The 57,671-nt window shown below is 67.4% G+C and carries 47 protein-coding genes, 5 tRNA genes and 1 pseudogene (2 of these 53 cut by a window edge); 24 read left to right on the top strand and 29 right to left on the bottom strand.

All coding sequences use genetic code 11. The features are described 5' to 3' along the window. The 5 genes from lon to EGK76_RS04280 all read right to left on the bottom strand — a co-directional run. On the bottom strand, window positions 1-322 hold the 5' portion of the coding sequence (gene lon, locus EGK76_RS04300) for an endopeptidase La (protein WP_096300595.1). It extends 2,126 nt beyond the left edge of the window; only the first 322 of its 2,448 coding nucleotides appear in the window; the start codon lies at window positions 320-322; the stop codon falls past the left edge of the window. Between the two features lie 220 nt (window positions 323-542). Next, the gene (gene clpX / locus EGK76_RS04295) at window positions 543-1,829 is read right to left on the bottom strand and encodes an ATP-dependent Clp protease ATP-binding subunit ClpX (protein ID WP_096298862.1); all 1,287 of its coding nucleotides are present in this window, start codon (window positions 1,827-1,829) and stop codon (window positions 543-545) included. Between the two features lie 112 nt (window positions 1,830-1,941). After that, window positions 1,942-2,568, bottom strand: a complete 627-nt coding sequence (gene clpP, locus EGK76_RS04290) for an ATP-dependent Clp endopeptidase proteolytic subunit ClpP (RefSeq protein ID WP_096298864.1) — start codon at window positions 2,566-2,568, stop codon at window positions 1,942-1,944. A 59-nt stretch (window positions 2,569-2,627) separates the two neighbouring features. Beyond that, on the bottom strand, window positions 2,628-3,935 hold the full coding sequence (gene tig, locus EGK76_RS04285) for a trigger factor (protein WP_123831753.1): 1,308 nt from the start codon (window positions 3,933-3,935) through the stop codon (window positions 2,628-2,630). A gap of 451 nt (window positions 3,936-4,386) precedes the next feature. Then, entirely contained in the window at window positions 4,387-5,148 is a 762-nt protein-coding gene (locus EGK76_RS04280; RefSeq protein ID WP_096298868.1) for a Bax inhibitor-1/YccA family protein, read from the bottom strand. A gap of 156 nt (window positions 5,149-5,304) precedes the next feature. Here EGK76_RS04280 and EGK76_RS04275 point away from each other — a divergent pair. The 6 genes and pseudogenes from EGK76_RS04275 to fabG form a co-directional block, all read left to right on the top strand. Continuing rightward, a tRNA-Pro gene (locus EGK76_RS04275) sits at window positions 5,305-5,381 on the top strand. 35 nt (window positions 5,382-5,416) lie between these two features. Beyond that, a tRNA-Arg gene (locus EGK76_RS04270) sits at window positions 5,417-5,493 on the top strand. 31 nt (window positions 5,494-5,524) lie between these two features. Beyond that, window positions 5,525-5,601, top strand: a tRNA-His gene (locus EGK76_RS04265). Window positions 5,602-5,678: 77 nt separating this feature from the next. After that, window positions 5,679-5,754: transfer RNA gene (locus EGK76_RS04260), tRNA-Lys, on the top strand. A 229-nt stretch (window positions 5,755-5,983) separates the two neighbouring features. After that, window positions 5,984-6,068 (top strand) — tRNA-Leu (locus EGK76_RS04255). Between the two features lie 90 nt (window positions 6,069-6,158). Next, window positions 6,159-6,327, top strand: a pseudogene (fabG, locus tag EGK76_RS15610) (3-oxoacyl-ACP reductase); the annotation flags it as partial. 135 nt (window positions 6,328-6,462) lie between these two features. Here fabG and EGK76_RS04250 read toward each other — a convergent pair. The 4 genes from EGK76_RS04250 to grxC form a co-directional block, all read right to left on the bottom strand. Then, window positions 6,463-7,776 carry a Na+/H+ antiporter NhaC family protein gene (locus EGK76_RS04250; protein ID WP_123831752.1) on the bottom strand — a complete coding sequence of 438 codons (1,314 nt, stop codon included), beginning with the start codon at window positions 7,774-7,776 and terminating at the stop codon, window positions 6,463-6,465. 149 nt (window positions 7,777-7,925) lie between these two features. Next, window positions 7,926-8,933: an isocitrate dehydrogenase gene (locus tag EGK76_RS04245; RefSeq protein ID WP_123831751.1), complete on the bottom strand. Its 1,008-nt coding sequence runs from the start codon at window positions 8,931-8,933 to the stop codon at window positions 7,926-7,928. A gap of 139 nt (window positions 8,934-9,072) precedes the next feature. Further along, window positions 9,073-9,408 (bottom strand): carboxymuconolactone decarboxylase family protein, encoded by a 336-nt coding sequence (locus EGK76_RS04240; protein WP_096300597.1) that lies wholly within the window; start codon window positions 9,406-9,408, stop codon window positions 9,073-9,075. 56 nt (window positions 9,409-9,464) lie between these two features. After that, window positions 9,465-9,764 (bottom strand): glutaredoxin 3, encoded by a 300-nt coding sequence (grxC, locus tag EGK76_RS04235; protein WP_179948171.1) that lies wholly within the window; start codon window positions 9,762-9,764, stop codon window positions 9,465-9,467. 156 nt (window positions 9,765-9,920) lie between these two features. Here grxC and EGK76_RS04230 point away from each other — a divergent pair, with 156 nt between their 5' ends. The 5 genes from EGK76_RS04230 (at window position 9,921) to ppx (ending at window position 18,033) form a co-directional block, all read left to right on the top strand. Then, the gene (locus tag EGK76_RS04230) at window positions 9,921-11,594 is read left to right on the top strand and encodes a M48 family metalloprotease (RefSeq protein WP_096298874.1); all 1,674 of its coding nucleotides are present in this window, start codon (window positions 9,921-9,923) and stop codon (window positions 11,592-11,594) included. Window positions 11,595-11,731: 137 nt separating this feature from the next. Beyond that, window positions 11,732-12,421: a phosphate regulon transcriptional regulator PhoB gene (phoB, locus tag EGK76_RS04225; RefSeq protein WP_123831749.1), complete on the top strand. Its 690-nt coding sequence runs from the start codon at window positions 11,732-11,734 to the stop codon at window positions 12,419-12,421. Between the two features lie 530 nt (window positions 12,422-12,951). Continuing rightward, complete coding sequence (gene phoR, locus EGK76_RS04220; RefSeq protein WP_123831748.1) at window positions 12,952-14,280, top strand: phosphate regulon sensor histidine kinase PhoR; 1,329 nt, start codon at window positions 12,952-12,954, stop codon at window positions 14,278-14,280. Then, complete coding sequence (gene ppk1 / locus EGK76_RS04215; RefSeq protein WP_096298880.1) at window positions 14,277-16,412, top strand: polyphosphate kinase 1; 2,136 nt, start codon at window positions 14,277-14,279, stop codon at window positions 16,410-16,412. The genes phoR and ppk1 overlap by 4 nt, the downstream gene beginning before the upstream one ends. A gap of 76 nt (window positions 16,413-16,488) precedes the next feature. Further along, the gene (ppx, locus tag EGK76_RS04210; RefSeq protein WP_096298881.1) at window positions 16,489-18,033 is read left to right on the top strand and encodes an exopolyphosphatase; all 1,545 of its coding nucleotides are present in this window, start codon (window positions 16,489-16,491) and stop codon (window positions 18,031-18,033) included. A gap of 130 nt (window positions 18,034-18,163) precedes the next feature. Here the strand turns inward: ppx and EGK76_RS04205 are convergent, their stop codons facing one another. Beyond that, on the bottom strand, window positions 18,164-19,048 hold the full coding sequence (locus EGK76_RS04205) for a carbon-nitrogen hydrolase family protein (RefSeq protein WP_123831747.1): 885 nt from the start codon (window positions 19,046-19,048) through the stop codon (window positions 18,164-18,166). Continuing rightward, complete coding sequence (locus tag EGK76_RS04200) at window positions 19,045-19,653, bottom strand: GNAT family N-acetyltransferase (protein ID WP_123831746.1); 609 nt, start codon at window positions 19,651-19,653, stop codon at window positions 19,045-19,047. The genes EGK76_RS04205 and EGK76_RS04200 overlap by 4 nt, the downstream gene beginning before the upstream one ends. A gap of 234 nt (window positions 19,654-19,887) precedes the next feature. On the opposite strand from EGK76_RS04200, the gene rlmJ reads away from it, so the two are divergent. From rlmJ to mfd, 3 genes are all read left to right on the top strand, one after another. Beyond that, window positions 19,888-20,745: a 23S rRNA (adenine(2030)-N(6))-methyltransferase RlmJ gene (rlmJ, locus tag EGK76_RS04195; RefSeq protein ID WP_123831745.1), complete on the top strand. Its 858-nt coding sequence runs from the start codon at window positions 19,888-19,890 to the stop codon at window positions 20,743-20,745. Window positions 20,746-20,859: 114 nt separating this feature from the next. After that, on the top strand, window positions 20,860-21,435 hold the full coding sequence (locus EGK76_RS04190) for a GNAT family N-acetyltransferase (RefSeq protein WP_123831744.1): 576 nt from the start codon (window positions 20,860-20,862) through the stop codon (window positions 21,433-21,435). 134 nt (window positions 21,436-21,569) lie between these two features. Beyond that, window positions 21,570-25,082, top strand: coding sequence for a transcription-repair coupling factor (mfd, locus tag EGK76_RS04185; RefSeq protein ID WP_123831743.1), 3,513 nt, complete (start codon window positions 21,570-21,572; stop codon window positions 25,080-25,082). 119 nt (window positions 25,083-25,201) lie between these two features. On the opposite strand, the gene EGK76_RS04180 is transcribed toward mfd, so the two are convergent. From EGK76_RS04180 to map, 7 genes are all read right to left on the bottom strand, one after another. After that, window positions 25,202-25,690: an 8-oxo-dGTP diphosphatase gene (locus EGK76_RS04180; RefSeq protein WP_123831742.1), complete on the bottom strand. Its 489-nt coding sequence runs from the start codon at window positions 25,688-25,690 to the stop codon at window positions 25,202-25,204. 214 nt (window positions 25,691-25,904) lie between these two features. Further along, complete coding sequence (locus EGK76_RS04175) at window positions 25,905-26,339, bottom strand: thioredoxin domain-containing protein (protein ID WP_123831741.1); 435 nt, start codon at window positions 26,337-26,339, stop codon at window positions 25,905-25,907. Between the two features lie 71 nt (window positions 26,340-26,410). Then, window positions 26,411-27,547, bottom strand: a complete 1,137-nt coding sequence (dapE, locus tag EGK76_RS04170; RefSeq protein ID WP_123831740.1) for a succinyl-diaminopimelate desuccinylase — start codon at window positions 27,545-27,547, stop codon at window positions 26,411-26,413. A 127-nt stretch (window positions 27,548-27,674) separates the two neighbouring features. Continuing rightward, a complete protein-coding gene (locus EGK76_RS04165; RefSeq protein WP_123831739.1) occupies window positions 27,675-28,034 on the bottom strand; it encodes an arsenate reductase in 360 nt (119 codons plus the stop codon). Between the two features lie 87 nt (window positions 28,035-28,121). Further along, entirely contained in the window at window positions 28,122-29,075 is a 954-nt protein-coding gene (gene dapD, locus EGK76_RS04160; RefSeq protein ID WP_233580195.1) for a 2,3,4,5-tetrahydropyridine-2,6-dicarboxylate N-succinyltransferase, read from the bottom strand. Further along, entirely contained in the window at window positions 28,985-31,567 is a 2,583-nt protein-coding gene (gene glnD / locus EGK76_RS04155; RefSeq protein WP_123831737.1) for a [protein-PII] uridylyltransferase, read from the bottom strand. Before glnD ends, dapD begins: the two co-directional genes overlap by 91 nt. 49 nt (window positions 31,568-31,616) lie before the next feature. Then, the gene (map, locus tag EGK76_RS04150; protein WP_096298902.1) at window positions 31,617-32,399 is read right to left on the bottom strand and encodes a type I methionyl aminopeptidase; all 783 of its coding nucleotides are present in this window, start codon (window positions 32,397-32,399) and stop codon (window positions 31,617-31,619) included. 611 nt (window positions 32,400-33,010) lie between these two features. Between map and rpsB the strand changes: the two genes are divergently transcribed. Next, a complete protein-coding gene (gene rpsB, locus EGK76_RS04145; protein WP_123831736.1) occupies window positions 33,011-33,808 on the top strand; it encodes a 30S ribosomal protein S2 in 798 nt (265 codons plus the stop codon). Between the two features lie 126 nt (window positions 33,809-33,934). After that, window positions 33,935-34,813 carry a translation elongation factor Ts gene (gene tsf, locus EGK76_RS04140; RefSeq protein WP_123831735.1) on the top strand — a complete coding sequence of 293 codons (879 nt, stop codon included), beginning with the start codon at window positions 33,935-33,937 and terminating at the stop codon, window positions 34,811-34,813. Window positions 34,814-35,008: 195 nt separating this feature from the next. On the opposite strand, the gene galU is transcribed toward tsf, so the two are convergent. The 7 genes from galU to cmk form a co-directional block, all read right to left on the bottom strand. Further along, window positions 35,009-35,911 carry a UTP--glucose-1-phosphate uridylyltransferase GalU gene (gene galU, locus EGK76_RS04135; protein WP_123831734.1) on the bottom strand — a complete coding sequence of 301 codons (903 nt, stop codon included), beginning with the start codon at window positions 35,909-35,911 and terminating at the stop codon, window positions 35,009-35,011. Beyond that, a complete protein-coding gene (locus EGK76_RS04130; protein ID WP_123831733.1) occupies window positions 35,908-37,818 on the bottom strand; it encodes a nucleoside-diphosphate sugar epimerase/dehydratase in 1,911 nt (636 codons plus the stop codon). The genes galU and EGK76_RS04130 overlap by 4 nt, the downstream gene beginning before the upstream one ends. Further along, a complete protein-coding gene (locus EGK76_RS04125; RefSeq protein ID WP_158613445.1) occupies window positions 37,811-38,809 on the bottom strand; it encodes a lipopolysaccharide biosynthesis protein in 999 nt (332 codons plus the stop codon). The genes EGK76_RS04130 and EGK76_RS04125 overlap by 8 nt, the downstream gene beginning before the upstream one ends. Before the next feature lie 11 nt (window positions 38,810-38,820). Next, window positions 38,821-39,999 carry a lipopolysaccharide assembly protein LapB gene (gene lapB, locus EGK76_RS04120; protein WP_096298913.1) on the bottom strand — a complete coding sequence of 393 codons (1,179 nt, stop codon included), beginning with the start codon at window positions 39,997-39,999 and terminating at the stop codon, window positions 38,821-38,823. A 180-nt stretch (window positions 40,000-40,179) separates the two neighbouring features. Further along, window positions 40,180-40,482, bottom strand: a complete 303-nt coding sequence (locus tag EGK76_RS04115) for an integration host factor subunit beta (protein ID WP_096298915.1) — start codon at window positions 40,480-40,482, stop codon at window positions 40,180-40,182. A gap of 62 nt (window positions 40,483-40,544) precedes the next feature. Beyond that, the gene (gene rpsA, locus EGK76_RS04110) at window positions 40,545-42,233 is read right to left on the bottom strand and encodes a 30S ribosomal protein S1 (RefSeq protein WP_096298917.1); all 1,689 of its coding nucleotides are present in this window, start codon (window positions 42,231-42,233) and stop codon (window positions 40,545-40,547) included. A gap of 241 nt (window positions 42,234-42,474) precedes the next feature. Next, window positions 42,475-43,152, bottom strand: coding sequence for a (d)CMP kinase (gene cmk, locus EGK76_RS04105; RefSeq protein ID WP_096298919.1), 678 nt, complete (start codon window positions 43,150-43,152; stop codon window positions 42,475-42,477). Between the two features lie 113 nt (window positions 43,153-43,265). Here cmk and ykgO point away from each other — a divergent pair, with 113 nt between their 5' ends. The 6 genes from ykgO (at window position 43,266) to EGK76_RS04075 (ending at window position 47,706) form a co-directional block, all read left to right on the top strand. Next, a complete protein-coding gene (ykgO, locus tag EGK76_RS04100; protein WP_005913193.1) occupies window positions 43,266-43,391 on the top strand; it encodes a type B 50S ribosomal protein L36 in 126 nt (41 codons plus the stop codon). 171 nt (window positions 43,392-43,562) lie between these two features. Continuing rightward, window positions 43,563-43,889, top strand: coding sequence for a hypothetical protein (locus EGK76_RS04095; RefSeq protein ID WP_096298921.1), 327 nt, complete (start codon window positions 43,563-43,565; stop codon window positions 43,887-43,889). A 4-nt stretch (window positions 43,890-43,893) separates the two neighbouring features. After that, window positions 43,894-44,934, top strand: a complete 1,041-nt coding sequence (locus EGK76_RS04090) for an agmatine deiminase family protein (protein WP_096298923.1) — start codon at window positions 43,894-43,896, stop codon at window positions 44,932-44,934. Window positions 44,935-45,040: 106 nt separating this feature from the next. After that, on the top strand, window positions 45,041-45,943 hold the full coding sequence (locus EGK76_RS04085; protein WP_096298924.1) for a carbon-nitrogen hydrolase: 903 nt from the start codon (window positions 45,041-45,043) through the stop codon (window positions 45,941-45,943). A gap of 4 nt (window positions 45,944-45,947) precedes the next feature. After that, the gene (locus tag EGK76_RS04080; RefSeq protein WP_096298926.1) at window positions 45,948-46,478 is read left to right on the top strand and encodes a GNAT family N-acetyltransferase; all 531 of its coding nucleotides are present in this window, start codon (window positions 45,948-45,950) and stop codon (window positions 46,476-46,478) included. A gap of 16 nt (window positions 46,479-46,494) precedes the next feature. Then, the gene (locus EGK76_RS04075) at window positions 46,495-47,706 is read left to right on the top strand and encodes a TraB/GumN family protein (protein ID WP_179948246.1); all 1,212 of its coding nucleotides are present in this window, start codon (window positions 46,495-46,497) and stop codon (window positions 47,704-47,706) included. Window positions 47,707-48,134: 428 nt separating this feature from the next. On the opposite strand, the gene EGK76_RS04070 is transcribed toward EGK76_RS04075, so the two are convergent. Genes EGK76_RS04070 through EGK76_RS04060 form a run of 3 tightly spaced genes read right to left on the bottom strand, consistent with a single transcriptional unit; the run spans window position 48,135 to window position 55,836 of the window. Then, window positions 48,135-51,209, bottom strand: a complete 3,075-nt coding sequence (locus tag EGK76_RS04070) for an efflux RND transporter permease subunit (RefSeq protein WP_123831731.1) — start codon at window positions 51,207-51,209, stop codon at window positions 48,135-48,137. Continuing rightward, window positions 51,206-54,712 (bottom strand): efflux RND transporter permease subunit, encoded by a 3,507-nt coding sequence (locus EGK76_RS04065; protein ID WP_123831730.1) that lies wholly within the window; start codon window positions 54,710-54,712, stop codon window positions 51,206-51,208. Before EGK76_RS04065 ends, EGK76_RS04070 begins: the two co-directional genes overlap by 4 nt. Continuing rightward, complete coding sequence (locus tag EGK76_RS04060; RefSeq protein WP_123831729.1) at window positions 54,712-55,836, bottom strand: efflux RND transporter periplasmic adaptor subunit; 1,125 nt, start codon at window positions 55,834-55,836, stop codon at window positions 54,712-54,714. The genes EGK76_RS04065 and EGK76_RS04060 overlap by 1 nt, the downstream gene beginning before the upstream one ends. Before the next feature lie 242 nt (window positions 55,837-56,078). Between EGK76_RS04060 and EGK76_RS04055 the strand changes: the two genes are divergently transcribed. Next, complete coding sequence (locus EGK76_RS04055; protein WP_123831728.1) at window positions 56,079-56,498, top strand: cytochrome c; 420 nt, start codon at window positions 56,079-56,081, stop codon at window positions 56,496-56,498. An 11-nt stretch (window positions 56,499-56,509) separates the two neighbouring features. Beyond that, on the top strand, window positions 56,510-56,938 hold the full coding sequence (locus EGK76_RS04050; protein WP_123831727.1) for a cytochrome c: 429 nt from the start codon (window positions 56,510-56,512) through the stop codon (window positions 56,936-56,938). A gap of 146 nt (window positions 56,939-57,084) precedes the next feature. On the opposite strand, the gene EGK76_RS04045 is transcribed toward EGK76_RS04050, so the two are convergent. Further along, window positions 57,085-57,671: the final stretch of a hypothetical protein gene (locus EGK76_RS04045; RefSeq protein WP_123831726.1), read on the bottom strand. Its footprint extends 1,024 nt past the window's final position; only the last 587 of its 1,611 coding nucleotides appear in the window; its start codon lies off the right edge, out of view — the gene reads right to left on this strand; its stop codon occupies window positions 57,085-57,087.

Raw genomic sequence — 57,671 nt, 5'->3', positions numbered from 1 at the left:
CGTGCTCGCGGATGTCGCGGAGCCTGACGCGCTCAGTACCTTCGACCAGCACCTTGATCGTGCCGTCGGGAAGCTTGAGCAACTGCAGTACGGTCGCCAGCGTGCCGATCTGGTGGAGATCCTCCTCGTTGGGATCGTCGATCTCGGCCGACTTCTGCGCGACCAGCAGGATGCGCTTGTCGGCCTCCATCGCCATGTCGAGCGCGCGGATGGACTTGTCGCGGCCGACGAACAACGGGATGACCATATGCGGAAACACGACGACATCGCGCAGCGGCAGGACCGGCAGTTCGTGGGTTTCGGGAGTGCTGCGGGGGCTCATCATCCTTCCTCATCTGTCGCCGCCCCGACGGGGCGGCCTTGGTGGCTTGCAGCCACCCTGGCATCGTTTATGGGGCGCCGCTGGACAGGATGCAAGCGCCTCCCGCGTGACGCGGATACGAAAAACGCCGCGTGCCTGGGGCACGCGGCGCTTCGTGGCGCGGCTGGTGTCTTCCCAGCCTGAATGACGCGACATCGGAACGTATCGTTCCGACCCCGTATCAGTCGCCGGAGGCGATCTTCTGCTCGGGAGCCGGTGTTTCGTAGATCAGGTACGGTTCCGACTTGTGCTCGATGACAGATTCGTCGACGACCACCTTGCTGACATTCTCCAGCGACGGCAGGTCGTACATCGTATCGAGCAGCACCGATTCGACGATCGTACGCAGACCTCGCGCACCGGTCTTGCGCTTGATCGCCTTCTTGGCGATGGCGGTCAGCGCATCGGGGCGGAATTCCAGTTCCACGCCCTCCATCTCGAAGAGCTTCTTGAACTGCTTGCTGATGGCGTTCTTGGGCTCGGTGAGGATCTGGATCAGCGCCGCTTCGTCCAGCTCCTCGAGCGTTGCCACCACCGGCAGACGACCGACGAACTCCGGAATCAGACCGAACTTGATCAGATCCTCCGGCTCGACATCAGCCAGCACCTTGCCGACTTCCGCCTTGCGTTCGGAACTCTTGAGCTTGGCCCCGAAGCCGATGCCGCTGGCGTCGGTGCTGCGCGCCTGGATCACCTTGTCCAGGCCCGCGAACGCGCCGCCGACGATGAACAGGATGTTCTTGGTATCGACCTGCAGGAATTCCTGCTGCGGATGCTTGCGACCACCCTGCGGCGGCACCGACGCAACCGTGCCTTCGATCAGCTTCAGCAGTGCCTGCTGGACGCCCTCGCCCGAAACGTCTCGGGTGATCGACGGGTTCTCGCTCTTGCGCGAGATCTTGTCGATCTCGTCGATGTACACGATGCCCTGCTGCGCCTTCTCGGCGTCGTAGTCGCACTTCTGCAGCAGCTTCTGGATGATGTTCTCGACGTCCTCGCCGACGTAACCGGCCTCGGTCAGCGTCGTCGCGTCAGCCATCGTGAACGGCACGTTGAGCAGCCGCGCCAGCGTTTCCGCGAGCAGCGTCTTGCCCGAGCCGGTCGGCCCGATCAGCAGGATGTTCGACTTGGCCAGTTCGACCTCGTCGTTCTTGCTGCGGCTCTCGATGCGCTTGTAGTGGTTGTACACAGCCACGGCGAGCGTCTTCTTCGCGCGGCGCTGGCCGATGACGTACTGGTCGAGCACCTCGAGAATCTCGCGCGGCTTGGGCAGCGAGCTGCGTGCCGACTGCGCCTTCTCCTCGAGCTCCTCGCGAATGATGTCGTTGCAGAGCTCAACGCACTCATCGCAGATGAACACGCTGGGACCCGCAATCAGCTTGCGCACCTCATGCTGGCTCTTTCCGCAGAAGGAGCAGTAGAGGATCTTGTTGCTGTCGCCGGAACGACCCTGACGGTCTTCGCTCATGCCTTGGCCAAATCTGTATTTCGGTTTCGTTTCGAGAATAGCACAGCGTCCGGCGCGCCTTGTCGGGCGCCGGCGCTATGCATATGCCTGATGAATCAAGCGCTTGGCTGATTCACCCGGCGGTAATGGTCTCGTCGGGGCGACGCTCGAGCACCTGGTCGACCAGGCCGTACTCACGCGCGGCGTGGGCACTCTTGAAGTTGTCGCGCTCGGTGTCGCGGGCGATCGTCTCGAACGGCTGGCCGGTGTGATGGGCCATGATCTCGTTCAGGCGCTGCTTCATCGACAGGATTTCCTTCGCGTGGATATCGATGTCGGTCGCCTGCCCCTGGAAGCCGCCGAGCGGCTGGTGGATCATCACGCGGGAGTTCGGCAGCGCATAGCGCTTGCCTGCCGCGCCCGCCGAGAGCAGCAGCGCGCCCATGCTGGCCGCCTGGCCGATGCAGATCGTGCTGACGTCCGGCTTGATGAACTGCATGGTGTCGTAGATGGCCATGCCTGCGGTGACGATGCCGCCCGGCGAGTTGATATAGAGGTTGATGTCCTTCTCGGGGTTTTCCGCCTCGAGGAACAGCAACTGGGCGACGATCACGTTCGCCATGTGGTCGTCGATGCCGCCCACGAGGAAGATCACGCGTTCCTTCAACAGGCGCGAATAGATGTCGTACGCGCGTTCGCCGCGGCTGGTCTGCTCGACCACCATCGGCACCATGTTGAGGGCCTTCGTTTCGATACTCATCACTCAATCCCCGTCTGTGGAGCGTCCGGCCCCGAAGGACCGGACAGATTGGACTCCGATCAGCCCTGCGGGCTGACCGCGTCCTGGAAGCTCAGCGGCTGCTCCGTGTGCTGGGCGCGCTCGGCGATCCAGTCGATCACCTGCTCCTCCATCACGCGGTTCTGCAGCCCCGACATCAGCTGGGGGTCGTTGCGGTACATCTCAATGACCTGCTGCGGCTCTTCGTAGGTCGAAGCGATCAGGCGCATGGTTTCGTTCACGCGCTTGGGGTCAAGCCTGAGCTGGTTGCGACGGGCGACCTCGCCGACCAGCAGGCCGACGAGCACGCGCTTGCGCGCCGGTTCCAGGAACTCGGTGTGCGCGTCCTCGGCAACGTTCGGATTCTGGCCGTTGCGCCGCGCCTGCTCGACCATCTGGCGCAGCAGGGACCGGGCTTCCGATTCCACCAGCTTCGGCGGCAGTTCCACGTGCGCGAACGCGGCGACCAGCTGTTCGCCGACCTCGCGGCGCAGGCGGTTCATCAGCGCACCCTTGAGCTCACGCTCCAGGTTGGCGCGGATCTCAGCGCGGAACTGCGCCATTTCGCCGCTCTTGACGCCGAAGCTGCGGATGAACGCGCCGTCGACCTCGGGGAGCTGCTGCTCGGAGACCTGCTCGATCTTCAGATGGACCTGGGCCTGCTTGCCGGCCAGCTGCGGCACGCGCCAGTCGGCCGGGAACGTTACGCCGACCGACTTCTCGTCGCCCTTGGCCATTCCGACCAGTGCGTCCTCGATCTCGGAATACATCGCGCCCGAGCCCAGCACGGTCACGCCGCGCTCGGCGCCTTCGGCCGGCAGGCGCTCGTCGCCGATCTGCGACCAGGTCTCCACGTCGACGGCGTCGCCCTTCTGCGCGCCACGCGTCACCGCGCTCCAGCTGCGGCGCTGCAGCCGCAGGTTCTCGATCATGCGGTCGATGTCGTCCTCGGCGACTTCGGCCGTATGGCGCACCACTTCCAGCTTCTCGAGTTCGATCGTGCCGAAGTCGGGCACGATCTCGAAGGTCGCGGTGAAGGCAAGCTCGCCCTCGCCTGCCTCGCCTTCGGGCATGATCCGCGGCGCGCCGGCGATCTGCAGCTCGTTCTCGCGCACGGCCTGATCGAAGCCTTCACGCAGCAGACGATCGAGTTCCTCGGCACGGACCTGCTCGCCGAAGCGCTGCTCGACGACCTTGGCCGGAACCTTGCCGGGACGGAAGCCCTTGAGGCGGGTGGTCCGCGCGATCTCGCGCAGACGGCCACCGACCTGGGTATCCAGGCGTTCGGATGGCACACGGAACGTCATCTTGCGTTCCAGGCTGCCCAGCGATTCGACCGAAACTTGCATATCCACTCCTGCGCTCGCGGACCAGGCCGCGCGACATCTGTCTTGTTGGGAATTGGTTGTGTCTGCCGACGCCGGCCCTGGCGAGGCGCGGGCGACGGAACGGCGTAGTTTGGCCGATTCGGCCCACCACCGCCACCGCTGTAGGCAACCGCCCCCATCCGCCGTTGAGCCGGTGCGGATACGCGCGACGGCGCCAACGCCGGGAGAACCGTGTCCGGCTGCCCTCAACCCGTCTCGACGCACCCCGGAGCGGGAGCCAGCCCTGGATCGCCGCCGCCCCTAGCTGGGCCGCGGTGCCACGTCGGCCAGCTCGCGGCACGGACATCCACTCGCCCGCCATGCGCTGCCCGGCGCAGCGGCCGCAACCGATACCGGCACGGCGAATGCGAAGCGCGCCGAAATGAAAAAAGGCGCCCGCGGGCGCCCTTCTTCGATACGGAAGCGGGTCGACTCAGCGCTGCTGCAGCTTCGAGAGCAGGCGCAGGAACTCGATGTACAGCCACACCAGCGTGACCATCAGGCCGAATGCGCCGTACCACTCCATGTACTTCGGCGCGCCCTGCTCGACGCCGGTTTCAATGAAATCGAAATCCAGCACGAGGTTCAGCGCCGCGATGACGATCACGAACAGGCTGAAGCCGATGCCGACCAGGCCCGACTCGTGGATCAAGGGAATCTGGACCCCGAACAGGCCCAGCACGATCGTTGCCAGGTACACCAGCGCAATGCCGCCGGTCGCTGCGACGACACCGAGCTTGAAGTTCTCGGTGGCCTTGACCAAGCCCGTGCGATACGCGAACAGCAGCGCGAACAGTGTTCCGAAGGTCAGCATCACCGCCTGCAGCACGATGCCTTCGTACATGAAGTTGTACATCGCCGAGATCGCGCCGAGGAAGAAGCCTTCCACCAGCGCATAAGCCGGCGCGGTCACCGGCGCCCACTCCTTCTTGAAGACCGTGACCATCGCCAGTACGAAACCGCCGATCAGACCGCCCCACATGTAGATGCCGAAACCCGGCTGCGGACGGCCATCCGTGCCGAACTCGACCTGCGACCAGGCGAACGCCGCCGTGAGCACGGTCAACAGCAGGAGGAAACCGGTCTTGTTGACGGTGCCATTGAGGGTCATCGCCTCGCCGTCGCGCGAAACGACGCTTCCGCTGGCGAGGTCGAGGAACGTGGATTCCTTGAGTGCAGGATTGCCGCTGCGCATGATTTTCGCCCCTGTCAGTCCGTGGATTTGTATGACTGGGAGGATACACGCCGTCTCAGGTGCATCACTGCATTGACAGCGCTGAAGACGGCCGTACAATTGCGCCCTTCGTACGGCCCTGGCCGTGTCGGGATCAGGTTTGACCGCTTGTTCCGGCGGGGTATAGCGCAGTCTGGTAGCGCGCCTGCTTTGGGAGCAGGATGTCGGGGGTTCGAATCCCTCTACCCCGACCACCGGGCACCAGTCGCGTTTATCATTCGACGCACTGGCGCCCGTAGCTCAACCGGATAGAGCACCGACCTTCTAAGTCGGGGGTTACAGGTTCGATTCCTGTCGGGCGCGCCAGTGCCGGCGGTACGAAACGAGTTTTACTGTGGTGGATGTAGCTCAGTTGGTTAGAGCACCGGATTGTGATTCCGGGGGTCGCGGGTTCAAATCCCGTCTTCCACCCCATAGTTTTACCGGGTGACACACCAGAAAGGTGTTGCCCAGGCGCGCAAAGTCACAGTACAATGCGCGCCCGCTTCATCGGGCCGTTAGCTCAGTTGGTAGAGCAGTTGACTCTTAATCAATAGGTCCAAGGTTCGAATCCTTGACGGCCCACCAGTTAGACGAAAGCGCCCGGCATTGCCGGGCGTTTTTCGTTGCGGGCGATGCCGCGCATCGCACCCGGCCCATGGCGACGACCGCGGCCCGCCTGCCGTTGGCGGAGGGCCTCGCCCCCTCCCCGGCAATGATCCGCAGCCCCGCTCCGGGAGGCGCCCTTGCGGGGCGAGGTGTCCAAGAACCGCGGCGATCGACTACCATGCCGCGGCCCGGCGCACCCTGGCACGATGCGAAAGTGGCGGAATTGGTAGACGCCCTGGTTTTAGGTACCAGTGCCGCAAGGCGTGGGGGTTCGAGTCCCCCCTTTCGCACCAGTCGGGTGAATCGCATACGCTGCCCGCCTGCCTGTGGTCCGACGCAGGCGCGCTACGACGGCTTCTCGCCGGCCGTTGCACGCAGATCCCGTGCCACCCCTTCCGGGCGGGACCGCCCTCGTCGGCCAGCCGCGGTATCGGCGCGGCGATCGGCCACACCGTGGCCGCGCCGGGCACGACCGTGATTGCTATCGCGATCCCCGAAGCGGGTAAATCGAGGATCGGCGAGCGGCTCGCCGGCCAGGACGGTCACGGACGCATGCCGGGCCGACTTCCCTCGCGGCGCCCGGCGGGATCGCGCCGGGAGACCAGTCACGAGAAATGCCTGGCAAACGTCACTGACCACGGTGGTGGCGCCCGACGGCGGCGTTGCGGCGCGGGTCGCCCCCTGCCGTCAGGCCGGCGGCCGGGCACGCCTGCCGCGCGGCCACAGCAACATCCCGACGGTCACCAGGCCGAGAATCCAGCAGTAATGGACGCTGCCAGCGAGCACCAGCGGCGACACCGACGCGAGCGACGCGGCCAGCAGGATCTGTGCGCCGTAGGGCAGTACGCCCTGTGCGATGCACGCGAAGATGTCGAGCATGCTCGCGGCGCGGCGCGGGCTCACGCCGTGCTTTTCGGCGATATCGCGGGCGACACTGCCGCTGACCAGGATGGCGACGGTGTTGTTGGCGGTGAACACGTCCGCGACGGTCGACAGAGCAGCGATGCTGAATTCCCCCGCCCGCGGTCCGCGCCTGCCGCGGACGAAGCCGGCGATCCGCTGCGCCAGCCAGTCCAGGCCGCCGCTGGCCTTGGTCAATGCGCCGAGCCCGCCGATCAGCAGCGACAGCAGCAGGATCTCCACCATGCCTTCGAAGCCACTCCAGACGTCCCCGACGAACGGCACCACGCCGTAATCCTCGGCAAACACGATGCCGAAGCCCCCGGCCAGCACGATGCCGGTCCCCAGAACGACCCGCACGTCCACGCCAGCCAGCGCCATCGCCAGTACCACGCCATACGGCAGGACCAGCCACGGCGAGTCAGTGCTGCCGATCTCCACCGGCGCCGATCCGCCGGACAACGCAAGCACCACCACGGTGGCGATGGACGCAGGCAGCGCGAACTTCAGGTTCTCGCGGAACTTGTCGCGTATCTGCGCGCCCTGGGTGCGGGTGGCGGCGATGGTCGTATCGGAGATCACCGACAGGTTGTCGCCGAACATCGCGCCGCCGATGACGGCACCAACGACCAGTGCAGTGTCGAGGCCGGAAGCGTCGGCGACACCGAGCGCGATGGGGATCACGGCCGCGATCGTGCCCATCGACGAGCCGATCGCCAGCGCGATCAGCGCAGCCAGTACGAACAATCCCGGCAGCACCATCGACACCGGGATTACCGACAGGCCGATCGACACCACAGCATCGACCGCCCCGATCGCACTGGAGACGTAGGCGAACGCGCCTGCCAGCAGGAAGATCAGGCACATCAGCACGATGTCCGGATCGCCCATCCCGCGCAGCAGGATGTCGCCCGCCGCCAGGCCCTTGCGGTGCGCCAGCCATACCGCCAGCGCCAGCGAAGGCAGGATGGCCACCGGCGCGCGCAGCTGATAGAAGCCCATCGGCTCGCCCTGCGCGGTGAAGTACAGCCCGGCGCCGAAGAACAGCGCGAGGAACAGCAACAGGGGCGTCAGCGCGAGCGCGCTGGGGCGGACGGTCATGGATCGGCAGTCTCGAAACGGAGGCGCATTGTGCGCACTAACCCTGCGTGGATCACCATGACGCGCGGGATGCTCGCATACGAAAAACGGGACGCCGAAGCGTCCCGTTTCTCATCCCACCGCGTCCGCGCAGCTGTGCGGACGCACAATCAAAGGCGCGCGGCGATGGCCTTGGCGAAGGCCATGGTGTTGCCGGTGCCGCCGAGGTCGGGCGTCACGCCGTCCTTGGCCTCGAGCGTGGCGACGATCGCCTTGCGCAGGCGCTCGGCCTGCTCGGGCATCGCCAGATGGTCGAGCATCTGCGCAGCCGCCAGCAGCAGCGCGCAGGGGTTGGCCACGCCCTTGCCGGCGATGTCCGGCGCCGAGCCGTGCACGGCCTCGAAGATCGCCGCGTCGGCACCGATGTTCGCGCCCGGCGCCAGGCCCAGGCCGCCGACGAGGCCGGCGCACAGGTCGGAGATGATGTCGCCGAACAGATTCGTCGTCACGATGATGTCGAACTGCTCGGGCCGCATCACCAGCTGCATGCAGGTGTTGTCGACGATCATCTCGTTGGCTTCGATGTCCGGATACTCGGCCGCCACTTCGCGCGCGACCTTCAGGAACAGGCCCGAGGTGCTCTTGAGGATGTTGGCCTTGTGGACGATCGTGACCTTCTTGCGACCGGTCTTGCGCGCCAGCTCGAACGCGTAGCGCACGATGCGGTCCGAACCCTTCCGGGTGATGCGGGTGATCGACACGGCGGTCTCGCCGTCGGCCGACACTTCCTGGCCCTCACTGATGTACGAGCCTTCGGTGTTCTCGCGGATCGTGATCAGGTTGACGCCGTCGGCGAAACGCGAGCGCGTGTTCGGGAACGAGGTGGCCGGACGCACGTTGGCGTAGAGGTCGAACTGGCGACGCAGTTCCACGTTGATCGAGCTGAAGCCGCCGCCGACCGGGGTGGTGAGCGGGCTCTTGAGCGCGATCCTGTTGCGACGGATGGATTCGAGCGTCGCGGCCGGCAACAGCTCGCCGTACTTCTCGAGCGCCATCAGGCCGGCATCGGCATCCTCATAGCTCAGGCCAAGCTGCATCGCGTCGAGCACGTGCAGGGTGGCGTCCATGATCTCGGGGCCGATGCCGTCGCCGCGGATGACGGTAATCGTGTGCGTCATGTAAGGGGGGTCCGTGCGCAGGGACGCCGCGCTGCACGCGACGTCGGGTGAATGGAAAACCCGCCCATTATGCCCGACCCCGGCAGGCCCACCCAAACCGCGCCTTAGCCGGGATCCGGATCAGGTGGCGCCGTCAGGGTCAGTCGTGCGCGTGACCGGCGGGCGCAGCCGCCTCGCCCTGCTCGAGCCGGTCGAGGAAATCGACCGCACGGCGCAGGTGGGGAATGACGATGCTGCCGCCCACCACCAGGCCTACCGAAAAGGTTTCGAACAGCTCCTCACGGGTCGCCCCCGCTTCCTTGCACTGGGCGACGTGATAGCTGATGCAGTCATCGCAGCGCAGCACCAGCGAGGCCACCAGGCCGAGCAATTCCTTGGTCTTGAGATCAAGCGCGCCGGCCTGGTAGGTCTGGGTATCCAGCGCGAAGAAGCGGCGGACCACCTGATTGGGCTCGGCAAGGATGCGCTCGTTCATGCGCTTGCGGAAGAACTGGGTGAATTCCGCGATGCGCTCGTCCTCGGAACCTGCGCTCACGAAGCAGCGCCCTCGACCAGCGGCAGGAAACCACCCTTGCGGTGCAGCGCCATCATGTCGTCGTAGCCGCCGACGTGGGTGTCGCCGACGAAGATCTGCGGCACGCTGGTGCGCCCGGCGCGCTCGACCATGCGCTGGCGCTCGGCGAAATCGAGATCCACCCGCACTTCCCGCCAGTCGAGGCCCTGGCTCTTGAGGAAGGTCTTGGCTGCGACGCAGAAGCCGCAGATCGCACTGGTGTACATGACGATTTCGGGCGTGGAACGCGGCTCGGTCGGGGCGTTTTCGGTGGTCAAGATGGTCTCCTGAAACTTCGGCGGCAGATGCGGGTCAGATGGGGGCGTGCGCCGTGGTTTTCCATGCCCGGGCGCGGGCCACACACTTAACATGGCATTCATGCCCTCGCCGTCAACGGGCTGCATGCTGCTCCTCCGCCTTCACGAAGGGTCCCGATGCGTCGCACGAAGACTACTGCCCTGCCCGGACGTTCCGCCCTGTTGCCGGCAGTGACGGCACTGGTGCTGGCAACTGCTTCCGTCTGCGCACCGGCGCAGGACACCCGGCTGCCGGACATCGGGTCTTCCGCCGGACAGGTCCTGAGTCCGGCGCGGCAGTCGGAATACGGCCAGATGCTGCTGGCGCAGCTGCGCCACTACGACTACGTGCTCGAGGATCCGCTGGTCGACAACTGGCTTCGCGGCACCGGAAACCGGCTGGCGTCGTCGAGCGACCAGCCCCAGCAGCCGTTCACCTTCTTCATGATGCGCGACCGCAGCATCAACGCGTTCGCGACCCTCGGCGGCTACATCGGCATGAACGCGGGCCTGGTGCTTGCGGCCGAGACCGAGGATGAAGTTGCGGCGGTGCTGGCGCACGAGGTGGCACACGTCACCCAGGCCCATGTCCTGCGCGGGGTCGAACGCGCGCAACGCGATCAGGTGCCCATGCTGCTGGCGATGCTCGGCGCGATCGCCGTGGCCTCGCAGAGCGGCAGCAGCTCCTCCGACGACGCGGCGATGGCGGTCATGGCCGGCGCGCAGGGCCTGGCCCTGCAACGGCAGATCGACTACACACGTTCCAACGAGTCGGAAGCCGACCGGCTCGGCATCCGGACCCTGGCCCGCGCCGGCTATGAGCCCGAAAGCATGGCCTCGATGTTCGAACGCATGCAGTCGGTGTCGCGAACCAACCAGGGCGGCGACCGCGAACGCCTGCCCGACTATCTGCGGACCCATCCGGTGACCACCACGCGCATCAGCGAAGCGCGCGATCGCGCCGAGCGCATGACGCGCGACACGGTAAAGGTGACCACGACGACGCCCGAGGGATCGCGGACCGAACAGGTGCCGCTCACCGGCGCCTACGAGGGCGCGGCGCGCCCGTTCGACAACCCGATGCTGCCAGGCACGCTGCGACTCCCGCCAGGCGCGGTCGCCGGCATCGACAGCGTCCAGTTCGGCTGGGCGCGCGAACGGCTGCGCGTGCTCAGCGCGAACACCCCCGCGCAGGCCATCCGCGAATACGAGGCGATGCGCCGCAACGGCCCCCTGAGCGATGCCCAGCGTTACGGCCTGGCGATCGCGCGGCAGCGATCGAACGATCTCGACGGCGCGGCCAGTGCGCTGGCCGAACTGCTGTCGGAGTATCCCGGCGACATGTGGCTGGGCCTGAGCCTGGCCGAGGTCGACGCACGCGCCGGTCGCACCGCGGCGGCCGACCGCCGCTTCGAGGCCCTGCTCGAGCGCATGCCGCGGCACCCCGCGGTGGTGCTGGCGTATGCCGGCTCGCTGGCCGAGCGCGGCACGCCCGAAGCCGGACTCCGCGCGCAGGAAATCCTGCGACCGTTGCTCAACACGTCCGGCGGCGATCCGGCTTTCCAGCGCGCCTTCGCCCGTGCCAGCGAGATGGCAGGCGACGAGGTCCGCGCCGGCGAGGCCTGGGCCGAGGCCGCAGTCCTGGGTGGGCGTCCCGAACAGGCGCTGGTCCAGCTAAATACGCTGAAGAAACGCGAGGACCTGGACTATTACGCACGCGCCCGGATCGACGCGCGCATCGCGTCGATCACGCCCACGGTGCTCGAGCTGCGGCGTCAGGGAATCCGCGACGAGGATCTGCGTCGCCGCTGAATACGTTCGGGCCTCCTGCGCACGGCGCACGGGTTAAATCGCTGACCCGCATACAGCTACAACGTGGCCGACCTTGACGCCAAATGGTCATAAAACTGTCGTGTAATGGCCGCTCCCCCGGCGCCATGGACCGACCCATGCTTAAACGCATCCTCATCGTCGACGACGAACCGGCGATCCGCGACATGGTGGCATTCGCCCTGCGCAGGGGCGAGTTCGAACCGATGCATGCCGGCGACGCCCACGAGGCGCAATCGGCCATCGTGGACCGTATGCCCGACCTGATTCTCCTCGACTGGATGCTGCCAGGCACCAGCGGTCTGGAACTGGCGCGGCGGTGGCGCAAGGACCCGATGACCCGCGACATCCCGATCATCATGCTCACCGCCCGTGGCGAGGAGAACGACCGCGTGGGCGGCCTGGAAGCGGGCGTCGACGACTACGTCGTCAAGCCGTTCTCGGCACGGGAACTTCTGGCACGCATCCGCGCGGTGATGCGCCGCGCCCGCGACGACGACGAGGACGGCAGCGTGACCGTGGGCGGCCTGCGCATCGACGGCGCGGCGCATCGCGTGTTTGCCGGCAATGAGCCGGTGACGATCGGGCCGACGGAATACCGCCTGCTGCATTTCTTCATGACCCACCCCGAACGTGTCTACAGCCGCTCGCAGCTCCTGGATCACGTGTGGGGCGGCAGCGTCTATGTCGAGGAGCGCACTGTCGACGTGCACATCCGCCGCCTGCGCAAGACGCTCGAGCCGAGCGCGCTCGACGGCATGGTGCAGACGGTGCGCGGGTCCGGTTACCGGTTCTCGGCATCGCTTTGAGGAGTACGAGACTCGGCCGGCGCCGCGCTTGATATGCCTGCCACGCAAGCGGACATCGAACCTGGGAATACACGCGCATGGATACCCAGCGCTTCCGACCGGGCCACGGAGGGCAAGCCGGTAACTTCCGCACGAAAGTGCGGGTCCGGGCTGGTTGGTGAGGCACTGCTGGCCTGCTTCCTTGGCATCCAGCAGAGAAGCGGGCCCGCCTTGTCGACGGACGGGTGATCGTGCCGCGGCTGCGCGCACAGGGCGGTGCTTCCACTCGCCCGCCCGCAGTGGACGCTGCTTGCCGGCCGGCTGGCCCGAGGACTGCAATCGTCCGGCCAGGCGAACCGTCCTTCATCGCGTGGAGGGAAATGCCGCTCGGCCCTCGCTGGATGATTCTTCGATGCCCGCAGACGCCGATGACGTGCCTTTCCGATCCAGCAGCGGCAGGCGCGACAGCAAACGACAACCGGAACAGCAGAAGCACGATCTTTCGAACCGCCACGCCGACTTTCCACCTCACATTGCCTAGACTTCCCGACATGCCCCCCCGCATCCACGCCGCCTGGACCCGAACACTGCTGCAGCTCATGGTGGTGCTGGGCGCGGCTGCGGTCATCGGGGCGTTGACGGACCACATCTGGATGGCGCTGGCGATCGCCGCACTGGGTGTCGTCGCCTGGCATTACTGGAAGCTCTACGACCTGCTGACGCGACTGACCTCGCGCAGTCGCGTGCCACCCCCGCAGGGCGATGGGGTGTGGCAGGAAACCGACCGCATGCTCTACCGCGGACAACAGGACATGCGCGCGCGCAAGCGGCGGCTGATCGCCATGCTGCGCGCCTACCGCGCCGTCGCTGCAGCCCTGCCCGATGCGGTGGTGGTCGTCGATCGCAACAGCCAGCGCGTGCAGTGGTTCAACCGCGCGGCGACGAGTCTCCTCGGCCTGCAGATGCCGGGCGATGTCGGCAAGCCGATCGGTGACTGCCTGCAGCCCCTGCCGGTCGCGCATTGGCTGGCCCAGGGACGTCGCGCCGAACCGATGCTGGACATGGCCTCGCCGCACGCCTCGGGTACCCGGCTCGAACTGCGGCTGATCCCCTACTCCGAGGATCTGTGGCTGCTGCTGGCGCGCGACGTCACCCGGATCATGAAACTCGAACAGATGCGGCGCGATTTCGTCGCCAACGTTTCCCACGAACTGCGCACGCCGCTGACCGTCGTGCACGGCTACCTGGACATGCTCGATCCGGCCGAACAGCCGGACTGGGCGCCGATGCTGACGGAAATGCAGAACCAGTCGCAGCGGATGACCCAGCTGGTCGAGGACCTGCTCACCCTGTCGCGGCTGGAGGCACAGGAGAGCATTAGCGACGAGACCGTCTCGATGGCCTCGATGCTCGCCACCCTGCGCCGCGAGCTGGAGGTGCTCAGCCAGGGTCGGCATACGATCCTGGTGGAGGACACGTCGCCGACCGATCTCGTGGGGTCTACCCGGGAACTGCACAGCGCGTTCTCCAACCTCGTCAGCAACGCGGTCCGCTACACGCCCGCCGGCGGTCGTATCACGATCCGCTACGCGCCGCTGGAAGGCGGCGGCGCGGTGCTGTCGGTCGAAGACACCGGCTACGGCATTCCCGCCGCACACCTGCCGCGCATCACCGAACGCTTCTACCGCGTTTCCACCAGCCGCTCGCGCGAATCCGGCGGCACCGGCCTGGGCCTGGCAATCGCCAAGCACGTGCTGCATCTGCACCAGGCGCGGCTGGAAATCGACAGCGAGGTGGGGCGCGGCAGCCGCTTCGCCTGCCATTTCACCGCCGAGCGCCTGCGCGCCCGCGACCGCCAGTACCTTGGAGTCACCGCATGAGTGCCCGTTCCAACAGCCGCCGGACCACGAAGTCCACGCGCGGCCAGACCACCGTCGATCCGATCCTCGATGCAGGCGCGGACCCACTGCGCAACCCCGCGCTGTATCTCAATCGGGAACTGTCCCAGCTGGACTTCAACTTCCGCGTCCTCGCACAGGCGCAGGACGAGTCGGTGCCGCTGCTCGAGCGGCTCAAGTACCTGTGCATTTCATGCACCAACCTCGACGAATTCTTCGAGATCCGCGCGGCGACGATGCATCACGCGCAGGACTTCGGCGTGCCGCTGCCACCTGACGGCCTGACGCCGGCGACCGTGCTCAAGCGCATCCACGAACGCACCGCGCAGCTGGTCGAGGCGCAGTACTCGTGCTGGAACCGGGTGATCCGCCCGGCGATGTCGGAGGCCGGCGTGCGGGTGCTGGGCCGCGACCAGTGGACGTCGCGGCAGACGCGCTGGCTGCGCGCGTACTTCCGCGACGAGGTCATGCCGGTGCTCTCGCCGCTGGGTCTGGATCCGGCGCATCCGTTCCCGAAGATCCTCAACAAGTCGCTCAACATCGTCGTCGTGCTGAAGGGCAAGGATGCATTCGGCCGCGTCGGCCACCTCGCGATCGTCCGGGCCCCGCGCTCGCTGCCGCGCATCATCCAGTTGCCCGAGCGCATCTCCGGCGGCGAATACGACTTCGTGTTCCTGTCGTCGGTGCTGTCGGAATTCGTGCATGAGCTCTTTCCCGGCATGGACGTCAAGGGCGCCTACCAGTTCCGCGTGACCCGGAATTCGGAGCTGATCGTCGACGAGGAGGAAGTCGAGAACCTGGCCCTGGCGCTGCGGGACGAGCTTGCGGGCCGTGGCTATCTGCGCGCGATGCGGCTGGAGATCTCCGCCAAGTGCCCCAAGCCCATTGTGCGCACGCTGCTGCAGAATTTCGATCTGCCCGAGAATGCGGTCTATCCCATCGACGGGCCGGTGAACCTCAACCGCATCTCCCAGATCTTCGACCTGGTGCAGCGGCCGGACCTGAAGTTCCCGACCTTCCAGCAGCGGATGCTCCAGGGCACCGACGCGATTTTCGACCTCATCGCGCATGGCGACGTGCTGCTGCATCACCCCTTCGATTCGTTCGCGCCGGTGCTGGAGCTGATCAAACAGGCCGCCGAGGATCCGAACGTACTGGCGATCAAGCAGACGCTCTATCGCACCGGCAAGGATTCGGCCTTCGTCGAACATCTGATCCAGGCCGCACGCAACGGCAAGGACGTGACCGTAGTCGTCGAACTGCGCGCACGCTTCGACGAAGAAGCGAACCTGGGACTGGCCGACCGGTTGCAGGAAGCCGGTGTACAGGTCGTCTATGGGGTCGTCGGTTACAAGACCCACGCCAAGATGCTGCTGGTCGTACGCCGCGAGGGCCGCAAGTTGCGTCGCTACGTGCATCTGGGCACGGGCAACTACCACGCCGGCACCGCGCGGGTGTACACCGACTTCGGGCTGCTCACGGCCGATCCCGACATCAGCAACGACGTGCACCTGCTGTTCCAGCAGATGTCGGGACTGGCGCCCGCGATCGCGCTCAAGCGCCTGCTGCAGTCGCCGTTCACCCTGCACGCCGGGGTCATTGCGCGCATCGAGCGCGAAATGGTCCATGCCGCTGCCGGGCGTCCGGCGCGGATCATCGCCAAGATGAACGCCCTCAACGAGCCGCAGGTCATGCGCACGCTGTACCGGGCCTCGCAGGCCGGGGTGGAGATCGATCTCATCGTGCGCGGGGCCTGCGCGCTGCGGCCCGGTGTACCCGGCGTCTCGGACAACATCCGGGTGCGCTCGATCGTCGGCCGCTTCCTCGAACACCACCGGGTCTACTGGTTCGGCAACGATGGCGCGCCGGATCTGTTCTGCGCGAGCGCCGACTGGCTGGAGCGCAACCTGCTTCGGCGGGTGGAAACCGGCTTCCCGATCCTCGACCCCGATCTCGCCCAGCGCGTCCGGATCGAAGCGCTCGACAACTACCTCGCCGACAACGTCAACGCCTGGGAGCTCCGCGAGGACGGCACCTACGTGAAACTCGCGCCGAAGGGCGACGAACCGCCGCATTCGGCACAGGGGTGGCTGCTGGCACATCTGTGCGGATGAGCGCCGCCGGGCATGCATTAACATGCCCGTTCCCCCAACGCCGCTGACGCCGCGCGTCGCGCCACGCAGGACTGCCATGACCGGCCACGACACGCTCGCGCTGCCCGATGCGCTGCGGACCCCGCTCGAGGACGGCGACATGCTGGCCGCGATCGACCTGGGGTCCAACAGCTTCCACATGATCGTGGCGCGCTACACCTTGGGGCAGCTGCGCGTCGTCGACCGCCTGCGCGAGACCGTGCGCATGGCCGAAGGTCTGGACAGTCGCGGCGGCCTGAGCGCCGAGGTGCGCCAGCGCGCTCTGGAGTGCCTGTCGCGCTTCGGCCAACGCATCCGCGACATTCCGCCCCAGCGCGTGCGTGCGCTTGCGACCAACACCGTGCGCCGGCTGGCCGCCCCGCAGGCGTTCCTGGTGCCGGCCGAAACCGCGCTGGGTCATGCGATCGAAGTGATCTCCGGGCGCGAGGAGGCGCGACTGATCTACCTGGGCGTCTCGCGCGCGCAGCAGCCCCGCCCCGGCCAGCGCCGCCTGGTGATCGACATCGGCGGCGGCTCGACCGAGTGCATCATCGGCACGGGCTTCGAGGCGCTCGAGCGCGAAAGCCTGCAGGTCGGCTGCGTGGCCAGCACCCGCCGGTTCTTCCCGGGCGGCAAACTCTCCAAGAAGCGCTGGCGCGAAGCGCTGGCCGAGGTGTCGTCGGAGTTCCAGCAGTTCGCGAGCACCTATCGAGCGCTCGGTTGGCAGGAGGTCATCGGCGCCTCGGGCACCAACAAGGCGATCGGCGAGATCTGCGCGGCGATGAAGCTCACCAAGGGCGCGGTGATCGCCAATGCCCTGCCGGTGGTGCGCGACACCCTGCTGCAGGCAGGACACATCGATGCGATCGCCCTGCCCGGACTGTCCGAGGATCGTCGGCCGATCATTGCCGGTGGCGTGCTGGTGCTCGAAGCCGCATTCCAGGTGCTGGGCATCGAGCGCATGCAGGTCAGCAAGGCCGCGATGCGCGAAGGCGTGTTGCACGACATGCTCGGCCGCGGCGGCGAAGACGACCCCCGCGAGACATCGATCGAGGCGCTGGTGCAGCGCTACGGCATAGACCGCAGGCAGGCGTCCCGGGTGGAGGCCACCGCAATGCGCCTGTTCGATCAGGTGGCCCGCAGCTGGCAGCTCGACGGCGACGACCGGCGCATGCTCGCCTGGGCCGCCCGCGTGCACGAGCTCGGCCTGGTGATCGCCCACAGCCAGTATCAGGTGCACGGGGCCTACGTGATCGAGCACTCGGACATCGCCGGTTTTTCGCGCCAGGAACAACAGTTCCTCGCAACCCTGGTGCGCTGCCATCGCCGCAAGATCGGCAAGAACGCCTTCGAGGCATTGCCCGACCGTCTGCTCCTGCAGGCCAAGCGCAGCGCGGCCCTGTTGCGGATCGCCGTGCTGCTGCACCGCAGCCACGACGCGGACGAGATTCCCCAGCTCAAGGCACTCGCCGACGGGCCGGTGCTGCAGATCGGCCTCCCGCGACCGTGGCTGGAGGCGCGACCGCTGCTGCGCACGGACCTGGAAGGCGAGCCGGAGGAGATGGCCGCGCTGGGCATCACCCTGGTGCTGTCGGCGGCCTGAAGCGACAAGACCGCTACCTCGAACACCACCGCGCCGTGCCGCCTCGGCTCTGCGCATCTACCGGCGCAGCCAGCGCCCTCAAGCGCCCAATGGCGGTCATGCGCAGATGCAGCTCAGCGCGGCGATCGACTCAATCCAGCGAAGACACCACCGCGCGTGCCAACACCGGCCGGTTCTGCGCCGGCCAGTCGCGGTCGTTGTCGACTTGGGCTTCTGCACGCGCAGCTTCCAGAGCATCCACGTCGATGTCGGCGATTGCCCAGATGTCGGTGTCGCCGGTCTCGATCAGCACGCCGTCCGCAGGAAACCCGACATCCATCGGCGCGAACAGGCCGGCATTGCCGGTGTTGAACTCGAGCATCGGGGTCCATCGCGCCTCGCCCGCCGTGACCGACCGGGCGACGAAGCAACGGTTCTCCAGCGCGCGCGCGCGGCAGCCGACGCGCACACGGGTCGCGCCGGCCGCGCTGGCGGTGCAGCTGGGCACCAGCAGCAGGCGTGCGCCGGCTTCCCACTGCGCCCGCACCGGCAGCGGAAACTCGACGTCGTAGCAGATTGAGATGCCCGCGCGTACGCCGCCAAGGTCGAACACCTTCAGGGCGTCGCCGGGATCGATGACGCCAATGCGTTTCTCCAGGCCGGTCAGCTGCAGCTTGTCCTGCCAGCCATGGCCGCCGCCGGGCGAGAACAGGTCGCTGCGGTTGCGGTAGCGGCCCTGGCCGATGTCGAGCAGGAACGACCCCGCAAGGATGTGCAGGCCCGTATCCCGGGCGAGACCGGCGTACAGCGCAAGCCAGTCGCCGCGGTAGCGCTGGATCGCCGCGAGCGCAGCGTGCGCGTCGCCGCGTACCGCCTCGTCGAACGTGGCAGCGAGTTCCAGCGCCAGGTACTCGGGCAGCACCGCGACCTGTGCGCCGAGGGCTGCGGCATCGCCCAGCAGCCGGCGCTGGTGCGCGGCAAATGCCTCGAAGTCGGCCGGCATCCCGATCACGTAGCGCGCGGCAGCAACCCTCATGGCGCGGCCTCGACCGGACGGGTCCAGAACGTCATCGGATGCGGTACGTCGCCGACATCGATTTCGGTCCAGCGCAGCAGCATCGTGATGCCGGGCTGACGCACATAGCCACGCTTGCGCCAGAACACCTCGTTGTCGCGATGGTTCGGGGGCCGCCGCGGATCCTGCTCTGCGCGGTCGACCGCGGCGAAGGCGGTCATGTCGAATCCAGCCAGGGCGCGCGCATGCGCTTGCCGCAGATCGAAAAAGCGGTGCCCGATGCCCTGCCCGCGCCATTGCGGCAGCACGATCGACTCGCCGAAATGGAACACGCGCTCGATCGCGACATCCAGGTCGATGAACGGCCTCTGGAACGCCGGGTCCTCGTCCGCCAGCGGCAGTCCGGTCGATGCACCGATCACCGCGTCGCCCGCCATTGCCAGCACGAGGACGCTGCGGGCCGAGCGGCCATAACGTGACAGATAGTCCCGTTCGTACCCGACGTCGCCGGCGTAGAGATAGGGCCATTCGCGGAAGACCGTCATGCGCAGGTCCGCGACGGCATCGAGCCAGGGCAGGATCGCGTCGCCGGACAGCGCACGCACGGTGAAAGTCTGGGCATCCATGCTCTTGAGTCTGGCACGCAAGGCGTCGGCGGCGCGTCCGCTTCCACCCACGGATGGTGCCCGCCGGCGGCGCAAGGCGGACTCGCACGGCGGCAGCGGCCGGGCCGGGCGCGCCGGACCTGTGCGGCGGCCTCTGCGGGCAGCGCCCTGATCGGAGCGGGGATTCGTCTCGTTGCGCCTGTCAGCGCGTGTCGGCAATGCCTGCCCGTCTGCAGTCCCGGGTACGCTAGCGCGATGAACTATCAACACGCCTTCCATGCCGGCAACCATGCCGATGTCCTCAAGCACGTCGTGCTGCTCGCGGTCTGCGATGCGCTGACCGCCAAGCCGGCGCCGTGTTTCGCGCTCGACACCCATGCCGGAAGCGGCGTGTACCACCTGCGCGAGGAACGTGCCCGGCGCACCGCGGAAGCCGATGAAGGCATCAGCCTGCTGCTGGCCGCGGCCCCCAAGCAACCACTGGTGGCACGCTACCTGCAGGCGGTTGCCGCGTGCCGGGCCCAGCACGGCGCCGACGCCTACCCGGGCTCACCCTGGCTGCTGGCACATGCATTGCGCGAGCAGGACCGCATCGCCTGTTGCGAGACGGAGTCCGCGGTGGCAGGTGCCCTGCGGCACGCGGTCGGCGGCGACAGCCGCGTCTCGGTCCACACCAGCGACGGCTATGCGGCGATGAAATCCCTGCTGCCGCCGCGCCAGGGCGGCCAGCGTTTCAACCGCGGCCTGGTACTCGTGGATCCGCCGTACGAGGCGCAGGCGGCCGAGTTCGACATCGCCCTCAAGGCGATGCGCGACGTACTCGCCCGCTGGCCACAGGGAATCCAGATGCTGTGGTACCCGATCAAGCAACGCCGCACCCTGACCCCGTTCGTCCGCGCCGCGACCAGGTTGCAGTCCGGCGGATCCCTGCTGGTCGAGCTGCTGGTCCGCGCCGACGATTCGCCGCTGCGGATGAACGGAAGTGGCGTATTGATCCTCGACCCGCCCTGGCAGCTGGCCACTGCACTGGCACCGGCGCTGGAATGTCTGCGCAATGCGATCGGTCATGCGGGCTCGGATACCCGGCTGCACTGGATCCGGGAGCCGACATAGCGGCGGCGGGACGGCATTGAGCGGGGCGGAGGCGCCCGCGGGGCAGCGTCCTTCACGGCTCGTGAATAGCTCGCCCGGTTAAGGTCAGCCACACCCGACACATCGCGACTCTCGATGACCGCACGCAACCGACTCCCCCCGTGGCATGAGGAAATCCGCCTCGCCAACGGTCGCCAAGTGCTCATCCGCCCCGTCCGCCCTGCCGACGCGGAGCCGCTTCGCGCGGCCTTCGCCCTGCTGGAACCCGACGAGGTCCGGAAGAGGTACCTGTACGCCAAGACCGAGCTGTCGCCGGAGACCGCGCACCGCCTGACGCAGCCCAATCCCAAGTCCGAATTCGTCCTGGTCGCCGCCGAGCCCTATACCCCTGGCGACGCGCTGGTCGGTGCGGTGGCCCGTGCGGCCGTCCTGCCGGGTACGCGGCAGGCCGAGTTCCACATCCTGGTGAGCCATTACGTGGCCGGCATGGGGTTGGGACGACACATGCTGCGGCGCCTGGTGCGCTGGGCCAAGGGCAAGCGGCTGGAGCGGATCTTCGGCGACGTGCTCGAGGACAACGAGCCCATGCTCGCCCTGGCCAAATCGCTGAGCTTCGAGCAGCAACCGGTGGATACGCCGGGCATGGTCCGGGTGTCGCTGGAACTCAAGCGTCCGGTCGTGGATACCACGCCGAACATCCGCCTGGGTTGAACGCCCGGGCCGCCGTGCGGCCCGCCGATCGCGGGCCCCGCGACGGCGTCGTCTAAACTGTGCATTCATGACGCGCCGGCCGCATGGCTTTCGGCGCTGCCGTTGTTTTGCGCCCGCTCCTCCGGAATCCCTGAATGTCGTCGACCGTGTCCGTACCGCCCCTGCCCACTTCCGGACATGCCCGCGCCTGGTGGCGCGCGCCGGCGAGCCGCAGTGCGCTGGCCTGGTCGGTGCTGCAGGCCGCGCGAGCGCATGCCGGCCCGGTGCTGCTGGTCGCGCGCGACAATCATGGCGCGCAGCAGCTCGAGCAGGACCTGCGCACGCTGGGCGGCGACCACCCGGAGCTTCCCGTGGTCCCGTTCCCGGACTGGGAAACCCTGCCCTACGACCGCTTCAGCCCGCACCCGGACATCGTCTCCCAGCGCCTGGCGGCACTGCACCGGCTGCCCGGCCTCAAGCGCGGCATCGTCGTCGTGCCGATCCAGACCCTGATGCAGCGCCTGGCGCCGATGCGCCACGTCGTCGGCGGAAGTTTCGACCTGAAGGTCGGCCAGCGACTGGACCTCGAAGCCGAGAAGCGCCGGCTCGACAGCGCCGGCTACGCACTCGTGCAGCAGGTGCACGACCCCGGCGATTTCGCGGTGCGCGGCGGCCTGCTCGACGTCTATCCCATGGGCGCCGACCAGCCCTACCGGATCGAACTGTTCGACGATGCGATCGAGAGCATCCGTGCATTCGATCCCGAGTCCCAGCGCTCGCTGGAGAGGATCGAAGCGCTGCGCATGCTGCCCGGCCGCGAAGTACCGCTCGACGACGCTGCGACCGCGCGCGCCATGGACACGCTGCGCGAGCGCTTCGACATCGATACCCGCCGCAGCGGGCTCTACCAGGACCTCAAGGCCGGCGCGGCGCCCGCCGGCATCGAGTACTACCTGCCGCTGTTCTTCGAAGCCCCCCGGCGCACGCTGGTCGACAAGGGCGAGGCGCCGCTGTCGACGGCGACGCTGTTCGACTACCTGCCGGCGTCGACCCTGCCGGTGCTCGATGTCGGCGCATCCGGAAGTTCCGACCACTTCTGGCAGCAGATCGCGCAGCGCTACGACCAGTTGCGCCACGACATCGAGCGTCCGCTGCTGCCGCCCGGCGAGCTGTGGCTGACACCCGACGCCCTGCGCGAACGCCTCAATGCCGGGGTGCGGGTGGAAGTCTGCGACAGCGAACACCCGCGCTACGGACAGGCGGCCGCGCTCGGCGAACAGCCGGCGCCCGACCTGCCGCTGGCCGCGCGCGACCATACGCCGGCCGATGCACTGGTGAGCTTCGTCCGCAGCTATCCGGGGCGCGTGCTGATCGCGGCCGATTCGGCGGGCCGTCGCGAAGCGCTGCTGGAAATCCTCCATGCGGGCGAGTTGCGCCCGACGGTGCTGCAGGACTTCCCCGCATTCGTCGCCGACACGCAGGCCCCGTTCGCGATCGCGGTCGCGCCGCTCGACAACGGCTTTTCCATCGACACGCCGCAGCTGACGGTGTTGACCGAGCGCCAGCTGTTCCCGGAACGCGCGGCGCAGCCGCGGCGACGCAAGCGCGCCGCGCGCGATCCCGACAGCATCATCCGCGACCTCGGCGAGCTCAGCGAAGGCGCGCCGATCGTCCACGAGGATCACGGCGTGGGCCGCTACCGCGGGCTCGTCGTGCTCGAAGCCGGTGGCCAGCCGGGCGAGTACCTCGACATCGAGTACGCCAAGGGTGACCGCCTGTACGTGCCGGTATCCCAATTGCATCTGGTCAACCGCTACTCCGGCGCGTCGCCGGAAACCGCGCCGCTGCATTCGCTCGGTGGAGAGGCCTGGACCAAGGCGCGCAAGAAGGCCGCCGACAAGGTTCGCGACGTCGCCGCGGAACTGCTCGAGATCCAGGCCAAGCGGCAGGCTCGCGCCGGCCTCGCACTGGAAGTCGATCGCACCATGTACGAGCCGTTCGCGGCGGCGTTCCCGTTCGAGGAAACGCCCGACCAGCACGCAGCCATCGAGGCGATGATCCGCGACCTCGGCTCCAGCCAGCCGATGGACCGCGTGGTCTGCGGCGATGTCGGCTTCGGCAAGACCGAGGTGGCGGTACGCGCGGCATTCGTGGCCGCGGCTGCCGGCAAGCAGGTCGCAGTGCTTGTGCCCACGACCCTGCTCGCCGAGCAGCACTACCGCACGATGGCCGACCGCTTCGCGGACTGGCCGATCCGCGTCGAGGTGCTGTCGCGCTTCAAGAGCACCAAGGAGATCAAGACCGAGATCGCCAAGATTGCCGACGGCACGCTCGACGTCATCGTCGGCACGCACCGTCTGCTGCAGCCGGACGTGAAGTTCAAGGATCTCGGCCTGGTCATCGTCGACGAGGAACAGCGATTCGGCGTGCGGCAGAAGGAAGCGCTCAAGGCGCTGCGGGCGAACGTGCACCTGCTCACGCTGACGGCGACGCCGATCCCGCGCACGCTCAACATGGCGATGGCCGGGCTGCGTGATCTGTCCATCATCGCCACGCCGCCCGCGCATCGCCTCGCGGTGCAGACCTTCGTCGTGCCCTGGGACGATGCGCAGTTGCGCGAGGCATTCCAGCGCGAGCTCGCCCGCGGCGGTCAGGTCTACTTCCTGCACAACGACGTCGAGAGCATCGGCCGCATGCAGCGCGAGCTCGAGGAACTCGTACCCGACGCCCGCATCGGCATTGCCCACGGCCAGATGCCCGAACGCGAGCTCGAGAAGGTGATGCTCGATTTCAACAAGCAGCGCTTCAACGTGCTGCTGTGCTCGACGATCATCGAGTCCGGCATCGACATTCCCAACGCCAACACCATCATCATCAACCGCGCCGACAAGTTCGGCCTGGCGCAGCTGCACCAGCTGCGCGGCCGCGTCGGGCGCTCGCACCATCGCGCGTATGCGTACCTGGTCATTCCCGACCAGCGCTCGATCAGCAGCGATGCGAGAAAGCGCCTGGAAGCGATCGCGTCGATGGACGAACTCGGCGCCGGCTTCACCCTGTCGACCCACGACCTGGAGATCCGTGGCGCCGGCGAGCTGCTCGGCGAAGGCCAGAGCGGGCAGATGGCCGAAGTGGGTTTCAGTCTCTACACCGAGCTGCTGGAACGCGCGGTGCGCAGCATCAAGCAGGGCAAGCTGCCGGATGTCGACGACGTGGATGCCCGCGGCGCCGACATCGAACTGCACGTGCCTGCGCTGATTCCCGAGGACTACCTGCCCGACGTACACACGCGACTGATGCTGTACAAGCGCATCAGCAGCGCACGCGATGTCGACAAGCTCCGCGAGCTGCAGGTCGAGATGATCGACCGCTTCGGGCTGCTGCCCGACCCGACCAAGCACCTGTTCCAGATCGCCGATCTCAAGCTGCAGGCGACGGCGCTGGGCATCCGCAAGGTCGACCTCGGCGAGAAGGGCGGCCGCATCCAGTTCGTGGAGAAGCCCAAGGTCGATCCGATGGCAGTGATCCGCCTCGTGCAGAGCCAGTCGCAGCACTACCGCATGGACGGCCCCGACAAACTGCGCGTCACCCTGGACCTGCCGGACGCCGACACGCGGATCAAGACCGCGCGCGGCCTGCTGATCGCACTGGCGCCCGCCGGCGCGCGCTGACGTCGACAGGCGCGTGCGCGCCGTTGCGCTGGCGCGTGGCGGATCCGCTCGATCGACCGCTGCCCAGCGCCGCGCGGGGACGGACTCCCGCTCCATCGTTGGGCGGGTCGGTATCGCGCCTAGAGCCGCGAGAACGACCAGGACTGCATGCGCCCGTCGCGATACGGCATGACGCCATGGAACGCGCGCGGATCGGCGTCGAACACCAGCGGCAGGAACTGGCGGTCGCCTTCCCACAGCGGCAGCTCGAGGATGCGGTCGACGTCGACCCACTCCAGCGCGCCTTCCGGGTTAGAGGTCATCGGCGTGCCCGCCCAGGCCTCGATGACGAACAGGAAGCCCAGCCAGTCCTCGCCGTGCTTCCCGAAGCCCGGCCAGCTGATCGTGCCGCGCAGGGTCATCGCCTCGCAGCTGATGCCGGCCTCTTCCATGATCTCGCGGCGCATCCCGGCGACGACGTCCTCGTCGGGTTCGACCTTGCCGCCCAGCCCGTTGTATTTGCCCAGGTGGTGGTCGCCGGGGCGGGCGTTACGGTGGATCATCAGCACCTGGCGACGGTCGGGGGACAGGACGTAACCGAGGGTGGCGACGATCGGGGTGTACGGCATCGGGACGTCCGGCATCAGCGGGGAGCGGCATTGTAGCGACCGGCCGGATACTCGGCCGCGCATCGCCGGCATGCAGTCGAGCGCGGGCTCGGCGCCGGGACGCACTGCTCAGACGACAACAACAGCCCGGCCCGGGTCGCCAGGTCCTTCGCAGATCGGCGTCGCCGCAGTCGTGGCCGGCACGCGGCAACACGTGCTTGACGGGGTGCGCCGCTCAGCGCGCGGCGCGCGCGAACTGCACGATCGCCTGCAGCGGCAGTGCACCGGACTGTCGCGCGATCTCGCGCCCGCCGGCGAACAGCACCAGCGTCGGGATACTGCGGATATGGAAACGACCGGCGAGCACCGGTTCCGCCTCGGTGTCCACCTTCGCCAGTGCGAACTGCGGGGCCAGTACCCCCGCCGCGGCTTCGAACGCGGGCGCCATGGTCCGGCACGGTCCGCACCACGGCGCCCAGAAGTCCACCAGCAACGGCGGATCCGAGCGCAGCGCGTGGGCATCGAAACTGTCCGCCCCCAGTGCGAATGGCACGCTCGGCCGCAGCAGGGCGCGACACCGGCCACAGGTCGGCGCCTCCCCGAGCCGCGCAGCGGGCACGCGGTTGCGGCTGTGGCACTGCGGACAGGCGACGATCAGCGTCTCGGACATGGCGGGCCTCGCAGGGGCATGGTCGACGTCGAGCATGCACGCGCCCATGTCGACGGTCGGCGATGCCCGGGTCAGTCGCCCGGGCGCAGCAGACGCGCGATCAGGGCCTCATAGAGGTCCGGCAGCGCCTCGAGATCCGCCAGGCTGACATGCTCGTCGACCTGGTGGATGCTGGCATTGACCGGACCGATCTCGATGCACTGCACCCCGAGCGGCGCGATGAAGCGCGCATCCGATGTCCCTCCGCCGGTGCTCTCCTCGGGGGGGGCGCCAGCGAACATCGTCAGCACCTCGCGCGCCGCCGCGCGCAGCGCACCTTCCGGCGTGTAAAAGGGCTCGCCACTGCGATGCCAGGCGAGCGTGTAATCGAGAGCATGACGATCCAGCATCGCCGCGATCTCCGATTCCAGTCGCGGGGCATCCCACAGCGGGTTGTAGCGCAGATTGAACTGCACGGTCGCGGTTCCCGGGATCACATTGGTCGCGCCGGTGCCAGCGGCGATGTTGCTGATCTGCAGGCTGGTCGGCGGGAACGACTCGAAGCCATCGTCCCAGCGGCGACCGACGAGTTCTGCCAGCGCCGGTGCCACGTCGTGAATGGGATTGCGGGCCTTGTCGGGATATGCGACATGGCCCTGCACGCCGCGCGCGGTCAGCGTGCCCGACAGACTGCCGCGCCGGCCGACACGCAGCAGATCGCCGAGGCGCGCGGTCGAGGACGGCTCGCCGGTGATGCACCAGTCGATGCGCGTGCCGCGCTGCGCGAACGTGCGTGCAACGCGGCGCACGCCGTCGATGGCGTCACCCTCCTCGTCGGAGGTCAGCAGCAATGCGAGCGTGCCGGTATGGCCCGGCGACGCGGAAACGAAGCGCTCGGCCGCGACCACGAACGCGGCGACACCGCTCTTCATGTCGGCCGCGCCGCGGCCGTAGAGCACGTCGTCGCGGATCACCGGCTCGAACGGGTCCGAGGTCCACGCTGCGAGCGGCCCGGGCGGCACCACGTCGGTATGGCCCAGCAGCACGAGCACCGGTGCGCCCTGCCCGTGCGTGGCCCACAGGTTGTCGACCTGGCCGTGGCGCATCGTCTCGACCGTGAAACCCGCAGCCTCGAGGCGGGCCGCGATCAAAGCCTGGCAGCCGGCGTCGTCGGGGGTGATGGACCGCCGCGTGATCAGCGCTCGGGTCAGTTCGAGGACATCGGACATCGGGCGATCTCGAAGCGAAAGTAAGGTTGCAGGGATCCGATTGTGCCCTCAGAGCCCGGGCCGCCACCGTGGCCCGCCCTGCCCGCGCGCAGATGCACGCGCGCCAGCGGCGCCTGCGCAGCGCGGCTCAGGCGATGCCGAAACGCTTCTTGAATCCGTTGTCGCTGAAGCCCTGGGTGATCGCCCCGTCGTCGGTGACCACCACGGGGCGACGGATCAGCTGCGGGTACTCCCGCAGCAGCAATTTCCACTCCGCATCGCTGGCCGCGGCCTTGCGGTTGTCGGGAAGCTGGCGCCAGGTGGTCGAGGATTTGTTGACCATCGCTTCGAAGCCGCCGAGCCGGCCGGCCCACTCGACCAGCATCTCGGGGGTCGGCTTGGCATCCCGGTAGTCGACGAAGCTGTGGGCGATGCCGAAGCGGTCGAGCCACTTCGTCGCCTTCTTGCAGGTGTCGCAGTTCTTGAGGCCGTAGACGATGGTGCTCATGGATTTCCCGGATGCCGCGCCTTCAGTGCTCCCTTCGCGAGAGGTATCGGCCGAGGGAGCCGATTCGCATGCCCCCGGCCTCGCAACTCAGTCCGCCAGGCCACGCAACAGCTCGTTGACCGAGGTCTTGCTGCGGGTCTTCTCGTCCACCTGCTTGACGATCACCGCGCAGTACAGCGAATGCGAGCCGTCGGCCGCTGGCAACTGGCCCGACACGACGACGCTGCCCGGCGGCACGTAGCCATAGCTGACCTCGCCGGTCGCGCGGTTGTAGATGCGCGTCGACTGGCCAAGGAATACGCCCATGCCGATGACGCTGTGGTGGCCCACGACAACACCTTCGACCACTTCGGAGCGCGCACCGATGAAGCAATGGTCTTCGATGATCGTCGGGCTGGCCTGCAGCGGTTCGAGCACGCCGCCGATGCCGGCGCCGCCCGACAGATGCACGTGGCTGCCGATCTGCGCGCAGGACCCCACCGTTGCCCAGGTATCGACCATCGTGCCCTCGCCCACGTAGGCGCCGATGTTGACGAAGCTCGGCATCAGCACGACATCGCGGCCGAAGTAGGTACCGCGCCGTACCGCGGCGCCCGGCACCACGCGCACGCCGGCGGCCTTGAACTTCGCCTCGTCATAGCCGGCGAAACGCGCCTCCACCTTGTCCCAGAACGGCGCCGGCTGCGCATCGATGACGGCCATGTCGTTGGTGCGGAAATACAGCAGCACCGCCTTCTTGAGCCATTCGTTGACCCGCCAGCCGCCGTTGCCATCAGGTTCGGCGACGCGCAGGCCGCCCGATTCCAGGCCCTGCATGACCTGCTCGACCGCCGGTTTGACGATATCGCCGATCTCGTCGGCGGTCAGTTCGGCGCGGCGCGCGAACGCGTCCTCGATGGTGGCCTGCAGGGCGTCGGTCATGGCGGGGTCTTGTCGCGAAAAACGGGGCGCTATCGTGCCATGTCGCCGTCGATCGATGCGAGCAGCGCCTCGCGCAGGGCCTGCTGCGCATGCTCGTCCAGGGGTTGGCCATCCCCGCAGCTGAGCAGGAACACGTCCTCGACACGCTCGCCGAAGGTGGCCACGCGCGCATCGTGCACGCGCACGCCCTGCTGGCGCAGCACATGGGCCACGTCGGCCAGCAGCCCTGGCCGATCCGTGCAGACGAGGCTGAAGACGGTATGCCGGCCGCTGGCGCTGATGTTGAACTCGATCTGCGGCGGCACCCGGAAATGCCGCAGATGCCGCGGCTGGGCGCGGCGCGCCGGGCGCGGATCCGGCTCGCCGCACAGCACGCTGGTGAGCTTGCGCTCGATCGATGCGAGTTCGAGCGACTGGCGCGGGTCGGCCGGCAGCACCTGGAAGACGTCGAAGATCGTGCCGCCCGGGCCGTCCAGGGCGCGCGCCTGCTGGATCACCAGACCCAGCCGGTCGAGGGTGATGACGATCGCCGAGAACAGGCCGTCCCGATCGGGCGAATGCACGAAGACCTCCAGCGCTTGCGCGCCGGCCGCCAGGCGGCGCACACGGACCACGACGTCGCCGTCGCGCGTGTCGCGCAGGCCCAGCGCCTGCCACACCACCTGGTCCGCGCGCCCGCGCAGGAAGCTTTCCTGCGGAATGCGCGCAAACAGGGCGTCAGCCTCGGCGTCATCGACGCCATGCGCCGACAACAGGCCGCGCGCGCGGTCGCGCGCCTCGGCGATACGCTCGGTCGCGGCAACCGGATTCTCCAGCCCGCGCCGCAGCGCGAGCCGCGTCGCGCTGCGCAGATCGGTCAGCAACCGGTCCTTCCAGGCATTCCACAGCTTCGGCGAAGTGCCGGCGATGTCGGCGCAGGTCAACAGGTAGAGATAGTCGAGACGCTCGCGATCGGCGACCTCGGTGGCGAACCTGTGGATCACCGCGGGGTCGGAAATGTCGAGCTTCTGCGCGCTGGTCGACATCAGCAGATGACGGCGCACCAGCCATTCGACGAGCGCGGTATCGGCTTCGCCGAGGCCATGGCCTTCGCAGAACTGGCGAGCGTCGATCGCGCCGAGCACGGAATGGTCGCCGCCGCGGCCCTTGGCGATATCGTGGAACAGCCCCGCGATCAACAGCAATTCGGGCTTGCGCAGCTGCGGCCACACCGCATGCGCGGTAGAGAAGCGCTCGTCCGGGGCTTCCGACGCGAAGCTGGCGATGTTGCGAAGCACCGCGAGCGTGTGCTGATCGACGGTGTAGACGTGGAACAGGTCGAATTGCATGCGCCCGGTGACGTTGGCGAACTCGGGGATCCACACCCCCAGCACGCCCAGTCGCGCCATTCGCTCGAGCGTGCGCACGGGGATCGGGCCACGCAGCAGCGCCAGGAACTGTTCGCGCAGTTCAGCCGACGCGTTGCGCCACGACGGCAGCGCATGCAGGGATTCGGCCAGCGCACGCGCAGTCTGCGAATGCAGGCCGCGCAGTTCCTGGTGATCGGCCCACATCGCGAACAGGTCGAACACGCGGCCGATGTCCCCACCCGGCCAGACATCGTCGCGTGCAACCAGATAGCCGCGCTGGCTGCCAAACTCGGCGTCGAGCGGCTGCAGCGTGCCCTCGCCTTCGATCTGTTCCTCGAAGCGCTGCAACATGCGATCGCTGATCCGCTGCACCACTGCGGCGCTGCGGTAGAACTCCTGCATCATCTTTTCGACGAGCCGGTTCTCGACATCCTCGGCCTCCGCCGCATCGACATGGTGCAGACGCGCGGCGAGCGCCTTCTGGTAATCGAACCGCAGACGTTCCTGGGCCTTGCCGGCGACCAGGTGCAGACCGAAGCGCAGCCGTGACAGCGTGCGACGCTCGCGTTCGAGCGTCGCATGTTCGTCGACGCCGAGCTGGCCCAGCGCGATCAGCTCCTCGGTGCCATACACACCGAGCACACGCCGCGCCATCCAGCGCAGGTTCTGCACGTCGCGCAAGCCACCGGGCCCTTCCTTGATGTTGGGTTCCAGGTTGTCGGCGGTATCGCCGAAACGCGCATGGCGCGATTCAAGTTCAGCGCGCTTGGCGCGGAAAAAATCGTCCGCGGGCCAGACCCGGGTATCGGCGATCGCGTCCATCAGGGCCCGCACCTCGCCGATGTTGGCCAGCAACGGCCGCGCTTCGAGCAGCGCGGTCAGCACGGTCACGTCGGTGGCGGCGCGCGTGCACTCCTCGAAGCTGCGCACTGCGTGGCCCACCGGCAGCCCGGAATCCCACAGCAGGGCGAGCATGCGGCCGAGCGCGTCGGCGTGTTCGGCCTGCGCGTTCGCCGCGGCGATCACCAGCAGATCGATGTCGGAGTGCGGAAACAGTTCGCCGCGGCCATAGCCCCCCACAGCGAACAGCGCCAGCGGCGCATCGCCTGGAATGCACCTGGCCCAGGCCTTGCGCACCCAGCCATCGACCGCGTTGGCGCGTGCAGCGAGCAATCGGTCGATGTGCTGGCCGGCATCGAAGCCCTGTGCAAGCCGGGCATCGTGGGCGCCGAGTGCGGCGCGCGCCTCCGCCACCCACGCCATGTCGCCGCAATCGGCGCCCGGGACCGCGGGGGCAGTGCGCGCTGTCACGTCAGAGGAAGGCGTCGTTGTCGTCGCCCGGGATCCGGGTCAGCACGTCGACGCCGTCGGCGGTGACCGCGACCATGTGCTCCCACTGCGCGGACAACTTCCGGTCTTTGGTGACCACGGTCCAGCCATCCGGCAACACCTTGGTGAAGCGCGTGCCCTCGTTGATCATCGGCTCGATCGTGAAGGTCATGCCCTCCTGGAGGACCACGCCCGCGCCCGGCGTGCCGTAGTGCAGCACCTGCGGCTCGTCGTGATAGACCTTGCCGATTCCGTGGCCGCAGTACTCGCGCACGACGCTGAAACGCTGGGCTTCCGCATGCTTCTGGATGGCATGACCGACGTCGCCGAGGGTGGCTCCTGGCCGCACGGCATGGATCCCCTTCCACATCGCCTCGCGCGTGACTTCGACCAGCCGACGCGCCATCACCGACGGCGTACCGACGTAGTACATGCGGCTGGTGTCGCCGTGCCAGCCATCCTTGATGACGGTCACGTCGATGTTGATGATGTCGCCGTCCTTCAGGACCTTGCCTTCGCTTGGAATCCCGTGACAGATGACGTTATTGACCGAGGTGCAGGTGGTCTTGGTATAGCCCTTGTAGCCGACGTTGGCCGGCGTCGCCCCCTGCACGTTCACGATGTGCTCGTAGCAGATGCGGTCCAGCTCTTCGGTGGTGACGCCCGGTACCACGTGGGGGGCGACGACCTGGAGCACCTCGGCCGCCAGCCGGCCGGCCACGCGCATCTTCTCGATTTCTTCGGGGGTCTTGAGTGAAATGGTCATACGTCCATTATCACCCAGCCCGCGAGGCATGCAATTTCGAGGCGGGCGATCCGCAGCGCAGGCGCTGCCTCCACCCGGTCGAACAGCTTGCCGAGCCCGAGCCGGGCCGCGTCCTGATTCCTCACGGCGCCCGTTATCGCAGCGGACGATGAACAGACGTTCGGCTGATGGCCGGGTGCCGGCCCAGCAGGGTGGAGCCCCCGCGACTACCCGGACACGATCACCATCACTCCGATCGCCCCGCTTGCGAGGCCGCACATCCCGGGCGGGCCGCCCCCATCCTTCGTCCGGGAAGTCACCGCGGTCGGTCTGCCAGACCCGTAGTCCAGGTATTTGCCGGCAACCCCTTGAGCGGGCTATAGTTGCGCGCTTCCCTCCCGGCCCGCCGTGAAGGACGCCGACACGGGGCGACACCCGTGAATACACACCTGCCGCATTTCCCCGTGCCGGGGTGCCCGACGTCTCTTCACGGAGCTCGGGTTCGGCCACGGAGGCGGCAGGGAGGCCCAACCCCGGAACCCTGTGCGCGTCCCTTCAAGGGCCCGCACATCCTTGCGCGGACTTACCAAGACAGCCTCGCAGGGCACCGGTTCCCCCTCAGGAGTTCTGCAATGCCCCAGATCACCATGCGTCAGATGCTGGAAGCCGGCGTCCACTTCGGCCACCAGACCCGCTACTGGAATCCCAAGATGGCGCCGTACATCTTCGGCGCACGCGGCAAGATCCACATCATCAACCTCGAGAAGACGGTTCCGCTGTTCAACGACGCGATGAACTTCATCTCGGGTATCGCGCAGAAGCGCGGCATGATCCTGTTCATCGGCACCAAGCGCAGCGCGCGCGATGCGATCAAGGAAGAAGCCGAGCGTTGCGGCATGCCGTTCATGACCCAGCGCTGGCTCGGCGGCACGCTGACCAACTTCGCCACGGTGAAGAAGTCGGTGTCGCGCCTCAAGGAGCTGGAAGCTGCCGAGACCGACGGCACGTTCGAGAAGCTGGTCAAGCACGAAGTGCTGGGCCTGCGTCGTGAGCGCGAGAAGCTGGAAGCCTCGCTGGGCGGCATCAAGGAGATGCACCGCCTGCCCGACGCCCTGTTCGTCATCGACATCGGCCACGAAGACATCGCGATCAAGGAAGCCAAGAAGCTCGGCATCCCGGTGATCGCGGTTGTGGACACCAACTACGACCCGAGCCTCGTCGACTACGCGATCCCGGGCAACGACGACGCGATCCGCGCCGTGCAGCTGTACGCGAACGCCGCAGCCGACGCCGTGCTCGAAGGCAAGGCTGCAACGCCGACCGCCGGCAACGTGCGCGAGGAAGAGTTCGCCGAAGAAGGCGAGAAGCCGGCGCGCGCGCCGCGTGGCAAGAAGTCCGACGACGCCGTGGCAGCGCCCGCGGCCGAGTAACCGCTGCGACAGGCGGCCGTCCCGTGCTGGACGGCCACCTGCTTCGCCGTGCGCCAAATAGCTGCCGGCGTCGCCGCGGCACGGGCCACGGCCCATACGACACCCCCCCGAATTCAGAGGTTCCCAATGGAAATCACCGCATCCCTGGTCAAGGAACTGCGCGAGCGCACCGGCGCCGGCATGATGGAATGCAAGAAGGCACTCAGCGAGAACAGCGGCAACATCGACGCTGCCGCCGAGGCGCTGCGCAAGTCGGGCCTGGCCAAGGCCGACAAGAAGGCCGACCGCATCGCCGCCGAAGGCCGCATTGCCGCGGCGCAGAACGACGGCACTGCCGTGCTGGTCGAGATCAACTCCGAGACCGACTTCGTCGCCAAGGACGACAACTTCCTGCGTTTCGCCGATACCGTTGCCCAGGCAGCCCTGTCCTCCGGCGCCGCCGATGCCGAAGCCCTGAAGTCGGTCAAGCTCGAATCGGGCGAGACGGTCGAGGAAACCCGCGCCGCCGTCATCGCCAAGGTCGGCGAGAACCTGCAGGTGCGTCGTCTGGTCCGCGTCGAGAGCGCGAACAACATCGCGGCCTACGTGCACGGCGGCCGCATCGGCGTGCTGGTCGAACTTCAGGGTGGTGACGCCGAACTGGCGCGCGGCCTTGCGATGCACGTCGCGGCAATGAACCCGCCGTACAACAAGGCGAGCGATGTGCCGACCGACTTCGTCGAGAAGGAAAAGGAGATCGAGCTGGCGAAGATGTCCGACAAGGACAAGAGCAAGCCCGCCGACATTCTCGAGAAGATCATCAGCGGCAAGATCAACAAGATCGTCAACGAGGTCACGCTCTACGGCCAGCCTTATGTGCTCGACACCGACAAGACGGTCGAAGCCGTGCTCAAGGCTGCCGGCGCGGAAGTCGTCGGCTTCCAGCGTCTGGCTGTCGGCGAAGGCATCGAGAAGGTGGTCGAGGATTACGCTGCCGAAGTGATGAAGCAGGCAGGCCTGGCCTGACCGACGGGTCGTCGGCCTCCGGGTCGATGGCTCTGATCCACGAAAAACGCGCCCACCGGGCGCGTTTTTTGTTTTCCGGGATCGATCCCGTGACGCACGAGGACGTTGCGCCACCGGAGATCGCCTTCCTCCAACAGCAGAACGCCCGGCGGATGCCGGGGCGTCGGTACTCAGGCGGTCATAAAGATCGCCAGGTCAATCCAGATCGCGCACACCCATTTCCTGCAGCGCGTTTTGCATCAGCACGGCCGCGTGGGCACTGAGCTGCTCGTTCTCGAGTGCGTAGCGGATCGTGGCCTCGATCAGGCCCAGATGCGTGCCGCAATCGAAGCGCACGCCCTGGAACCGGTATGCGTGGACCGGCTGCTCGGCAAGCAGCGCGGCGATTGCGTCGGTCAACTGGATCTCGCCACCTGCGCCCGGCTGCGTACGCTCCAGCAGGTCGAAGATACGGCCATCGAGCACATAACGCCCGACCACCGCCAGCGTGCTCGGCGCATCGGCCGGCTTGGGCTTTTCGACCATCGAGGTGATCCGGCCGTGGCGCCCATCGAACGCTTCGGTCGCGACAATGCCATAGCTGGCCGTCTGCTCGCGCTCGACATCCTGCACTGCGATCATGCTCGCACCGGTAGCCTCGTGGGCATCGGCCATCTGTCGCAGGGCACCCGCGCCCTTCCTGTTCCACAGGAGGTCGTCGGGCAGCATCACCGCGAACGGCTCGTCGCCGATGACCGGGCGGGCGCACAGCACCGCGTCGCCCAGGCCGCGCGCATCCGGCTGGGTCACGAAGATTGCGCGCACGCCGTCGGGCAATGGGCGCCGCACCTTTTCCAACAGCTCGTGCTTGCCGGCAGCCTCGAGCCGATCCTCGAGCTCGTAGGCCTTGTCGAAATAATCGCCAATCGCGTGCTTGTAGCGATTGGTCACGAAGACCAGCGTGTCGCAACCGGCTTCGATCGCTTCGTCCACCGCGTACTGGATCAGGGGGCGGTCGACGATGGGCAGCATTTCCTTGGGCACCGTCTTCGTCGCCGGCAGGAAGCGCGTACCGAGTCCCGCGACGGGAAACACAGCCTTGCGGATCCTTTGCGTCATAGCTGTCTCGCGTGTCGTGGAGGAAAGGCGACGATCGTCGCACCTCCGTTGTGTTTTCCAGGCGAATCCAGAGGGGCGAATTCGGGGACCGCCTCTCGCAGCGTGGCTGCAAGAAGATCCAGGTCGTAGCGGGCGACGCCCTCGGTCAGCTTTGCGAGCGCGAGCGAGAGGCGCTCCGCATGTACTGTGCGCGCTTCCGCCTGCAGGATCTTGGGATGCGTCGTGGGGCGGTAGCGTTCGTCGGCATGGAACAGGGTCTCGTGCAGCTTTTCGCCAGGCCGCAGCCCTGAGTAGACGATGGCCACGTCCACCTCGGGGTGTTTGCCGGCCAGGCGGATCATCTGCTCGGCCAGCAGACGGATCGAAACCGGCTCCCCCATGTCGAGCGTATAGACTGCCTGCGGTGAGCCGATCGCCACCGACTGCATGATCAGCTGGCAGGCTTCTGGAATCGTCATGAAGTATCGGGTGACCTCGGGATCGGTCACTGTCACCGGTCCGCCGCGACGGATCTGCTCGCGGAACAGCGGCACCACGCTGCCCGCCGAATCCAGCACGTTGCCGAAACGCACGGTGATGAAATCCGTGGACGACGTGCCGGCAAGATCCTGACAGAGCATCTCGGCCAGACGCTTTGTCGCGCCCAGCACGTTGACGGGGTCCACAGCTTTGTCAGTGGAAATCAGGACGAACGTCGAAACCTTGTGGGCAATGGCGGCGAGTGCCACTGCGCGTGTCGCAAGGACATTGTTGCGGACGCCTTCGCGCAGCTGGGTTTCCAGGACGGGCACCTGCTTGTAGGCCGCGGCATGGAAGACGGCATCGGGCGCGGCGAGACGCATCGCGTGCGCGATGACGGCGGGATCACCGCAGTCGCCGAGCACCGGAAACAGGGAGATCCGCGGAAAGTCGCGCCGCAGCTCACCCTCGATCCGTGTCAGCGCAAGCTCGTCCATCTCGACAAGGGCGATCTTCGCGGTGCCGTTGCGGGCGCATTGCCGGCACAACTCCGCGCCGATCGACCCGCCGGCACCGGTCACCAGAACGCTCCGGCTGTGGAGCCAGGCACGGATCGCTTTCCAGTCGGGCGTCACGGGCTTGCGACCCAGCAGGTCCTCGATCGCGACTTCCTTGAGTTCGCCAGGCAACGAACGGCCTTCGAGCAGATCGTCGAGACGTGGCACGGTCCGGAACGGCAGGCCGGTCCGCTCGCAGGCCGCCACGGCCTTGCGCATGGCAGCGGCATCGGCGGATGGCATTGCGATGACCAGCAGACTCGCCGCAGTCTCCGGTGCCACACGTTCGACGTCGGCAATGCGGCCAAGAACCGGCACCCCTTGCAGCTGACTGCCGCGAAGCTTGGCCGCGTCATCGAGGAACCCGACCGGGTCGTAGGCACCGGTACGGCGCAGATCGCGTACCAGTGTCTCGCCGGCCTGGCCGGCGCCCAGGATCAACACCCGGACCGCGGAATGACTCGTCCGCAGCATCCCATGATCCTTCCACGCACGGTAAAGCAGCCGTGGCATCCCGAGCAGTGCTGCGAGCAGCAGCGGATAGCTGATCAGGACCGTGCGCGGCACCAGATTCAGGCGGTTGTAGACGAACAGCACAAGCATGATCGCCAGCAACCCGAGGACCGACGCCTTGACGATGTTCAGAAGGTCGGGGACGCTCGCGAATCGCCACAGGCCGCGATAGAGCCCGACCCGCCAGAAGATCAGCCCCTGCGCGAGCAGGATCAGGGCGATGTCGACCGACCACAGCGAGAACGGCGGCGAGCTTTCCATCACGGAATGACGGAACTGGTGGAGGCCGACCCAGCAGACCCACACCATTGCGAGGTCATGCAGGATTACAGCCACGCGTGGGGCGAGCACTCCCAGCCTGGCCTTGAACTCAATCATGCAGTCGCATCCCTACGACAGAGGCGCGGCGGAGCCGGGCACGCAGAACGAACCAGATGGCAGTACCGACGGCATACCATGTGGCGAAGGCTCCGATGATAACGGGTTGCGACGCTCCTGACGTACCCACAGCCACGACGAGCGATAGCAGCGTCCATGCCGCAAAGCCGCCGGTGACACGTGCATGGGTATAGCCTGCTTGGACGCAGCGCTGATATGCATGCTGGACGTGCGGCATCCAGAACGGCTCGCCGGCGATGATGCGCGAGAATAACGTCAAGGTCGTGTCAATGAGAACGCCCGATAGCGGCAAAAGGACGATCAACAGATCGGCTGGCCTTGGCTCTGGCGTGAGCGCGACGAGGCAGGCCGCCACATAGCCGAGCGCGCCGCTACCGACATCCCCAAGGAAGATGCGGGCCTTCGGGAAATTCCAGGGCAGAAACCCCGCACAGGCAGCCGCGTATGCAAACGCGAGCAAGGCAGCCATTCCGCGTCCGATCAGCAGGATCCCGACCGCGAAAATAATGGCCTGGGTCACGGCAATACCGTCGATGCCGTCAAGGAAATTCCAAGTATTCACCAGTCCCAGCGTCAGCAAGAATACGCTCGCCGCCCACCACAGCGGCGCTCCGCTGGCCACCAGCGCCCAAGCCAGCAATCCGGCGGCGACAACGTGGACGGCCAGTCGTGCCCACGGCGACAGCGGACGATGATCGTCGATCCAGCCTACGGCGGCGACGAGCGCCAAGCCGCAGGCACCAGCCAGCAGGACAGGCGAGCCAGTGGCCACGAGCCCGAGCCACACCATGACCGGCAGGACAACTGCGACGATGGCGATGCCGCCGCCCCGCGGCGTCACAACCCGGTGACTGCGGCGCGCACCGGGCGCATCGAAGAGCTGCCGTCGCAATGCATACATCCGCGCCACCATGGTCAGTGCCGACGCGGCGGCGAAGGCGCCGACACCCAGCGCCAGGACGGCGGTCACGGACGGCATGTTCAGACCACGGCGTAGTTGAGCAGTGGCTTGATCGTGCCCCACTCCTTGCAGCTGGGGCATTGCCAGTGAAGGCTGCGCGCACCGAACCCGCATTGCTTGCAGCGGTAGCTCGGGTTGCGCACCAGAAGCTGTTCCGTGATCAGGCGCAGTTCCTGCAAGGTCCCGACATGGTCGACACCGTCCGCGAGCGTGAGCTCGATGAGTGCCGCTTCGCCGCGGACCGAAGGTCGGTCCTTGAGCTGCCGCGCGAGATAGGTGCGCGCCGCGTGCACGCCCTCCTCCTGCTCGACCAGACGTGTGAGCGCCAGTACTGGCGCCACGCCGCGGTAGTGCTCGGTCATCTGCGACAGGAAGTTCCGCGCGCCAGGCACGTCGCCGACCCGCTCGTAGGCAGCGAGCAGCGGGCCCAGGATCTCGGGCAGGAAGTCGGCGTCATGCCGCGCGGCCCGCTCGAACGCACGGATCGCCGCGACGTCGTTACCGGCATCGATCTCGATCCGGCCTTCGAGAATACCGGCGCGCACCGATCCAGAATCCGCTGCATAGGCGCGCTGGACCGCCGCGCGCGCGGCGTCCGCGTCACCGGCCGAACGGAACCGGTCGGCGAGTTCGCATTCGAACTGCGCGATCAGCTTGCCCATCGGCTCGCCGGTCGCGGCCTCGTAGCGGGTGGCGTTCTCGATCGCCTTGGGCCAGTCGCGCTCGGCCTGGTAGATACCGATCAGATGCCGCAACGCCTGCGGTGCGCGCTGGTCGATCCTCGCCAGATCGCTGAACACCGTCTCGGCACGATCCAGCAGGCCTGACTTCATGTAGTCCTCGCCCAGTGCGAGCAGTGCCTGCACCTTCTGCTGATCGTTGAGATCCGCGCGCTGCACCAGGCCCTGATGGAGGCGGATCGCTCGGTCGACCTCACCGCGCCTGCGGAACAGATGTCCCAGCGCGACCTGGGTCTCGAAGGTGTCCTTGTCGAGCTCGGCGATGTGCAGGAACAGCTCGATCGCCTTGTCGGGCTGCTCGTTGAGCAGATAGTTGAGGCCGCGGAAATACGTCGTGGACAGACGGCTTACCTGTGTATCGCTGTGTCGCTCCCCGCCCCTGCGCCCGATCACCCAGCCACTGAGCGCTGCGATCGGCAACAGCAGGAAGAACCAGAACCACTCGGTGACAAACGCCATGGATCACGCTCCATCGTAGGGATCGGCCGCGGATACGCGGCCCGGGCCGGCGTGGGGATCACGGCGCGATACGCGCCCGCGCCGATGGCTCGTCGACGATCCTACCCGTTAGCCGATCCTGGACGCCAACAATGCGAGGGACCGCACGGGCGTCATGAAAGAAGTGGACCGCGTTCGCGGTCAGTCGTCGGCCGGCATCGGCTGCACGTTGCTGACGCGATCGCGCAGCTCCTTGCCCGGCTTGAAATGTGGCACATGCTTGCCCGGCAGCGCGACAGCATCGCCGGTCTTGGGATTGCGTCCGGTACGTGGCGGACGGAAATGGAGAGAGAAGCTGCCGAAGCCGCGGACTTCGATCCGGTCACCGTCGGCCAGCGCCCCGCCCATCATCTCGAGCATGGCCTTGACCGCAAGGTCGACGTCCTCGCCCTTGAGATGCGCCTGACGCTGGGTCAGCAGTTCAATGAGTTCCGACTTCGTCATATCTCGTTCTTGCAGATGCGAAAGCGCCGGCCCGGGTGAACCCGGGCCGGCGCTGCAGGGGCTTACTCGCCCTTGTTGCCCAGCTGTTCGCGCAGCAGCGCGCCCAGCTTGGTGGTGCCGCTCGAAGCTTCCGACGCCTGCTTGTTGTACTCGGCCAGGGTCTCGGCGGTTTCCGCCTCGTCCTTCGCCTTGATCGACAGCTGCAGGACACGCGTCTTGCGGTCGACGCCGAAGTACTTGGCCTCGATCTCCTGACCGACCTTCAGGTGCTGGCTGGCGTCGTCGATGCGCTGGTCGCTGATGTCACGCGCCTGCACATAACCTTCCACACCCTCGCCCAGATCGATCACGGCGCCCTTGGCGTCGACTTCCTTGACGGTGCCGGTGACCTTGGAACCGCGCGGGTTGTTCGCCATGAACTGGCCCATCGGATCCTGCTCGAGCTGCTTGACGCCCAGCGAGATGCGCTCGCGCTCCGGGTCGACCGCGAGCACGACGGCCTCGACGGTGTCGCCCTTCTTGAACGCGCGTGCGACGTCTTCGCCGGTGGAGTTCCAGGCGATGTCCGACAGGTGGATCAGGCCGTCGATACCGCCGTCCAGGCCGATGAAGATGCCGAAGTCGGTGATCGACTTGATCTGGCCGTCGACCTTGTCACCCTTCTTGTGGATGGCCGCAAAGGTCTCCCACGGGTTCGAGGTGACCTGCTTGATGCCGAGCGAGATGCGGCGACGCTCCTCGTCGACGTCGAGCACCATGACCTCGAGCTCGTCACCGACCTGCACCACCTTGGACGGGTTGACGTTCTTGTTGGTCCAGTCCATCTCGGACACGTGCACCAGGCCCTCGACGCCCGGCTCGATCTCGACGAACGCGCCGTAATCGGTGACGTTGGAGACCTTGCCGAACACGCGGGTGTTGGACGGGTAACGGCGGGCGATGTTGTCCCACGGATCCTCACCCAGCTGCTTGAGGCCGAGCGAAACGCGGTTGCGCTCGCGGTCGTACTTGAGCACGCGCACGTCGAGCTCCGCGCCCACTTCCACCACTTCGGATGGGTGGCGCACACGCTTCCACGCCATGTCGGTGATGTGCAGCAGGCCGTCGATGCCGCCGAGGTCCACGAACGCGCCGTAGTCGGTCAGGTTCTTGACGACGCCCTTGAGCACGGCGCCCTCGACCAGCTTCTCCATCAGCTGCTCGCGCTCTTCGGAGTGCTCGCTCTCGACGACTGCGCGGCGCGAGACGACGACGTTGTTGCGCTTGCGGTCCAGCTTGATCAGCTTGAACTCGAGTTCCTTGCCCTCGAGGTAGACCGGGTCACGGACCGGACGCACGTCGACCAGCGAGCCCGGCAGGAATGCGCGGACGTCCTTGATGTCGACGGTGAAACCGCCCTTGACCTTGCCGCTGATGCGGCCGGTGATGGTTTCGTTCTTCTCGAGCGCTTCTTCCAGCTCGTCCCACACCATGGCGCGCTTGGCCTTCTCGCGCGACAGCACGGTCTCGCCGAAGCCGTTCTCGAGCGAGTCCAGCGCCACCTTGACGGTGTCGCCTTCCGCGACGTCGATCTCGCCGGCTTCGTTACGGAACTGCTCGATCGGCACGATGCCTTCGGACTTCAGGCCGGCATTGATCACAACGACGTCGGTGCGGACCTGCACGACGACACCGGTGACGATGGAGCCCGGCTTGAGCTTTGCCAGATTGGTTTGACTGGCTTCGAACAGTTCTGCGAATGATTCGGTCATTTGGTGGATACCTGGTGATCTCAGACTGCTTGGCGGCGCCCTGGGGGCGAGGTGCCGGCAGTCCACCCGTTGGTCGGCCGTCGCGGGATTGCAGGGCCGTGAGTGTTGAGGTGGATGGCACCGGCTGGCGGGAGACCCGACGACCGGCATGGATACAGCGGTACTGCTTACAACTGGAACAACTGAGGCAACCGGCGACACCTGCGGGCATCGCCACTGCTGATACGACTCCCGGGACCGGTCAGCCGCCCTGTCCGGGCAACAAAGCCAGCACCCGCTCGACGACGGTCGCGATGTCCAGGCCCGTGGTGTCGATACGGACGGCGTCTTCGGCCGGTCGCAACGGCGCCACCGCCCGATTGGCATCCCGGGCGTCGCGGGCGAGGATCTCGCGCAGCAGACCGTCCATTGTCACGGAAACACCCTTGTTCTTCAACTGCTTATACCGCCGATCGGCCCGCTCCTCGGCGCTCGCGGTCAGAAAGACCTTGAAGGCCGCATCCGGGAAGATCACCGTGCCCATGTCGCGCCCGTCGGCGACCAGCCCGGGCGCAACCCTGAACACGCGCTGCCGCTCCTTGAGCGCGGCGCGGACCTCGGGAATCGCTGCGATCGCCGACGCAGCGGCGCCGGCGGTCTCGGTGCGCAGCTCGTCTGTGGCATCGTTGCCGTTGACGATCACCCGCAACTCGCTGCCGTCGTCGCGGAAGTCGACCTTGGTGTCGAACGTGCAGCGCACAAGGGCACCGGCATCGTCCAGGTCGAGGTCAGCCCAGCCAGCCGCCACGCCCACCGCGCGATACAGCGCACCGGAATCGAGATAATGCCAACCCAGCCGCTGCGCGACCAGGCGACTGATGGTGCCCTTGCCCGACCCCGATGGGCCGTCGATCGTCAAAACCGGCACCGTTGCCGTCATCTGCGTCTCCTGCGCCGGCTTCGTCTTCGAGACGTGCCAAGCGCTTGAATCATGTGGGAAAGAGCCGCTAGAATAGCCGGCTTGCTGCTCGTATCCCATCCCAGAGGTTCACCATGAAGGTCCTGTCGTCCCTGAAGTCGGCGAAGACCCGCCACCGCGATTGCAAGGTTGTGCGTCGCCGCGGCAAGGTCTTCGTGATCTGCAAGTCCAATCCACGCTTCAAGGCGCGCCAGCGCTGAGACGCGCTGTCGCCGCGCTGCGGACGACAGACGGAAAAGGCCGCAGCGATGCGGCCTTTTTCTTGTCCGGGAGCGGGAGCGGCGCGCATCGCCGTCGCGCGATTTCTGTTAAACAGGCGCCTGCGTCCCGCGACGCCGCCAACCATTCCCTGCCTGCCCGGAGTTCCCGCCATGCTGCGTCTCCCCGTCATGCTTTTCGCTTCCGCACTGCTTGCAAGCGCGCCTGCTGCCGCAGACACCCTGCTGATCGATCGCACCAAGCAGTCCGCGAGCGCCGCGCTGCCGACACGCGGCATGTCGATGGCCGATGTCGAAGCCCGCTTCGGCGCGCCGAGCGAGCGCCTGGACCCGCGTGGCGGCCAGAAGCGGCAGTGGCCGACCATCAATCGCTGGGTCTACCCGACATTCACCGTGTACTTCGAGCGCAACAAGGTGATCGATGCGGTCGCCAACCGCGCCACCGCGTCCGAAGTCGGCCCCAAGCCCGCCATCCGCTGAATCCATGACCGAACCTGTATTGCGCTTCCCCGCGGAGTGGGAACCCCAGTCCGCGATCCTCATCGCGTGGCCGACCGAAGATACCGACTGGGCCGCGCGCCTGGGCGAGGTGGAGGACACCTATATCGCGCTGGTCGGGGCGATCACCCGCTTCCAGCCGGTGGTGATCTGCGTGCCCGACGAGGACGTGCAGAGCTACGCCTACGTGCGACTGGCGTCGAACCGCATCGACATGGCGCGCGTGCGTTTCGTCGAAGCCGATTACGACGATACCTGGCTGCGGGATTCGGGCCCGATCTCGCTGCGCGGCGAACACCAGTTCCGCCTCAACGATTTCCGGTTCACGGGATGGGGCGGCAAGTTCGACGCCAGCCGCGACGACCTGCTGGTGGGCAGTCTCTACAGTGCCGGTGTGTTCTCGCAGGCGGCTGAACGGCGCGAGATCGATTTCGCGCTCGAAGGCGGCGCGATCGAGACCGACGGCGCCGGCACGCTGCTCACCACCTGGCGCTGCCTGCACGAGCGACACCCCGATGCCTCGCGCGAATCGCTCACCGCCAGGCTGTCCGACTGGCTCGCCCAGGACCGGGTGCTGTGGCTGGACCATGGCTATCTCGAAGGCGACGACACCGACGCGCATATCGACACCCTCGCCCGCTTCGCACCGGGTGATGCGATCGTGTTTCAGGCCTGCGACGATCCCACCGATCCGCATTACGCCGAGCTGCAGGCGATGGCGGCCGAGATCGCCGCGCTGCGTACGCGCGACGGTGCGCCCTATACGCTGTTCCCGCTGCCGTGGCCGCAGCCGATCGTCGACAACGGGCGGCGTCTCGCCGCGAGTTACGCGAACTACCTGATCGTCAACGGCGCCGTGCTGATGCCCGCCTACGGCGACCCCGCAGACGCCGCCGCGGCTGCGGTACTCGCGCAGGCCCACCCCGGCCGGGAAATCGTGCAGGTGCCGTGCCGGCCGCTGATCTGGCAGAACGGCAGCCTGCACTGCATCACGATGCAGCTGCCCGCAGGCCTGCTCGCGCACTGAACCCACGCGCGCCACCGTGCGCGCACTGAACGCCGGGGCGTCGCGGCGCAGAGCGCCGCGTCACCCGCGGTAGCATGTCCGTCTTCCTCCAGCCCCTGCAGAGCCCATGTCCCGCAAGACCACGTTGCCCGTCGCGCTGATCCAGGAGCGCGCCATCATCGACCGCGGCGCCGACAACGCCGACGCCAACCTGTCGGTCATCGAAGCGCGCGTAGCGGAGGCCGCCGCGCAGGGCGCCCGGCTCGTGCTGCTGCAGGAACTGCACAACGGTGCGTACTTCTGCCAGGAAGAGAACGTCGATGCGTTCGATCTCGCCGAGCCGATCCCGGGTCCGAGCACCGAGCGCCTGGGCATGCTGGCAAAGAAGCACGGCATCGTCGTGGTCAGCTCGCTGTTCGAGCGCCGCGCGGCCGGGCTCTACCACAACACCGGCGTGGTCTTCGACGCCGACGGCAGCCTGGCGGGCAAGTACCGCAAGATGCACATCCCCGACGACCCCGGCTTCTACGAGAAGTTCTATTTCACGCCCGGCGACATCGGCTTCAAGCCCATCGATACGTCCGTGGGCCGGCTCGGCCTGCTGGTGTGCTGGGACCAGTGGTATCCCGAAGCCGCGCGCCTGATGGCACTCGCCGGCGCGGACCTGCTGCTCTATCCCACCGCGATCGGCTGGGATCCGGGGGACGACGATGCGGAGAAGACCCGCCAGCGCGATGCCTGGATCCTCAGCCATCGCGGCCATGCGGTGGCCAACGGCCTGCCGGTGCTGAGCTGCAACCGGGTCGGCCACGAACCCTCGCCGCTCGGCGCTGCCGGGATCGACTTCTGGGGCAACAGCCACGTACTCGGGCCGCAGGGCGAGTTCCTGGCCCAGGCAGGTGGCGATCCGACCCTGCTGACCTGCGAGGTCGACCTGGGCCGCAGCGAGGACGTGCGCCGGATCTGGCCGTTCCTGCGTGATCGCCGCATCGATGCCTATGGCGACCTGCTCAAACGCTACATCGACTGATCCGATGCCGGTCGAACTCCGCGACGCCGTCGACGCCGACTTCGACGCCATCACCACGCTCTACGCCCGCGAAGTCGAAAGCGGCGTCGCCACCTACGAGTACGACGTACCCGACGCTGCGGAAATGCGGCGTCGGTTCGCGGCGCTGCATGCGGCCGGCTACCCCTATCTCGTTGCCGAACGCGACGGTGCATTCGCCGGCTATGCCTACGCCAGCAGTTTCCGCGCGCGCATCGGCTACCGCTTCACGGTCGAAAGCTCGGTCTACGTCGAACACGCGCAGCATGGGCAGGGGATCGGCCGGCTGCTGATGGAGCGGCTGATCGACCTGTGCACGCAGCGTGGCTATCGGCAGATGATGGCAGTGATCGGTCCGCCACAGGACGGCCCCTCGGTACGTTTCCACGAACGCCTGGGTTTCCGGATCGTCGGCGTGCTGCCGGGTACCGGACGCAAGCACGGCCGCTGGCTGGACACGATCCTCATGCAGCGCGCCCTCGGCGACGGCACCGCCTCTCCTCCCGACAACGAATGACCCGATGACCGAACCGATGACCGGCGCCCCTGGCGCCACGGCCTGGCAGTCGCAGCCGCACGCGATCGTCGAGCGCGACGGCGTGCGCTACACCCTGCTTGGCACGGCCCACGTATCGAGGATCAGTGTCGACGCGGTCGAGAACGCGATCGGCAGTGGCGACTTCGATGCAGTGGCGGTGGAACTCGACCCGCAGCGGTTGCAGGCGATCAGCGATCCCGATGCCCTGGCCAAGCTCAACCTGGTGGACGTGATCCGCAAGGGCCGCGTGGCCCTGTTCGCGGCCAACCTGGCGCTGTCAGCCTATCAACGCCGGCTTGCCGAGCAGCTCGGCATCGAGCCGGGAGCCGAACTCAAGCGCGCCGTGACGATGGCCAACGAGCGCGGACTGCCGGTGGCGCTCGTCGACCGTGATGTCGGACTCACGTTCAAGCGCGCCTCGCGCCGGCTGGGCTTCCTCGGGCGCATGAAGCTCATGGGCAGCCTGATGGGCGGCCTGCTGGCTTCCGACAAGCTCGGCGAAGAGGAGATCGAGACCCTCAAGCAGGGCGACATGCTGGAATCGAGCTTCGGCGAGTTCGCCAAGTCGAGCCCCGAGCTCTATGAGACCGTGATCGCCGAGCGCGACCGCTACATGGCCGCGCGGCTGCGCCAGAGCGCTGGCACGGCGCGTGAGGTTCTGGCGGTTGTCGGTGCCGGCCACCTTGCCGGGCTCGCCCGTCACCTGGCACAGGACGGCCAGTCGCCGGAACAGACCCGCGCCGAACTGGAAGCCGCACCCGCCGGCCGCAGCCTGCGCTGGCTGATGACGCTGATCACCCTGCTGATCCTGGCGATGATCGGCTGGGGTTATTACCAGGGCGGCGCGGAGCTCGGCCGGCAGCTGGTCAAGGAATGGGTGCTGATCACCGGTGGCTTCGCCGCGCTGGGCGCGCTGGCCGCACTGGCCCATCCGTTGGGCATCCTGGCCGCGGCGATTGCCGGGCCGCTCAAACCGATCCGTCCACCGGGCATTTCCCCGGGGCTGTTCAGCGCACTCATCGAAGCGCAAGTGCGCAAGCCCGCCTATGGCGATTTCCTGGCCCTGCGCGACGATGCCGGCACGCTGCGCGGCTGGTACCGCAACCGTGTCTCGCGGACCATCCTCAACTTCATGCTGACCAACATCGGCTCGAGCATCGGTGTATGGGTGGCCGGCCTCCGGATCGCGGGCAAGGTCTTCTCCTGAGACGCGCCGGCTGCAGAGGCCGGCACGCACGCTCGCGGTCGGCACTCATCCGCAGGCGGTAGCCAGGGCCGGAGTATGAAATCCGTCCGCACCCGATCCGACACTTCCATTCCGGGTGAGACGTCCGGACTGTCGTCTGGCCAGCCACGCGAATCCGGGGAAGAGCGCCCCCGGCGATGACGGCGGGCGCAAGCTGACGACACGGGCGTCGGACGAGGCGCACCGGGCGTTCGGCTCGCGACGGGAAGCCAGCGGGCCAGACCACCGCTACCCGGCTCCCCGCACTCGTGTGGCCGGCGCCTGCGCGGCACGCTCTGCATGCCAGGGACGCGCGGGAGTCGGGCGACTGCGCAAGCGCGCCGGGGCACAGGCACCGACGCGTGCGGGATCGAACTGCGATCTCTCACCTGCGCCGATGCTGGTCAGCATCAGGGCTGGACGACGACGCTGGCCGATCCCCCCCGCGCACGCCGGATCAAGCGCGCGGTGCCGTGGCGCATGTCGTCGAGGATCGCGTAGATCGTCGGCAGGAACAGCAGGCTGACCACCGTCGAGAACGCCAGGCCGCCGGCCACCGCGCGCGCCATCGGCGAGTAGGCCAGCCCGCCGAGCACCACGGTGTCGCTGAGCGAGATCGGGATCATCGCGAGGATCGCAGTGCCCATCGTCATCAGGATCGGGCGCAGGCGTTCCCGGCTGCCTTCGACCAGTGCCTCGAGTCGCGGCACGCCGCGCCGGCGCAGATTGTTGATGTGCTCGACCATGATGATGCCGTTGTTCACCACCACGCCCATCAGCACCAGGATGCCGATGAAGGCCATCACCGTGAACGAGGTTCCGGTCAGCCAGAACAGCCAGAACACACCGAACATCGAGAACACGACGCAACTCATGATCGCAGCCGGAAACAGCAGCGATTCGAACACCGCCGCCATCACCACGTAGATCATGACCAGTGCGATGAGCAGGTTGAACAGCATCTGCCGGCTTGCAGCGGCATCGTCCTCGAAGCCGCTGCCGGAGAAGCTGTAACCGTAGCCGGCTGGAAACTCGACGGTCTCGAGCACCTGCTCCAGCGCCTTGCGGGCGTCGGGCATGGTGGTTTCGCCGGCGAGATTGGCCTGCAGGGTCAGCGAGGTCTGGCGGTCGTTGCGGTTGATGCGGCTCGCCGCCGGTTCCACGCGCATGTCCACCAGGCTCGTCAGCGGCACGTTCCGGCCATCGGGCGCGCGCACCATGAAGCTGGCGATATCCGCTTCGCTGTAACTTTCGGCGCCGGCGAAACGCACCCACACCGGCACTTCGTCCTCGCCCCGGCGGAACTCGCGCAGCTGGCTGCCGCGCAGCGCCAGTCCGACGAACCGCGACACCTCTTCCGCGCTGAAGCCGAAGGCCGCCGCGCGGTCGCGGTCGATGCGGATGTTGAGCTCCTGGTTGAGATCGCCCGCGTCCACGCGCACGTCGCGCAGCGCGGGATTGAGCGACAGCATCGGGATCACCCCATCGGCGATCTCGCGCAGCACCTGGGAGGAGTCACCGACCAGCTGGACCTGGACGCCCTGCCCGGCCTGCCCGCCGCCCTGGTCGCCACCGCCCACGCCAACTTCGGCGCGTGCCGACTTGGGCAGCGCCTGGCTGATCGCTTCCGACAATGCCTTGGTGTCGCCGACATCGTCATTGAAGGTCACGACGGTCCCAGAATCGCCACCTTCGCCGAACCACGAATAGACCTGGCGGATGCGGTACTGCTCGCGGTTGTCTTCGAGGAAGGTTTCGAAGCGACGCACCTCGTCGGAGCGCTGCTGCAGGTTGTAGCTGCCCTTCCACTGGTAATAGAGCTGGATCTCCTTGCCGCCGCCGCCATCGCCGAACATGTCGAACTTGGTCTGCGTCATCGGCACCGCGCTCAACACGACGACCAGCAGGATGCAGATCACGCTCCAGCCACGATGTTCCAGCGACCAGCGCAGCAGGCGCGCGTACTGGCGCTGCATGCGCGGGATCAATCCGTTGGGACTGGCGACCGCGGGGGGCGTCTTCATGCGCGCCGACATCATCGGAATCAGGCTCACCGCGACCAGCCAGGACGCCAGCAACGACACCGAGATGGTGATCGCCAGCTGGTTCATGAAGATGCTGATCATGTTGGTTTCGCCCAGGAGATTGGGCACGAACACGATGCAGTGGCACAGCGTGCCGGCCGACAGCGCGATGGCGACGTTGCGCGTGCCCACCACCGACGCCAGCCATGGCTGGTCCGGCATGCGTTCGCGCTCCTGGTAGATGCTCTCCACCACCACGACCGCGTTGTCGACCAGCATGCCGACCGCGAGCAGCAGGCCCATCAGCGACAGCACGTTGAGCGTGACGTCGAAGAAGTGCATGAAACCGAGCGTGATGATGAAACAGATCGGAATCGCCAGCGTCACCATCAGCGTGGACGGCCAGTGGCGCAGGAAGAAGTACAGCACGATGATCGACAGCACGAGGCCGATCGCGCCCGCCTCCACCAGCTCCAGCAGCGAGGAGGTGACCTCCTCCCCCATGTTCTGGATGACCTTGACGTCGACGCCTTCCAGGCCGGCGCCGGTGCGCGCCGCTTCGACTTCGGCGAGTACGTTGCGCGAGACTTCCACCAGATTCGCGTCGCGCTCCTTGTAGATCTCCAGGCCAACGGCCGCGCGTCCGTCGAGGCGGCGGCCGTAGTCCATGCGCTGCGGCTTGAACTGCACCTGCGCGACGTCCGACAGGCGCAGACCCTGCGGGTTGATCACCAGGTCCCGCAGTTGCTGCAGGTCGCTGATCTCACCGATCGGCTGCACGCGCAGACGCTGTCCGCCGTCGAGGATCTGCCCGGCCGAGACCGAGAAGTTGAGCGCGCGCAGGCGCGTGGAAAGTTCGTTGAGATCGATGCCGTGCGCGGTCAGACGGTCGGGCTGGACCGCGATCTCGACCTCGTTCGGCGCCGCGCCATTGATCTCCACGCGTGCCACGCCCGGCACGCGTTCCAACCGGCGCTTGAGCTGGCGGTCGATCAGCTCGTAGCTGCCGCTCAGATCCACGTTCGCCGCCAGGCGCAGGCGCAGCACCGGCTGATCGCTGGTGGAGAACTTCTGCACCATGTAGCGGCGGAAATCGTCCGGCAGGTCGCTGCGGATCGCATCGATCCGCTCGCGTGCTTCCGATGCACTGATCGCGACGTTGCGGTCCCAGTCCCTGAATTCCAGCATCACGAACGCGCCGTCGGAAGTCGCCTGGCCACGCATGCGCTTGATGCCACTCATCGTCGCGAGCGTCTCCTCCGCCGGGCGCAACAGGTTCTGCTCGGCTTCTGCGGGCGTCGAGCCGGCATAGGGCAGTTGCACGACGAGGAACGGCGCCGAGATATCCGGCAATGCCTCGAGCGGCAGGCGCACCGAAGCGATCAGCCCGATCACCACCATCGAGATGAAACACATGATGGTGGTGATCGGCCGCCGCAGACTCAGCTCGGCGATGCTCATGTCGCGCTGGTCTCCATAACGTCGGCACGATCGGCAGCGGCGCCCAGCCGCGCGCGGCGTCCACGCTCGGCGTAGAACGCATCGGACTTGCGGTCGAGCAGGTCGTAGACCACCGGGATCACCAGCAGCGTCAGCACGGTCGATACCGCCAGGCCACCCATCACCACGATCGCCATCGGCGAGCGCACCTCGGCGCCGTCACCCAGCGCGAGTGCCAGCGGGAGGAAGCCGAACAGCGTCGAGAGCGTGGTCATGATGATCGGCCGCAGGCGCGAACGCGCAGCCTCGACCAGTGCGTCGCGCTTCGGCACACCCGCCTCGCGCAGCTGGTTGACCTTGTCGATCAGGATGATCGCGTTCTTCACCACCAGGCCCACCATCAGGATCAGGCCGATGAAGGCGACCACCGAGATCGTGTTGCCGGTCAGCAGCAGGCCACCGATCGCACCCACCATCGCCAACGGGATGGTGAACAGGATCACGAACGGGTGCAGCAGCGATTCGAACTGCGAGGCCATGACGAGGTAGACGAGGAAGATCGCCAGCGCGAACGCCATCAGCAGCGAGCGCATCGATTCGGCGAGTTCCTCACCCTGGCCGCCGATGTGCATGCCGACTTCGGGACCGAGCGGATTGTCCGACACCATCTGCCGCACCTCGCCCATCGCCGTGCCCAGGTCGATCCCGCGCAGGTTCGCCGACACCACTGCGACGCGCACCTGGTCGGCGCGATGGATCTCGCTCGGACCGACCGTCGCGACCACGTCGGCCACCGAATCCAGACGGAGCGGAGACGCGCTGCCGGGATTGACGATCAAATTGCGGATGCGATCGACCGAGTCGCGCTCGCTCTCCTGCGCGCGCACCAGCACGTCGATCTTGCGGTCGCGGAAGTTGTAACGCGTGGCGACCTCGCCACGCACCGCGCGCACCACCGCATCGGCGATCTCGCGCGTGGTCAGACCGAAGGCGCCGGCGCGCTCCTGATCGAACACGATCTGGATCTCGGGGAAGCCCTGCTCCACCGTGCTCTTGACGTCGGCGTAGTGCGGATTGGCGCGCAGCATGTCCGCCATGCGCTGGCCGGCCTTTGCCAGGCCGTCGAGATCCTGACCACGGATTTCGATTTCCAGCGGCGTGGAGAAACTGAAGATCTGCGGACGGGCGAAATCGACGGCGACACCCGGGTACGTCTGCATTGTCTCGCGCAGGCGCTCGGTCTGTTGCGCTTCGAACTCGCGACTGCCGCCGCCGCTCATGACGATGCTGAGCTTGCCGATGTTCTCGCCGCTTTCCGTCGGGTTCGCATCGAGCCGTGTGCCGCTGCCGCTGACGCCGAACAGCAACTCGACGCCGTCGTCACCGGCATGGGCCTGCTGCACCTCGCGCATGATGCGGTCGGTCTCGCGCAAAGGCGTGCCCGGCGGCAACTTGGCAGTCATCTCGAAGCGATCCTGCGCCAGCTGCGGGATCAGGTCGGTGCCGAGCAACGGCACCGCCAGCAGGCTGAGCAGGAACACCCCGGTCGCGGTCCCCAGCACCAGCCATGGACGCGCAAGCGCAGCCGGCAGCGCGCGGAGGTAGCCGCGCTCGGCCCGGTTGTAGGGCGCCATCGCCAGATCGCTGGCGCGGCCCATGACCCGGCCGGTGCCGCCCGACACGAAGCGCCAGGCGCGCACCATCGCCCAGGCGATGCCGAACAGGACGCCGCGGATGCCGGCACCGATCCCGCGACCGGTCGCCGCGAGCGGCTTCTGCCAACGGCTGTCCGGATGCCACTGCGGATGCGGCGCTTCCTCCGGGAATGCCATCGGTGGCCGGCCCTTGAGCGACGCCATCATCGGAATCAGGGTCAACGCGACCAGCAGCGACACGCCGACCGCGATCGCGATGGTCAACGCCTGGTCGCGGAACAGCTGTCCGGCGATGCCTTCGACGAACACCAGCGGCAGAAACACAGCGATGATTGTCAGCGTCGACGCGACGACCGCCATGCCGACTTCGCGCGTTCCGGTGATCGCGGCCTCCAGAACGCCCAGCCCGCGCTCGCGCGCCTTGGCGATGCTTTCGAGCACCACGATCGAATCGTCGATGACCAGTCCCGTCGCCAACGCCAGACCGCCGAGCGACATGACGTTGAGGCTCAGGCCCAGCTGATCCATGAAGAAGAACGTGGTGATGATCGAGATCGGCAGCGACAGGCTCACCACCAGCGTGCTCCAGCCGCTGCGCAGGAACAGGAAGATGATCAGCACGGCCAGCGTGCCGCCGATCAGCGCATCGGTGCGCACGTCATGGATCGCGGCGCGCACGAACTTCGACTGGTCGTCGACCACGGTCAGCGTCATGTCCGGGGGCAGATCCTTGCGGATGACGTCCAGCCGCGCCTGCACCGCGTCGGCGGTGGAGACGGTGTTGGCGTCGCCTTCCTTGTAGATCGCCAGCTCCACGGCTTCCGCGCCGCCGAGCCGGATGATGCTTTCGCGTTCCTTGAAGCTCTGCCGCACCGTGGCGATATCGCGCAGGCGGATCGCGCGACCGCCGGCGATCGTCGTGCTACCGGCGCCCGACGCGCTCTGCACCGATGCCGCCGCCGCGAGCACGGCCTGGGAGCCACTGGCCGCTGCGATCGCCGCCATCTGTTGCGCCGCGCTGGCCGCGCTGTCGTCGCCGCCCGACTGCGTGGCGACCAGCATTTCGCCGATCTGTTCGACGCTTTCGAACTGGTTGACCGTGCGCACCAGGTAGCGCTGCGTGCCCTGATCGAGCCGACCGCCCGACAGGTTGATGTTCTCCTGCTGCAGACGCTGGATCACGTTCTCGATCGGCAGGCCGATGCGCGCCATCTGCTGCAGATCGAGCTCGACCTGCACCTCGTCCTCGAAACCGCCGCCGACCTTGACCGCAGCCACGCCGACGACGGGCTCGATCTTCTTCTTCAGGTCATCGTCGGCGTAGCGACGCATGCGCGTGAGTTCGTCGACCGCATCGCCCTTCTCGCCTGCGGTCAGCGCGAGGCGCAGGATCGGCTCGGTCGAGGGATTGAATCGCAGCAGCACCGGCGGCGTGACTTCCAGGGGCAACTGCAGCGTCTCGAGTTTGTCGCGCACCTCCAGGCTGGCCTGGTCCATATCGGTGCCCCAGGCGAACTCCAGCACCACGTCGCTCTGGCCGGTGCGCGAGATCGAACGCAGCTTGCGCACGCCCTTGACCACGCCGACGGCCTCTTCCACCGGCTCGCTCACCAGCGTTTCGATTTCCGATGGCGCGGCGCCGGTGTACTCGGTGCGGACGGTCAGCGTGGGATAGCTGAGGTCGGGCAGCAGATTGACCTTGAGGTTGGTCAGCGCGATCAGGCCGAACAGCATCATGCTGATCGCGACCATCCACACCGTCACCCGGCGTCGCGTGGAGAACTCGACGAGATCGAAACGCCCCGGAGACGCGTGCGGATCCGCGGCCGGGCCGTCGCCGGCGGGGCCGTCGTGTGGCGCGCCGACCATTACTTCGCTTCGCTCTTGGCGTCGGCAGTGGCCGGCGCCGCGGCAACCGGCGCTTCGCCGATCACCTGCACCGCGCTGCCTTCGCGCAGCGCCACCTTACCTGCGGTGACCACGGGATCGCCGGCTTCCAGGCCGCTGCGCACCTCGATCATGTTGCCGTCGACATAGCCCAGCTCGACCGGCACGCGGACCGCCTTGCCTTCGCGCACGGTGTAGACCGCGGTTTCGCCTTCGTCGAGCAGCGCGCTGCGCGGGATCACCAGTGCATCGGCGCGCTCGTCGTAGTCGATGTGGATGCGGCCGAACATGCCCGAACGCAGCGAGTCGTTCCCGGCGAATGCGGTGACCACGCGGAAGGTGCCGCTGCGCGATTCCACGATCGGCGCAACGCGTTCAACCACGCCTTCGAAGCTTTCGCCGGGCAGCGCATCGACCTGCAACCGCACCGGCTGGCCGCGCTTGAGCACGCGCAGTTCGCGCTCGGGCACGTTGAGCGTGGCCTCGATGCGGGCGTTGTCGACGATGCTGAAGATCGGCGTGTTGATCTGCACGAAATTGCCGGTGCGGATCATGCGTTGCGAGATCACGCCGGAGATCGGCGCGGTCACCGCGGTGTAGGACAGCTCCAGCTGCGCCATGTCGTGCTGGGCACGCGCGGTGTCGAGATCGAACTTGAGCTGGTCCAGATCGTTTGCGCTGATCATCTGCTGGGCCACGAGCTGCTGCGCGCGGCGGTAGCTGTTTTCGAGCTTGCCCATCGTGGCGAGGCTCTGGCGTACCGCCAGGCGCGCCCGATCGGGATCGAGACGCACCAGCGGCTGGCCGGCGCGCACGGTGTCGCCCTCCTCGACGAGGACCTCGAGCGCGATGCCCGAGGTCTTGGCGACCACGTCGGCGCCACGCGGGACTTCCAGCGACGCAGTGCCTACATAGCTCGCTGCCACGCTGCGACGGGCCACCGCCTCGGTTTCCACCGGAACCGGCGCTGCCGCGGCGTCGTCGGCCTTGGCCTTGGCATCGGTATCCCCCCCACCCTTGCAGGCGGACAGGACCAGAACGGCGGAAACCAGAATGGCGCCGGTAAGAACGCGTCGCGTGGACGCGATGGCATGCGGTGTGGACATGTGGACTCGATGTGACCCCTGCGGTGTGGTAGCAAGGTATATCACCAATACATGTCGGCCTATCTGCCATAGGTCATGGTGACTTGCGGGCGCGGGCGCCCACCTTGCCGGCATGCATTGGGTTTGATCCGCCCGCGTGGCTATACTGGCCCGGTTGTGTACCGGTTCATACAGCGCGCAGGCGCGACGGACCACGCTTCCCAGACAGCACTTCCAGCCATTCAGGATTGCGGATACCCACGATGACGCGACAGTTCACGCTCGCCGCCTGCCTAGCCCTTGTTCCGCTCGTCCTGCCAGTGTCCGCCCAGGATGTGCCCGCCGCGCCATCGCCCACACCCCAGACGCCTCAGGCCGTGGCCTCAGCCGCGACCACCACCGCCGAGCAGCCGACGCACACGCCGCTGACCGGCGATGCGGCGACCGGCCGCCAGCTGACCTACACCTGCCAGGGCTGCCATGGCGTCGAGGGCTACCGCAATATCTATCCGCACTACCACGTGCCGATGATCGGGGGTCAATCGCCCGAATACCTCGTCAACGCCTTGCACGAATACAAGCGCGGGACCCGCCGGCATCCGACCATGCAGGCCCAGGCGCAGAGTTTCACCGACCAGGACATCGCCGACATCGCCGCCTTCCTTTCGGAGCTTTCCAAGTGAGTGGCGCCGCGATGCGCCGTGGCCTCCGCACCCTGCCCGCCCTGGCGGCACTGTGTCTGCTCGTCGCCTGCGGTGGCCAGCAACACGATCCCGAAGCCGAAGCGTCAGCCGGCAGCTCGTCCGCGGGGCTGCCCAAGGGCAACCTCGAGGGCGGCGAGGCGGCTGCAAACCTCAAGAGCGCGGCGACCGGGCAGACCTGCATCGACTGCCATGGCGCCGGTGGCAACGCGCCGCTCGACGCGACCTATCCCAAGATCGGCGGGCAGTACCGCGACTATCTCGCGCATGCCCTGCAGGCCTACCGGGACGGCGACCGCGAGCACGCGCTGATGTCGCAGCAGGCTGCGGGCCTCAGCGACCAGCAGATCGCCGACCTGGCAGTGTATTTCGCATCCCAGCAGCGTCAGCTGCGGGATCTGCGCGGCGCGCACGACCACTGAATTCCCGGCGGCGCTCGTCGCCGCCCCACTACCGTCGCGCCCTGCCCGGTTGAGCCGGGCCTTGCGGACGCGCGCTCTGGATGCGGCCGATCGGCTGCTGCGCCGGGAGTGCCCCGGCGCTCGCCGACCCGGCCCCAGCACCCCCCTCAGCGGCGCAGGCTGTCCTGGGCTTCCTGCAGCTCCGGCTTCCACGGCACATCCGGTGGCGGACGGCCGTCGGTCTCGACGTCCTGCATGTTCGGATCGGTGATGCCGCAGGCACCGCCGAACATCAGCAAGGCCACGTTGCACTGCACGGTCTTGCTGGTACCGGGGATCGGGATGAGCACGGTCTTGATGCTGCGCCGGACCCACTCCTCGAGCAGCGTTTCGCTGGGCGTCCAGAACCGGTCGAAGCTGGTGGGCTCGTAATCGGTTGGCGGGCGCTTGAGCCAGGTCCCTTCGCGGTCGATCCGGGCGAAGTCCTCGGTGATGGTACCGGGCGGTAGCCCCCCGCCCACGCGCCCACCGTCTGCGAGGCGCGGCCTGCCGTCGGCACCGAACAGGCCCGAGGCGCTTCCGGGGGTCGCCCCCTCGCGGGCACTGGCGGCATCACCCCAATCATCGGCAGTCCGCGGCGAAGGCGCGGCGCCGGGCGGTAGACCGCGCTGCGGCGATGTGCCGGGCGCAGGCGCCGGCGCCGGGCGGCGACCCGCGGTCGTCGCCGTGGACTCGTTGGCCGCTGACGGCGCCG

It is taken from the genome of Luteimonas sp. 100069, assembly GCF_003813845.1.
Lineage (GTDB): Bacteria > Pseudomonadota > Gammaproteobacteria > Xanthomonadales > Xanthomonadaceae > Luteimonas > Luteimonas chenhongjianii.
Note: the sequence above shows the minus strand (reverse complement) of the source record. Positions and strands in the feature narration are given on the sequence as shown.

Coding starts and splice junctions, on each gene's coding strand:
- clpX (WP_096298862.1), bottom strand. CDS start 1,829: ATGAGCGAAGACCGTCAGGGTCGTTCCGGCGACAGCAACAAGATCCTC.
- clpP (WP_096298864.1), bottom strand. CDS start 2,568: ATGAGTATCGAAACGAAGGCCCTCAACATGGTGCCGATGGTGGTCGAG.
- tig (WP_123831753.1), bottom strand. CDS start 3,935: ATGCAAGTTTCGGTCGAATCGCTGGGCAGCCTGGAACGCAAGATGACG.
- EGK76_RS04280 (WP_096298868.1), bottom strand. CDS start 5,148: ATGCGCAGCGGCAATCCTGCACTCAAGGAATCCACGTTCCTCGACCTC.
- EGK76_RS04250 (WP_123831752.1), bottom strand. CDS start 7,776: ATGACCGTCCGCCCCAGCGCGCTCGCGCTGACGCCCCTGTTGCTGTTC.
- EGK76_RS04245 (WP_123831751.1), bottom strand. CDS start 8,933: ATGACGCACACGATTACCGTCATCCGCGGCGACGGCATCGGCCCCGAG.
- EGK76_RS04240 (WP_096300597.1), bottom strand. CDS start 9,408: ATGAACGAGCGCATCCTTGCCGAGCCCAATCAGGTGGTCCGCCGCTTC.
- EGK76_RS04230 (WP_096298874.1), top strand. CDS start 9,921: ATGCGTCGCACGAAGACTACTGCCCTGCCCGGACGTTCCGCCCTGTTG.
- phoB (WP_123831749.1), top strand. CDS start 11,732: ATGCTTAAACGCATCCTCATCGTCGACGACGAACCGGCGATCCGCGAC.
- phoR (WP_123831748.1), top strand. CDS start 12,952: ATGCCCCCCCGCATCCACGCCGCCTGGACCCGAACACTGCTGCAGCTC.
- ppk1 (WP_096298880.1), top strand. CDS start 14,277: ATGAGTGCCCGTTCCAACAGCCGCCGGACCACGAAGTCCACGCGCGGC.
- ppx (WP_096298881.1), top strand. CDS start 16,489: ATGACCGGCCACGACACGCTCGCGCTGCCCGATGCGCTGCGGACCCCG.
- EGK76_RS04205 (WP_123831747.1), bottom strand. CDS start 19,048: ATGAGGGTTGCTGCCGCGCGCTACGTGATCGGGATGCCGGCCGACTTC.
- EGK76_RS04200 (WP_123831746.1), bottom strand. CDS start 19,653: ATGGATGCCCAGACTTTCACCGTGCGTGCGCTGTCCGGCGACGCGATC.
- rlmJ (WP_123831745.1), top strand. CDS start 19,888: ATGAACTATCAACACGCCTTCCATGCCGGCAACCATGCCGATGTCCTC.
- EGK76_RS04190 (WP_123831744.1), top strand. CDS start 20,860: ATGACCGCACGCAACCGACTCCCCCCGTGGCATGAGGAAATCCGCCTC.
- mfd (WP_123831743.1), top strand. CDS start 21,570: ATGTCGTCGACCGTGTCCGTACCGCCCCTGCCCACTTCCGGACATGCC.
- EGK76_RS04180 (WP_123831742.1), bottom strand. CDS start 25,690: ATGCCGTACACCCCGATCGTCGCCACCCTCGGTTACGTCCTGTCCCCC.
- EGK76_RS04175 (WP_123831741.1), bottom strand. CDS start 26,339: ATGTCCGAGACGCTGATCGTCGCCTGTCCGCAGTGCCACAGCCGCAAC.
- dapE (WP_123831740.1), bottom strand. CDS start 27,547: ATGTCCGATGTCCTCGAACTGACCCGAGCGCTGATCACGCGGCGGTCC.
- EGK76_RS04165 (WP_123831739.1), bottom strand. CDS start 28,034: ATGAGCACCATCGTCTACGGCCTCAAGAACTGCGACACCTGCAAGAAG.
- glnD (WP_123831737.1), bottom strand. CDS start 31,567: ATGGCGTGGGTGGCGGAGGCGCGCGCCGCACTCGGCGCCCACGATGCC.
- map (WP_096298902.1), bottom strand. CDS start 32,399: ATGACCATTTCACTCAAGACCCCCGAAGAAATCGAGAAGATGCGCGTG.
- rpsB (WP_123831736.1), top strand. CDS start 33,011: ATGCCCCAGATCACCATGCGTCAGATGCTGGAAGCCGGCGTCCACTTC.
- tsf (WP_123831735.1), top strand. CDS start 33,935: ATGGAAATCACCGCATCCCTGGTCAAGGAACTGCGCGAGCGCACCGGC.
- galU (WP_123831734.1), bottom strand. CDS start 35,911: ATGACGCAAAGGATCCGCAAGGCTGTGTTTCCCGTCGCGGGACTCGGT.
- EGK76_RS04130 (WP_123831733.1), bottom strand. CDS start 37,818: ATGATTGAGTTCAAGGCCAGGCTGGGAGTGCTCGCCCCACGCGTGGCT.
- lapB (WP_096298913.1), bottom strand. CDS start 39,999: ATGGCGTTTGTCACCGAGTGGTTCTGGTTCTTCCTGCTGTTGCCGATC.
- EGK76_RS04115 (WP_096298915.1), bottom strand. CDS start 40,482: ATGACGAAGTCGGAACTCATTGAACTGCTGACCCAGCGTCAGGCGCAT.
- rpsA (WP_096298917.1), bottom strand. CDS start 42,233: ATGACCGAATCATTCGCAGAACTGTTCGAAGCCAGTCAAACCAATCTG.
- cmk (WP_096298919.1), bottom strand. CDS start 43,152: ATGACGGCAACGGTGCCGGTTTTGACGATCGACGGCCCATCGGGGTCG.
- ykgO (WP_005913193.1), top strand. CDS start 43,266: ATGAAGGTCCTGTCGTCCCTGAAGTCGGCGAAGACCCGCCACCGCGAT.
- EGK76_RS04095 (WP_096298921.1), top strand. CDS start 43,563: ATGCTGCGTCTCCCCGTCATGCTTTTCGCTTCCGCACTGCTTGCAAGC.
- EGK76_RS04090 (WP_096298923.1), top strand. CDS start 43,894: ATGACCGAACCTGTATTGCGCTTCCCCGCGGAGTGGGAACCCCAGTCC.
- EGK76_RS04085 (WP_096298924.1), top strand. CDS start 45,041: ATGTCCCGCAAGACCACGTTGCCCGTCGCGCTGATCCAGGAGCGCGCC.
- EGK76_RS04080 (WP_096298926.1), top strand. CDS start 45,948: ATGCCGGTCGAACTCCGCGACGCCGTCGACGCCGACTTCGACGCCATC.
- EGK76_RS04075 (WP_179948246.1), top strand. CDS start 46,495: ATGACCGGCGCCCCTGGCGCCACGGCCTGGCAGTCGCAGCCGCACGCG.
- EGK76_RS04070 (WP_123831731.1), bottom strand. CDS start 51,209: ATGAGCATCGCCGAGCTGAGTCTGCGGCGGCCGATCACCACCATCATG.
- EGK76_RS04065 (WP_123831730.1), bottom strand. CDS start 54,712: ATGGTCGGCGCGCCACACGACGGCCCCGCCGGCGACGGCCCGGCCGCG.
- EGK76_RS04060 (WP_123831729.1), bottom strand. CDS start 55,836: ATGTCCACACCGCATGCCATCGCGTCCACGCGACGCGTTCTTACCGGC.
- EGK76_RS04055 (WP_123831728.1), top strand. CDS start 56,079: ATGACGCGACAGTTCACGCTCGCCGCCTGCCTAGCCCTTGTTCCGCTC.
- EGK76_RS04050 (WP_123831727.1), top strand. CDS start 56,510: ATGCGCCGTGGCCTCCGCACCCTGCCCGCCCTGGCGGCACTGTGTCTG.